General features: G+C 65.3%; 46 protein-coding genes and 1 riboswitch. Of the genes, 25 read left to right on the forward strand and 21 right to left on the reverse strand.

The window, feature by feature from the left end; translation table 11 throughout:
* From ACRCSW_RS09290 to ACRCSW_RS09300, 3 genes are all read right to left on the reverse strand, one after another.
* Positions 1–1,298: PEP-utilizing enzyme (locus ACRCSW_RS09290; RefSeq protein WP_438704469.1), on the reverse strand; the 1,298-nt coding region annotated here is incomplete at its 3' end.
* Positions 1,299–1,654: 356 nt separating this feature from the next.
* On the reverse strand, positions 1,655–2,374 hold the full coding sequence (locus ACRCSW_RS09295) for a DUF4344 domain-containing metallopeptidase (RefSeq protein WP_438704471.1): 720 nt from the start codon (positions 2,372–2,374) through the stop codon (positions 1,655–1,657).
* Between the two features lie 78 nt (positions 2,375–2,452).
* Positions 2,453–3,709: an aspartate kinase gene (locus tag ACRCSW_RS09300; protein WP_438704472.1), complete on the reverse strand. Its 1,257-nt coding sequence runs from the start codon at positions 3,707–3,709 to the stop codon at positions 2,453–2,455.
* A 174-nt stretch (positions 3,710–3,883) separates the two neighbouring features.
* On the opposite strand from ACRCSW_RS09300, the gene ACRCSW_RS09305 reads away from it, so the two are divergent.
* Positions 3,884–4,729 (forward strand): aldo/keto reductase, encoded by an 846-nt coding sequence (locus ACRCSW_RS09305; RefSeq protein WP_438704474.1) that lies wholly within the window; start codon positions 3,884–3,886, stop codon positions 4,727–4,729.
* 51 nt (positions 4,730–4,780) lie between these two features.
* Here ACRCSW_RS09305 and ACRCSW_RS09310 read toward each other — a convergent pair whose 3' ends face one another.
* From ACRCSW_RS09310 to purD, 3 genes are all read right to left on the reverse strand, one after another.
* Positions 4,781–6,820, reverse strand: coding sequence for a PhoX family protein (locus ACRCSW_RS09310; RefSeq protein ID WP_438704475.1), 2,040 nt, complete (start codon positions 6,818–6,820; stop codon positions 4,781–4,783).
* A gap of 180 nt (positions 6,821–7,000) precedes the next feature.
* Complete coding sequence (locus ACRCSW_RS09315) at positions 7,001–7,573, reverse strand: hypothetical protein (RefSeq protein WP_438704477.1); 573 nt, start codon at positions 7,571–7,573, stop codon at positions 7,001–7,003.
* A gap of 101 nt (positions 7,574–7,674) precedes the next feature.
* Positions 7,675–8,937, reverse strand: a complete 1,263-nt coding sequence (gene purD / locus ACRCSW_RS09320) for a phosphoribosylamine--glycine ligase (RefSeq protein WP_438704479.1) — start codon at positions 8,935–8,937, stop codon at positions 7,675–7,677.
* 83 nt (positions 8,938–9,020) lie between these two features.
* Here purD and ACRCSW_RS09325 point away from each other — a divergent pair, with 83 nt between their 5' ends.
* The 3 genes from ACRCSW_RS09325 (at position 9,021) to ACRCSW_RS09335 (ending at position 11,945) form a co-directional block, all read left to right on the forward strand.
* Positions 9,021–9,785: a suppressor of fused domain protein gene (locus ACRCSW_RS09325; RefSeq protein ID WP_438704481.1), complete on the forward strand. Its 765-nt coding sequence runs from the start codon at positions 9,021–9,023 to the stop codon at positions 9,783–9,785.
* 13 nt (positions 9,786–9,798) lie between these two features.
* Positions 9,799–11,361, forward strand: coding sequence for an exodeoxyribonuclease VII large subunit (xseA, locus tag ACRCSW_RS09330; protein ID WP_438704483.1), 1,563 nt, complete (start codon positions 9,799–9,801; stop codon positions 11,359–11,361).
* 101 nt (positions 11,362–11,462) lie between these two features.
* The gene (locus ACRCSW_RS09335) at positions 11,463–11,945 is read left to right on the forward strand and encodes an REP-associated tyrosine transposase (RefSeq protein WP_438704484.1); all 483 of its coding nucleotides are present in this window, start codon (positions 11,463–11,465) and stop codon (positions 11,943–11,945) included.
* Between the two features lie 305 nt (positions 11,946–12,250).
* Here the strand turns inward: ACRCSW_RS09335 and ACRCSW_RS09340 are convergent, their stop codons facing one another.
* The 12 genes from ACRCSW_RS09340 to ACRCSW_RS09395 all read right to left on the reverse strand — a co-directional run bounded on the left by ACRCSW_RS09340 (position 12,251) and on the right by ACRCSW_RS09395 (position 18,171).
* On the reverse strand, positions 12,251–12,643 hold the full coding sequence (locus tag ACRCSW_RS09340) for a hypothetical protein (protein ID WP_438704486.1): 393 nt from the start codon (positions 12,641–12,643) through the stop codon (positions 12,251–12,253).
* Positions 12,640–13,044 carry a hypothetical protein gene (locus ACRCSW_RS09345; RefSeq protein ID WP_438704487.1) on the reverse strand — a complete coding sequence of 135 codons (405 nt, stop codon included), beginning with the start codon at positions 13,042–13,044 and terminating at the stop codon, positions 12,640–12,642. The genes ACRCSW_RS09340 and ACRCSW_RS09345 overlap by 4 nt, the downstream gene beginning before the upstream one ends.
* A 70-nt stretch (positions 13,045–13,114) precedes the next feature.
* On the reverse strand, positions 13,115–13,525 hold the full coding sequence (locus tag ACRCSW_RS09350; RefSeq protein ID WP_438704489.1) for a hypothetical protein: 411 nt from the start codon (positions 13,523–13,525) through the stop codon (positions 13,115–13,117).
* A complete protein-coding gene (locus ACRCSW_RS09355; protein WP_438704491.1) occupies positions 13,525–13,914 on the reverse strand; it encodes a hypothetical protein in 390 nt (129 codons plus the stop codon). Before ACRCSW_RS09355 ends, ACRCSW_RS09350 begins: the two co-directional genes overlap by 1 nt.
* A gap of 159 nt (positions 13,915–14,073) precedes the next feature.
* Positions 14,074–14,463, reverse strand: coding sequence for a hypothetical protein (locus ACRCSW_RS09360; protein ID WP_438704493.1), 390 nt, complete (start codon positions 14,461–14,463; stop codon positions 14,074–14,076).
* A gap of 1 nt (position 14,464) precedes the next feature.
* On the reverse strand, positions 14,465–14,866 hold the full coding sequence (locus tag ACRCSW_RS09365; RefSeq protein ID WP_438704495.1) for a hypothetical protein: 402 nt from the start codon (positions 14,864–14,866) through the stop codon (positions 14,465–14,467).
* Positions 14,867–14,870: 4 nt separating this feature from the next.
* Complete coding sequence (locus ACRCSW_RS09370) at positions 14,871–15,272, reverse strand: hypothetical protein (RefSeq protein WP_438704496.1); 402 nt, start codon at positions 15,270–15,272, stop codon at positions 14,871–14,873.
* Positions 15,273–15,276: 4 nt separating this feature from the next.
* On the reverse strand, positions 15,277–15,675 hold the full coding sequence (locus tag ACRCSW_RS09375) for a hypothetical protein (protein ID WP_438704497.1): 399 nt from the start codon (positions 15,673–15,675) through the stop codon (positions 15,277–15,279).
* 3 nt (positions 15,676–15,678) lie between these two features.
* Entirely contained in the window at positions 15,679–16,101 is a 423-nt protein-coding gene (locus tag ACRCSW_RS09380) for a hypothetical protein (RefSeq protein ID WP_438704498.1), read from the reverse strand.
* On the reverse strand, positions 16,088–16,489 hold the full coding sequence (locus ACRCSW_RS09385; RefSeq protein WP_438704499.1) for a hypothetical protein: 402 nt from the start codon (positions 16,487–16,489) through the stop codon (positions 16,088–16,090). Before ACRCSW_RS09385 ends, ACRCSW_RS09380 begins: the two co-directional genes overlap by 14 nt.
* A 16-nt stretch (positions 16,490–16,505) precedes the next feature.
* The gene (locus ACRCSW_RS09390; RefSeq protein WP_438704501.1) at positions 16,506–16,925 is read right to left on the reverse strand and encodes a hypothetical protein; all 420 of its coding nucleotides are present in this window, start codon (positions 16,923–16,925) and stop codon (positions 16,506–16,508) included.
* A 58-nt stretch (positions 16,926–16,983) separates the two neighbouring features.
* Positions 16,984–18,171, reverse strand: a complete 1,188-nt coding sequence (locus ACRCSW_RS09395) for an alkane 1-monooxygenase (protein ID WP_438704503.1) — start codon at positions 18,169–18,171, stop codon at positions 16,984–16,986.
* 171 nt (positions 18,172–18,342) lie between these two features.
* Between ACRCSW_RS09395 and ACRCSW_RS09400 the strand changes: the two genes are divergently transcribed.
* From ACRCSW_RS09400 to ACRCSW_RS09435, 8 genes are all read left to right on the forward strand, one after another.
* Positions 18,343–18,903, forward strand: a complete 561-nt coding sequence (locus tag ACRCSW_RS09400) for a GNAT family N-acetyltransferase (RefSeq protein ID WP_438704504.1) — start codon at positions 18,343–18,345, stop codon at positions 18,901–18,903.
* A 294-nt stretch (positions 18,904–19,197) separates the two neighbouring features.
* Complete coding sequence (locus tag ACRCSW_RS09405) at positions 19,198–19,872, forward strand: class I SAM-dependent methyltransferase family protein (RefSeq protein ID WP_438704506.1); 675 nt, start codon at positions 19,198–19,200, stop codon at positions 19,870–19,872.
* A gap of 116 nt (positions 19,873–19,988) precedes the next feature.
* Complete coding sequence (gene ftsY / locus ACRCSW_RS09410) at positions 19,989–21,287, forward strand: signal recognition particle-docking protein FtsY (protein WP_438704508.1); 1,299 nt, start codon at positions 19,989–19,991, stop codon at positions 21,285–21,287.
* The gene (locus tag ACRCSW_RS09415; protein WP_438704510.1) at positions 21,284–22,222 is read left to right on the forward strand and encodes a hypothetical protein; all 939 of its coding nucleotides are present in this window, start codon (positions 21,284–21,286) and stop codon (positions 22,220–22,222) included. The genes ftsY and ACRCSW_RS09415 overlap by 4 nt, the downstream gene beginning before the upstream one ends.
* Positions 22,206–23,105, forward strand: a complete 900-nt coding sequence (locus ACRCSW_RS09420) for a hypothetical protein (protein WP_438704512.1) — start codon at positions 22,206–22,208, stop codon at positions 23,103–23,105. Before ACRCSW_RS09415 ends, ACRCSW_RS09420 begins: the two co-directional genes overlap by 17 nt.
* Positions 23,102–24,001 (forward strand): EamA family transporter, encoded by a 900-nt coding sequence (locus tag ACRCSW_RS09425; protein ID WP_438704514.1) that lies wholly within the window; start codon positions 23,102–23,104, stop codon positions 23,999–24,001. The genes ACRCSW_RS09420 and ACRCSW_RS09425 overlap by 4 nt, the downstream gene beginning before the upstream one ends.
* 3 nt (positions 24,002–24,004) lie before the next feature.
* Complete coding sequence (locus tag ACRCSW_RS09430) at positions 24,005–24,613, forward strand: inner membrane-spanning protein YciB (RefSeq protein WP_438704516.1); 609 nt, start codon at positions 24,005–24,007, stop codon at positions 24,611–24,613.
* Positions 24,614–24,710: 97 nt separating this feature from the next.
* The gene (locus ACRCSW_RS09435) at positions 24,711–25,346 is read left to right on the forward strand and encodes a hypothetical protein (RefSeq protein WP_438704518.1); all 636 of its coding nucleotides are present in this window, start codon (positions 24,711–24,713) and stop codon (positions 25,344–25,346) included.
* A 47-nt stretch (positions 25,347–25,393) separates the two neighbouring features.
* On the opposite strand, the gene ACRCSW_RS09440 is transcribed toward ACRCSW_RS09435, so the two are convergent.
* Positions 25,394–26,509, reverse strand: coding sequence for a tetratricopeptide repeat protein (locus ACRCSW_RS09440; protein ID WP_438704520.1), 1,116 nt, complete (start codon positions 26,507–26,509; stop codon positions 25,394–25,396).
* A gap of 72 nt (positions 26,510–26,581) precedes the next feature.
* Positions 26,582–27,487: a hypothetical protein gene (locus tag ACRCSW_RS09445; RefSeq protein ID WP_438704522.1), complete on the reverse strand. Its 906-nt coding sequence runs from the start codon at positions 27,485–27,487 to the stop codon at positions 26,582–26,584.
* Positions 27,488–27,668: 181 nt separating this feature from the next.
* Here ACRCSW_RS09445 and ACRCSW_RS09450 point away from each other — a divergent pair, with 181 nt between their 5' ends.
* The 5 genes from ACRCSW_RS09450 to ACRCSW_RS09470 all read left to right on the forward strand — a co-directional run bounded on the left by ACRCSW_RS09450 (position 27,669) and on the right by ACRCSW_RS09470 (position 34,070).
* Entirely contained in the window at positions 27,669–28,751 is a 1,083-nt protein-coding gene (locus ACRCSW_RS09450; RefSeq protein ID WP_438704523.1) for a serine hydrolase domain-containing protein, read from the forward strand.
* Positions 28,752–28,774: 23 nt separating this feature from the next.
* Positions 28,775–28,852: riboswitch (SAM riboswitch) on the forward strand.
* A gap of 49 nt (positions 28,853–28,901) precedes the next feature.
* Positions 28,902–30,083 (forward strand): O-succinylhomoserine sulfhydrylase, encoded by a 1,182-nt coding sequence (gene metZ, locus ACRCSW_RS09455; RefSeq protein WP_438704525.1) that lies wholly within the window; start codon positions 28,902–28,904, stop codon positions 30,081–30,083.
* A complete protein-coding gene (locus ACRCSW_RS09460) occupies positions 30,049–31,347 on the forward strand; it encodes a hypothetical protein (RefSeq protein ID WP_438704526.1) in 1,299 nt (432 codons plus the stop codon). Before metZ ends, ACRCSW_RS09460 begins: the two co-directional genes overlap by 35 nt.
* Before the next feature lie 139 nt (positions 31,348–31,486).
* Positions 31,487–32,572: a GTP cyclohydrolase FolE2 gene (folE2, locus tag ACRCSW_RS09465; RefSeq protein WP_438704527.1), complete on the forward strand. Its 1,086-nt coding sequence runs from the start codon at positions 31,487–31,489 to the stop codon at positions 32,570–32,572.
* Between the two features lie 49 nt (positions 32,573–32,621).
* Positions 32,622–34,070: a TrkH family potassium uptake protein gene (locus tag ACRCSW_RS09470; RefSeq protein ID WP_438704529.1), complete on the forward strand. Its 1,449-nt coding sequence runs from the start codon at positions 32,622–32,624 to the stop codon at positions 34,068–34,070.
* On the opposite strand, the gene ACRCSW_RS09475 is transcribed toward ACRCSW_RS09470, so the two are convergent.
* A complete protein-coding gene (locus tag ACRCSW_RS09475) occupies positions 34,067–35,806 on the reverse strand; it encodes a serine protease (RefSeq protein ID WP_438704531.1) in 1,740 nt (579 codons plus the stop codon). The genes ACRCSW_RS09470 and ACRCSW_RS09475 overlap by 4 nt on opposite strands.
* 163 nt (positions 35,807–35,969) lie before the next feature.
* On the opposite strand from ACRCSW_RS09475, the gene ACRCSW_RS09480 reads away from it, so the two are divergent.
* From ACRCSW_RS09480 to ACRCSW_RS09515, 8 genes are all read left to right on the forward strand, one after another.
* Positions 35,970–36,911: a glycine--tRNA ligase subunit alpha gene (locus ACRCSW_RS09480; protein ID WP_438704532.1), complete on the forward strand. Its 942-nt coding sequence runs from the start codon at positions 35,970–35,972 to the stop codon at positions 36,909–36,911.
* A complete protein-coding gene (locus tag ACRCSW_RS09485; RefSeq protein WP_438704533.1) occupies positions 36,892–37,617 on the forward strand; it encodes an FkbM family methyltransferase in 726 nt (241 codons plus the stop codon). Before ACRCSW_RS09480 ends, ACRCSW_RS09485 begins: the two co-directional genes overlap by 20 nt.
* Positions 37,618–37,641: 24 nt before the next feature.
* Complete coding sequence (locus tag ACRCSW_RS09490; RefSeq protein ID WP_438704534.1) at positions 37,642–38,097, forward strand: DUF6446 family protein; 456 nt, start codon at positions 37,642–37,644, stop codon at positions 38,095–38,097.
* 2 nt (positions 38,098–38,099) lie between these two features.
* Entirely contained in the window at positions 38,100–38,765 is a 666-nt protein-coding gene (locus ACRCSW_RS09495) for an FkbM family methyltransferase (protein WP_438704536.1), read from the forward strand.
* A gap of 20 nt (positions 38,766–38,785) precedes the next feature.
* Positions 38,786–41,017 carry a glycine--tRNA ligase subunit beta gene (glyS, locus tag ACRCSW_RS09500; RefSeq protein WP_438704538.1) on the forward strand — a complete coding sequence of 744 codons (2,232 nt, stop codon included), beginning with the start codon at positions 38,786–38,788 and terminating at the stop codon, positions 41,015–41,017.
* A 90-nt stretch (positions 41,018–41,107) separates the two neighbouring features.
* Positions 41,108–43,654: a putative PEP-binding protein gene (locus ACRCSW_RS09505; protein WP_438704540.1), complete on the forward strand. Its 2,547-nt coding sequence runs from the start codon at positions 41,108–41,110 to the stop codon at positions 43,652–43,654.
* Positions 43,655–43,841: 187 nt separating this feature from the next.
* Positions 43,842–44,468, forward strand: a complete 627-nt coding sequence (locus tag ACRCSW_RS09510; RefSeq protein ID WP_438704541.1) for a cell wall hydrolase — start codon at positions 43,842–43,844, stop codon at positions 44,466–44,468.
* Positions 44,469–44,561: 93 nt separating this feature from the next.
* Positions 44,562–44,857, forward strand: a 296-nt coding sequence (locus ACRCSW_RS09515; RefSeq protein ID WP_438704543.1) for a dihydroneopterin aldolase, incomplete at its 3' end; no start/stop codon positions are given.

Genomic DNA, 44,857 nt, shown 5'->3' on the forward strand with positions numbered 1-44,857 from the left:
AGGGTGCGGAGCGAGGCGTAGCGTTTCTGCGCCTCGGCCTGCATGGCGATCTTGTCGCGGAAGGCGCGGGCGACGGTTTCCTCGGGGCGGAGGTGGACGATGCCCTGATCGCCGTCGACAAGGATGTGGTCGCCGTTCAGCGCTTCGGCCACGATTCGGCTGGCGTTGACGACCAGCGGAATGGCCAGCGCGCGGGCGACAATGGCGGCGTGGCTGCCGACCGAGCCTTCCTCCAGCACTACGCCCTTGAGCTTGCGGCCATAGTCCAGAAGCTCGCCCGGGCCGATGTTGCGGGCGACGAGGACGGGGTTGTCGGGCATCTCGGCCCCGGTGTCCTTGCCCTGGCCGGTGAGGATGCGGAGGAGGCGGTTCGACAGGTCGTCCAGGTCCTGCAGGCGTTCACGGAGGTACTGGTCGGGGACCTGCTCCATCCGGGCGCGGGCGGCGGATTGTTCTTTCTCTACAGCGGCTTCGGCCGAAAGGCCGCGCATGATGTCTTCTTCCATCCGGCGGAGCCAGCCGCGGGAATGGGCGAACATGCGGTAGGCTTCCAGGACCTGCTTCTGGTCCTTGTCCAGCTGTTCAGCCCCGAGAAGGTCGTCGATCGAGACGCGGAGCTCTCCTACCGCTGCGCGGACACGGTCGATCTCGGTCAGGGGGTCGTCGGCCACCGGGTTGGTGATGACGACGCGGGGTTCATGGAGCCAGACGCGGCCCTCGGCGGCGCCTTCCTGGCCGGAGGTGGCGCGGATCATGACCGGCTGCTTGTGCAAGGCCCGCATGGCGCCGTCGCCGCTGGTGAAGGCGCCAAGCTCGGTCATCTCGGCCAGCACCATGGCGACGACGTCGAGGGCGTAGATCTCGTCTTCCGAGAACTGCCGGGCGATCTTTGACTGGACGACAAGGACGCCGAGTTTCTCGCCAACCCGTTGAATCGGCACGCCGAGGAAGGAGGAGAAGAGCTCTTCCCCGGTCTCCGGCATGTAGCGGAAGCCCTTTTCAGAGGGCGCGTTGGCGGTGTTGACCGGCTGGCCGGTGCGGGCGACCCGACCGACAAGGCCCTCGCCAAGCTTCATCCGGGTCTGGTGGACGGATTCGGGTTTCAGGCCTTCGGTTGCGCAAAGTTCAAGCGTTTCGGGGTCGCGGAAGAGGTAGATCGAGCAGACCTCGGTCCCCATGCTGTCGGCGATCAGGTGGGTGATCCGGTCGAGCCGGTCCTGGCCTTCGCCCGGAACGGCAAGCATGTCGCGCAGACGGCGGAGAAGCTTGCGGCTGTCGCTTTCGGTCCGTTCGGGCATGGGCGTGTCCTGTTGGTCTGCGGTCCTCTATAGGCGATGCGGTTCGTGATGGGGAGAGGGAATGGGGTGGCGAGGGCCGCTGCGTGTTCGGGTCAAGGAGGTGTGAGCGCGAAAATCGAAAAGTGCAAAGCGGGGTGTTGCAACGGTTTCCAAGTGGCTGGAACGGTTGGTTAAATCGGGCGGATTACCGGGTGGTCAACAATCCTGGTTTCGTCTCTTTTTCATCTCGTTTCCATCTCGCCCCGTGTCTGGCCCTTGGCGCATCAACCATGGCCGACGCATCGTTCATCAACAACGTGTTGACCGGAGCGGCGTGTTGATTGCCCACGTCAGGCAAAACTGCTTCCCGTACCGGCCTAGCCGCCCAACTGGTCTTCGAACCGCTGGATGTACGCCTCGCAAATCGTGATGCGTCGCCCGTTGCGCGACCAGCCAGCCCCACTGTCGCAAGGCTCGACGGCGACCGTGATGCTCGAATGCCAGTCGATCCCGGCCAGAAGCTGATAGGCCGGTTCCATGAGCCCACTGTTTTCAACCGCTCTGGCAATTGGCGTGTCGGCGAAATTGGCGTCGACCTCGGTAACGCGCGCGCCAGCGGGCATCCTGTAGGCCTCGATCACACGGCGCCAGCTACGGCCGACCTCGGGGGCGAAGTCCCGGCAGGTCTCGGCCGTTTCGCCGTCAAGCCCGAATGAGCGGGCGAGGTCTTCGTAGCGCTCTGGGTCAAGCCCGTAGAGCAGGCAGACCGACCGCCCGGCGCGCTGATCGTCACCGCGGTATTCGCTGAACATCTCTGCCGGCTCACCATCCGCCATGTTCTGCCTGGCGCGGGCCTCGATGATCGCGCCTGCCCGATCGGGCAGCATCATGTGGATGTAGACGGTGGCAAAGTCGTCGGCGATATCTTCTTCGGGGCCGAGGATGGGCAAGTCAAACTCGCGCAGGAACGCATGGCCGATCTCATGCGCCAGAACATGCAGCAGGGCATCCTGTGTCGCTTGTGAGAGCGATACCTCGGTCTGGGCAAGTGCTACCGTTGGCAAAATGCCTGCGAGAACTGCTGCGGCGATTCGCATTTTCTTTAGCTCCCCGGGGGTTAGGAGAGTCTGCAGACCAATGCCAAGGCCTGTCAACCAGACCTGGTTGGGCGAGTGCTAAGCCTTCTCCAGCTCGAACGTGTCGTGGAGCGCCTGGACTGCGAGTTCCATGTACTTCCGGTCGATCAGGACGGAAATCTTGATCTCGGACGTGGTGATGACCTTGATGTTCACGTTCTCGGCGGCAAGGGCCGCGAACATCTTCGCCGCCACACCGACCTGGCTGCGCATGCCGATGCCCACGACCGAGACTTTGGCGACGTCGGTGTCGGTGACAAGCGAGGTGTAGACGAACTTGCCTGCGGCGCTGGCGTCCTCGATGGCCTTCTTTGCGCGCTCGACCTGGTTGGTCGGCAGGCTGAACGTCATGTCGGTGTGGGCGCGGGTGTCGGCGGGGTCGTCCATTTCACTGATGTTCTGGACGATCATGTCGACGTTCACGCCCGCATCGGCGAGCGAACCGAAAATCGCGGCGGCGATGCCGGGGCGGTCCTCGACCTTGAGGAGGGTCATCTTGGCCTCGTCGCGTGAGTAGGCCACGCCGGAGACAACTTTCGATTCCATGATTTCATCCTCGTCGCAGACCAGGGTTCCAGAGTTTTCGGTGCTTTCCTCGAAGGACGAAAGGACGCGCAGCCGCACCTTGTAGCGCATCGCCAGTTCGACCGAGCGGGTCTGCAGGACTTTCGCCCCGAGCGAGGCCAGTTCCAGCATTTCCTCGAAGGCGATCTTTTCCATCTTGCGCGCCTTGCGGCAGATGCGCGGGTCGGTGGTGTAGACGCCATCGACGTCGGTGTAGATGTCGCAGCGTTCGGCCCCGAAAGCGGCGGCGAAGGCGACAGCGGTGGTGTCGGATCCGCCGCGGCCCAGGGTGGTGATGCGGTGTTCGGGGCTGACGCCCTGGAAGCCCGCGACCACGGCAACCTTGAAGCCTTCGGCGAACTTGGCGTCGAGGTTGGTGCGGGGGATGTCGACGAAGCGGGCCGAGGAATGGGCCGAGGTGGTGTTGATCGGCACCTGCCAGCCCTGCCAGCTGCGGGCCGGGACGCCCAATTCCTGCAGGCGCAGGGCCATGAGGCCTGCGGTCACGTTCTCGCCCGAGGAAACGACGGCGTCATATTCGCGGGCGTCGTAGAGCTTCGAGGTGGTCTCGACCCAGCCCACAAGCTCATTGGTCTTCCCGGACATGGCCGAGACGATGACGATCACGTCATAGCCGCGCTTGACCTCGGCCTCGACCATTTTCGCGGCGTTTTCGATCCGCGCAAGGTCAGCGACGGAGGTGCCGCCGAATTTCATCACGAGAAGCGGCATGGGTCCTCCGCACTTTGTCGCGCGGTTCTTATGCGGGGGCAGGGATGCGTGCAAGAGGGGGGGGTGCCGCCCGCGATCACGCTTCGCTGGACCGTGTTTCTTGAACTATCTCGCAGGTTGATTACCTAAAGTCGCGGAAACACCCCCTAGATATCGGCCATCCGGAGGCTTCGCATGACAGCGACCAGCAATCTTTCCCAATCGGCTAGCCCGAACGGCGACGCGACCTTTGCTCTTGGCGGAGATCTGGCGGTGAACCGCGTCGGACTTGGCGCCATGCGGCTGACGGGGCAGCCGGGAAACTTTGGGCCCTATGCTGCGTGGGACGAGGGCAAGCGGCTCCTCAGCCGGGCGGTCGAGCTCGGCATCAACTTCATCGACACGGCGCGCGCTTACGGGCCGCAGTGGAACGAGAAGCTGATCGCGGAGGCGCTGCACCCCTATCCCGACGATCTGGTCATCGCGACGAAGGGCGGGATCGACAAGCTGTCGCCGACCGATCTGGTGCGCGACGGCAGTGCGGCGGCGCTTGCGAAACAGATCGACGAGGCCCTGATCAACTTGAGGCGGGAGACGATCGATCTTTTCCAGCTGCACTGGGTCGATCCGAACACGCCGATCGAGGTTTCGGTCAGGGCGATGGACGACGCACGCCGCACGGGAAAGCTGCGGCATATCGGTCTATGCAACGTTTCGATTGAAGAACTGAACCGGGCAATGGCGGTTGCGCCGATCGCGTCGGTTCAGAACCGCTACAACATCCTGGAGCGCGAGCATGACGCGATGGTCGATCTGACTGCCGCGGCGGGGATCGCCTTCATTCCCTACGGTCCACTTGGTGCGCATCCGATGCGGGCGGGCGCGCCGTTATCCGAAGGCGTCTCGGCGGGTGTCATGTCACCGGCCCAGACTGCGCTGAGGCAGCTCTTGGACCGTTCGCCGAACATCATCGTCATTCCCGGCACGACGTCGATAAAGCACCTGGAAGAGAATGCGGGGGCGGGTGGCGGCAAAATGTGACGCCCCACCTGGAGAGGCGGGGCGTCCATCGCGTCATCACGACCGAAGGCCTTACGCCCCGATCACGCCGCCGTCTTCGCGGGTTATGACCAGCGTTGCCGAGCGGGGCGGGGTGTTGTTGTAGTCCGGGAAGCCGGACCCGAACTTGCCTGCCGCGAACTCCTCGGCGGTGGAGTGGGCGCCGGGGTGTTGGACGTTCACGAACATCGTGGTGCCGTCGGGGGTGGAGATCACGCCGGTGATTTCCTGGCCCCACGGGCCGGTCAGGAAGCGGCGGATTTCGCCGGTCTTGGGGTCCGCGGCCAGCATCTGGTTCATGCCGAAGGGCTCCAGCGGGCCTTCCTGTTCGGGGCCGATGTCGCCCATGTCGGTCTGGATCCAGAGCCGCGAGTTCTGGTCGCACCAGATGCCGTCGGGGCAGGCGAAGGTGTTGTTGTCGTCGTTCAGCGTCTCGCCCGTGACGATGAGCGAGTTGCGCGGGGTTCCGGCGATGACGAAAAGCTCCCAGTTGAACTTGGCCAGGGTGTGGTCGGCGCCTTCGTAGCGCCAGCGCACGATCTGGCCGTAGTTGTTTTCGGCGCGGGGGTTGACCGCGTCGATCTGGGTCATGTCGCGGCGGTTGTTGTTGGTGAGGGTGAAGTAGACCTCGCCAGTGTTCGGATCGACGGTGCCCCATTCCGGGCGGTCCATCTTGGTGGCGCCGGCCTGATCGGCGGCGAGGCGGGTGTTGACGATGATCTCGGCAAGATCGGCGAAGCCGTTCTCCGGGGTCAGGCCGTTTTCGCCTGGGGCGAGGGCGAGCCATTCGCCGGTGCCATCTTCGTTGAACTTCGCCACGTAAAGCGTTCCGGTGTCGAGAAGATCGCCGTTTGCGGTGGCCCCGTCATAGGGGTTGGCCGAGACGAATTTGTAGATGTACTCGAAGCGTGAATCGTCGCCCGAATAGCAGACCACCGGCTTGCCTGCGACGGCGGGTGCGAAGACCACGCCTTCATGGGCGAACCGGCCGAGGTGGGTGCGTTTCACCGGGACGGAGGCGGGATCGAAGGGGTCGATTTCGACCATGTAGCCGAAGGTGTTCGGCTCGTTGCGGTAGTCCTCGGTCGCGCTCGCCCCGGTCGCGGCGGCGTTGAAGCGGATGTATTCGTCGGCACCGCCTGCGGCTTTTTCCCAGCCGTAGCGGGATTCCTCGTTCGAGACGCCGTAGCGGTCGTGTTCGCGGGGCATTTCGGCGTCGGCGTTGATGAAGTAGCCGGCCCAGTTCTCCTCGGCCGTCATGTAGGTGTTCCAGGGGGTGGCGCCGTAGGCGCAGTTGTTGAGCGTGCCGCGGGTCTTCATGCCATCGGGGCTGAACTTGGTGAAGAGAAGCGGCGAGCCTGCGGCGGGGCCGGAGATAGTCATTTCCGTCAGCGCGGTGATGCGGCGGTTCATCGGGTCGGCGAGGATGGCCCACTGGCCGTCGGCACCGCGCGTGATGCGGGCTACCGAGACGCCGTGGGCGTTCATCTCCTTCAGCACCTCGTCGGCGTCGCGGCTGCCGTCGGCGGCGAAGACCACCATGTCGCCGTCCAGCGCCTGACCGGCCCATTTGACGGCGTGCAGGAGGCGCGGCTCGATATATTCGTGGTTGAAGACCAGAAGGCCGTCGGTCGAAGAGCCGTCGATACCGTAGTAGTGCATCCCGTCATGGTGGCTGCCGACCTGCATGCCCTGCTCGGCGCCGGTGTTGCCGCCGGGTACGAAGGCAGGCATGTCGCCGGTCAGCGGCGTGCCCCAGGGGGCGAGGATCTGGACCTTGTAGCCCTCCGGCACGACGACGGTGTCTTCCTTGGACAGGGGTACGGGCGTGAAGCCCAGAAGGCCCGAGGTCGCCGCGGTCTGGGCAAGGGCCGCGCGGGACGAGAGGCCAGCGCCGAAAAGTCCGGTCGCAATGGCCGCGAGGCCGCCGACGAGGAAGCCCCGGCGCGAGGCGCGGGCTTCGATCACGTCATACATCGTGGGGTTTTTCGAGCGGTTCGATGGAACCTCGTCGCCATGTTCGTGGAATGGGGTCTTCCGGAAATCCGGGTAGTCGTGTTCGTAATCCTTCATGCCTTGCTCCATCGCGTTAAAGTGCTGGGACAAGGGGCAGCCGCTCGGCGTAAAGCGCGGCTGTTTACACCCCTGACGATAGGCGTGGCCGATTCCAGATTCGGGAATGTTGCAGGATGATGAAGCTTTTGTAACGGAAGACCTTTGCGCCGCCGTCACGCCTGCTGGCTATTGCCGAGGTCAGTGGCTGCCGTCTTCTTCGCAAGCCATGTAGTCGTCAAAAACCCATCCGACCGCGTTGTCGCCCGACCACTTCTCGACATAGACCCATTGATCGCCGTTGTGCTGCCTTTGTGCGATGGCGCGGACGGTGGTTCCGTTCTTCAAGGTGGCGCCGATGTCGCCCCCGGGCTGGAACCGCGCGTTGAGCGGGCTGCCGGTGGGGTCGGTGACCTTGCAGGACACGGGCTTGACGTTTTCAGTATAGGGCTCTGCCGGCAGGCCAAGCGTCGTGCCCTTGCAGGTGAGATAGGGTCCGAAGACCCAGGCGCCCTCGAAGTCTGCTTCAAGTTCACCGTCGTAGGGCTGTTCGACCAGCGCCCAAAGCTTGCCGTCGACTTCCCGGTGTTCGATGAAGGTGAGGCGGGTTCCGTTCTTGGCCGATCCGATGACCGGGCCGTTGGGCGAAAGGCGGATGTTCAACGGCGTGCCGGTGGGATCGGCGACGGTACAGATCGGTGCACCGCCGCAGGCGAGGGCGATTGCGGGCAGGGCGAGGATCGTCATCGTTATCGTGACAGCGCGCAGGATCATGGTGCGGGACCTTTCAGCGTCTGCGGCTTTGGGCCGCCAGAGAACATACCCTTAGTTTCGCAGCAAAGGGCTGCGGGCGTCACCTGCAGAATCCCTGACCCCTAAAGCGCCCGCCAGCCGATATCGCGGCGGCAGAAGCCCTCGGGCCAGTCGATGCCGTCGACCATCGCATAGGCCGCGGCGTGGGCTTCGCTTAGCGAGACGCCACGGGCGGTGACGTTCAGGACACGGCCGCCATTGGCTGTGATGGCCCCATCCTTTTCCGCCGTTCCCGCATGAAAGACCATGTGGCGGCTGTCTTCGGGCTGGCTTTCCAGGCCACGGATCACGCTGCCCTTAGCGTAGGCACCGGGATAGCCCTTCGCCGCCAGGACCACTGTCAGGGCATGGTCATCGGCCCAGTTGATCTGCGCCTCGGCCAACCGGCCCTCGGCACAGGCGAGCATCAGGTCCAGCGCCTGTGCGCCAAGGCGCATCATCAGGACCTGGGCTTCGGGGTCGCCGAAGCGGCAGTTGTATTCGACCAGCCGCGCGCGCCCGTTTTCGATCATGAGGCCAGCGTAGAGGACACCCTGGTAGGGCGTGCCGCGCCGGGACATCTCGCGGATCGTGGGCAGGACGATCTCGTCAAGCGCCTGTTTCTGGATGGCATCGGTCAGGACGGGCGCTGGCGAATAGGCGCCCATGCCACCGGTGTTCGGCCCGGTGTCGCCGTCACCCGCCCGCTTGTGGTCTTGCGCCGTGCCGATGGGAAGGGCCGTTTCGCCGTCGGAAAGGACGAAGAAGCTTGCCTCCTCGCCTGCCATGAATTCCTCGACGACCACCTCGGCCCCGGCTGCGCCGAACTCGCCGCCAAACATGTCGTCGATGGCGGCCAGGGCTTCGGCTTCGGTCATCGCGACGATCACGCCTTTCCCGGCGGCAAGGCCGTCAGCCTTCACGACGATCGGGGCGCCTTGTGCGGCGATGTAGGTGCGGGCCGGGGCGGCATCGGTGAAGCGGGCGTAAGCGGCTGTGGGCGCGCCGCAGGCGTCACAGATTTCCTTGGTGAAGGCCTTTGACGCTTCCAGCCGAGCCGCGGCGGCCGAGGGGCCGAAGGTCAGAAGCCCCGCAGCACGGCAGGCATCGGCAACGCCCGCCGCCAGGGGCGCCTCGGGGCCGACGATCACGAAATCGATCGCGTTTTCCTCGCAGAAGGTCACGACGGTGGCACCATCGAGAATGCCGATGTCGGCGCATTCCGCGAGTATCGCGATCCCTGCGTTGCCGGGGGCCACGATCAGCCGGTCGGTCTTGGGGTTCTGCTTCACCGCCCAGGCGAGGGCGTGTTCACGGCCACCGGAGCCGAGGATGAGGATGTTCATGAGATATCCGGGTTGCCGCCTCTTCGGCGAGGTCATAAGGTTTGTCATACGCGAGAACAAGCGCCGGTCCGGGAGAATTCACTATGAGCTGGTGGAAAAAACTTCTCGGAAGGCCAAGCGCGGATGAGAAGAAACCGGCGTCCCCAGAGCCAGACAAGTCCGGTGAACTGATCATCGCAAACGACGATCCCCGCATCGCCGAAGGGCACGCGCGTATGGACGCCTACTGGGCCACGATTGGAAAGAGTGACTCCGACCTGATCGCCTATCTGATCAATCCGCAATTCCATGGGGCTCCCGCGTGGCCGAACATGCGGCAGGCATTTCGGATCGTTCGGCGTGCGGACAGCCTGATCATTGCTTCGGACGGTCTGTCCGACCCGTTCGTCGGAACTGACGTGACGGATGCGAGCGGCTTCGGGATGGAGGTTTTCATCGAACTGCCGGGGCAACAGGACATGAGCTTCGATGCAATTCGCGACAGCGCGGCGTTCAGTTTGATCGAGTCGGTGGCACGGAACATGGCGAACATGGGAGGGCTGGGTGATCGGCTTGACCGCTATGGCGTTCTTTCGATGGATATCCCGTCCAACTCGGGCTTCGGTGACGGCTGGACGAACGACGAAGGGTTCACCGGCATCCTGATCGGTGTTCCTGCTCCAGATCGCGAGATGCAGGTGGCACTGCCGTTCGGGCCGGTACGGATCGTGCCCGTCACGATCATCAGTCAGAGCGAACTTGCCTATCTTGTTGCAGGGGGTGCCGAGGCGAGGACGGAGCTGGCACGTCGTCTCGCTGCGGCTGGGACCGGCCATCTGTCCGACCCGGCACGTGCTACCGTGGTATGACGGTGCGCATTGCATGGACCTGATCGACGACAGCCCCGCCCCCCAGGGGAACCAGCCTGAATACACCGTCTCCGAGCTTTCGGGGGCGGTGAAGCGGGTGATCGAGGGGGAGTTCGGGCTGATCCGGGTCCGGGGCGAGGTCGGGCGGGTGTCGCGGCCTTCGTCGGGGCACCTGTACTTCGATCTGAAGGATGACCGTTCGGTCATCGCGGCGGTGAGCTGGAAAGGCCAGGTCGCGCGGATGCAGGTGCGGCCGGAGGAGGGGATGGAGGTCGTTGCTACGGGGCGGATGACCACTTTCCCCGGCCAGTCGAAGTATCAGTTGATCGTCGATGATGTGGCCCCGGCGGGGGCCGGGGCGCTTATGGCGATGCTGGAGAAGCGGCGGGCGGCGCTGGCGGCGGAGGGGTTGTTTGACGCCGCGCGGAAGAAGGCGATCCCGTATCTGCCGTCGGTCATCGGGGTGGTGACGTCGCCTTCGGGGGCGGTGATCCGGGATATCCTGCATCGCCTCCGCGACCGGTTTCCCCGGCATGTGCTGGTCTGGCCGGTGGCGGTGCAGGGGCAGGACTGCGCGGCCCAGGTTGCGGCGGCGATCAGGGGGTTCAACGCGATTGCTCCCGGCGGGCCGATCCCGCGGCCGGATGTGCTGATCGTGGCGCGGGGGGGCGGAAGCCTGGAGGACCTCTGGGGGTTCAACGAGGAAGTGGTGGTCCGGGCGGCGGCGGGGTCTGATATTCCGCTGATCTCGGCCGTGGGGCATGAGACGGACACCACGCTCATCGACCATGCCGCGGACCTGCGGGCGCCGACCCCTACGGCGGCGGCAGAGCTTGCGGTGCCGGTGCGGCTGGAGCTGGTGGCGACGCTGGAGGCCCTGGGTGCACGGCTGACGCGGGGGGTGGTGCAGGGGGTTGGTCTCAGGGGGCAGCGGCTGCGGGATCTGGGCCGGGCGCTGCCGCGGCTGGAGGCTTTGCTCGCCACGCCCCGGCAGCGGCTGGATGGGGCGGTGACGCGGCTTTCGTCGGGGCTTGGCCTCGCGGTCGCGCGGAAGCGGGGGGCGTTCGACCGGGTGGCGGGGCGGATGGGGCCAATGGTGCTTCGGGCTGGGCTGATGCGGCAGCGGGACATCCTGTCGGCGCGGGAGGAGCGGCTGGCGCGGGCGGTGCATCTTCGGCTCGACCGGCTGGGGGAGCGGCAGCGGGTTCTGGCGGCGCGGCTGGCCCCGGCCCTGGCGCGGATGCTGGGGGACGCGGCGCGGCGGGCGGGGGAGGGGCGGGTGCGGCTGCAGGGGCTTGTGGATCGGCTGGAGGCGGCGCCGGGGGTTCGGTTCGGCAGGTTGAAGGACCGGCTGGAGGCGCTGGACCGGACCAGGGCGACGCTGGGCTATGCGGCGACCTTGGCACGCGGCTATGCGGTCGTCAGGGGGGATGGGGCGGTGGTGACCTCGAAGGCGGGGGCCGAAAGGGCATCCGCCCTGGAAATCGAGTTCCGGGATGGGAAGCTGGCTCTGGGGCCTCGGGCCGCAAAGAAGGCCAAGGGGGAGGGGGAGAGCGGGCAGGGGAGTTTGTTCTGAGGGGCGTAACGCTGAGTTACGCCAATTTCAGATGTTATATTTCAATAGTTTGCGCGGGGGTCGTTAGGAACGCGTTAACCTCTGGACGCCATCGTCGGGCCATGTCCCGCTACCTCCGCCCTCGCATTCCCGGCGCTTCGGTGTTCTTCACGGTGGGTTTGGCCGACCGCCGGATGCGGACTTTGGTCGAGCAGGTGGACGCCTTGCGCGAAGCGGTGCGGGTGACGAAGGCCGAGCGTCCGTTCCGGATCGACGCCTGGGTGGTGTTGCCGGAGCACATGCATGCGGTCTGGACGTTGCCAGAGGGGGATGCGGATTATTCGGTGCGGTGGCGGCTGATCAAGTCGCGGTTCTCACGCGGGTTGCCCTTGGGGCCGCTAAGGCCAAGCCACGCGGCCCGGCAGGAGCGAGGGGTGTGGCAACGCCGGTTCTGGGAGCGCCAGATCCGGAACGAAGCCGATTTCGCGGCGCATCTGCATTATTGCTGGTGGAACCCGGTGAAGCATGGTCACGTTGAGTGGCCGGAGGATTGGCCGCATTCGTCCGTTCATCGGGATATCCGATTGGGTCGTTACGGTTGGTGATTTCGCACGGGCTATTTGAAACGGATGCGACCCGTAGGGTGCGTGATTTCACGCACCGCGGTTTGCGGATTATTTTCCAATTTCAATAGCATGCGATGCGATTTCGGGCACCTGGAGCGGTGCGCAGGACTTTAGGTGTTGTGCAGGGGTTTGACGTTGTTGGTGCGTGAAATCACGCACCCTACGGTTCGGTACATTTTCGCGCAGCGTGGCGCGCGGCTGTCGATCACACCCAGAAACACCCATCGCTGGTGACCCCCTCCTCGGCCGGGCAAAGCATGATCGGCTCGCTTCGTCCGGATCGGTCAGGAGCCGAGGAAGTCTTCGCAGGTCACGACGTCCCTGGAAGGATAGAGCATGATCGGGTCGCTGCCCCAGACGCCGCCCCTGAACCCGATGATCCAATCGCCGCGATCATAGAAGGTGCTGCAGAAGGGGCCGGCGTCGCCTTCATAGGTGTAGCAGATCATCCCGTCCGTCTCGGTCCAGGTGCCTTTCAGGCAGCGTTCGCTGTCGCGCCAGAGCGTCTTGCGGCCGGGAAGAAAGGTCTCGACGCCGAAGAGGCCGTCAAGGTCAAAGGTATCCATCGTCTTGCCTTCGACGAGGGCCCCGAATTCTGCGCCGGATAAAGGCCTTTCCTGCGCCATGGCGGGCAGGGCGAAAAGGGAAAGGACGGAGAGAAGCCACCAGCGCATCACGCCCCGAAATACCCCTCGCAGGTCACCACCTCCTCGGCGGGGTAGAGCATGATCGGCTCGCTCGTCCGGTCGCCGTTGAGCCAGGCGGTCAGCCAGCCGCCGCGGTCGTGGTAGGTCCAGCAGTAGGGGTAGGGCTCGCCGATGTAGTCGAAGCAGATGAGGTCGTCTTGCGGGCGCCAGGTGCCTTCGAGGCAGCGCTCGGCATCGCGCCAGATGGCCTTGCGGCCGGGGAGGAAGGTTTCGACGCCGTAGCGGCCGGTCTGGTTGTGGGTGTCGAAGGTCTTTCCTTCCACGAAAGCCTCGAAATCTTCGGCTGAGAGCGGCGGGTCCGAGGCTGGCGGGTCCTGGGCGAGGGCCGCGAGGGGCAGGGCGGTGAGCGTGAGGGCGAGGAGGGCGCGCATCAGACGCCGACCTCGGGGCCGATGACATTCGGCCAGTACTTCGGGGCTGGGTGGGGTGTGTTGCGATAGATCATGCCCCCAAATAACCCTCACAGGTCACCAGGTCATCAATCGGGTAAAGCTCGATTGGCTCGGTCGTGCGGTCACCATTGTACCAGCCTTTCAACCAGCTGCCATGGTCGTGATAAGTCCAGCAGTAGGAGACCGGATCGCCCTGGTAGTCGAAGCAGATGAGCTGGCCTTCGGGGCGCCACGTGCCTTCGACGCATTGATTGGCGTTCCGTAGAATGGTCCGGCGGCCGGGGAGGAAGGTCTCGACCTCATAGCTTTCACCCATCGTGTGGGTGTCGAAGGTCTTTCCTTCGACGATAGCTTCGAATTCTTCTGCTGTGAGCGGCGGATAGGTTGCAGCGGGGGGCGAGTTTTCGGCCATGGCCGCAAAGGGCAGGGCAACGAGCGCGAGGGTGAGGAGCGCGCGCATCAGACGCCGACCTCGGGGCCGAAGCAGGCCATGGGTTCGGTCGTCTCTTCGACCACTACGGGCTCGGCGTCCGGCGGGTTGGTGGTGTAGCGGGCGAGCATGCCGCTGCCGTTCATCGTGATCACCCAGCAGTCGGGCAGGGGGTCGTCCTCGTACTGGAAGCAGATCGCGGGGCCGTCGGCGTACCAGTGCCCGGCCTTGCAGTCATCGCCAAGCACGGTCCAGCGGACGCGGCGGTCGGGGAGGTATTGTTCGACCCCGTAGACCGTGCCGAATTCGGCCCAGGTCATGGTCCGGCCCTGGGTGAGGGCGTCGAATTCCTCGGCCGTCAGGGGGGGGTCGGCGAAGGCGGGGGCAGCGAGCAGGCTGAGGGCCAGGGCCAGGCGCATTCGGCAGGGAGATCGGACCGGACGGGGTTGCGGCCCCAAAGACGTTCTGCGCGCAGTTATGCCGTCACCTCCTCGAGCACTTCGTGCACTCGTCGGAGGGGCCGTAGCGAGGAGTGCACGAAGTGCTCGAGGAGCGGTTCCGGTAGATACGGTCATGCCTCAGACCCCCACATCGGGGCCGGGGCACTGGAGCGGGCCGTCGGCGACAGTCACCAGCTGGGGCGGGTCGTCCGGCGTGGCGGAGAGGTACTGGGCCATGACCTGCCCGCCCTCCCGCCAGAAGCGCCAGCAGTGGACGCCTTCGCGGGCAGGATAGACGAAGCAGACCGCGTCGCCCTCGGCGTACCAGGAGCCTTCGACGCAGGGGCCGCCGACATCGGCATCAAGCACCTTGCGGCCGGGGAGGTAGGTTTCGCTGCCCCAGACCTCGCCGTTCACGGAATAGTCGAGCGTCTTGCCGACGGACCAGGCGTCGAACTCGTCGGGGGTCATGAAGTCCTGCGCGAAGGACGGCGAGCCGATCAGGCAGAGAAGGAGCGCGAGGCGCATCCTAGACCCCCACATCGGGGCCGGGGCAGGGGAGGGGGTCGTCATTGGCTTCGACCTCATAAAGCTCGCCCCCCGGCAGGCCGTTCACCGACAGGGCGACCAAAGCGCCGTCGCGCAGCCAGAAGGTCCAGCAGGCAGGGTTGGGATCGTATTCGTAGACGAAGCAGATGTCTTCGCCCGAGGGATACCAGGTGCCGTACTGGCAATGGTCGGGGGCGATGCTCCAGCGGACCTTGCGGTCTTCGAGGTATTCCTCGGTCCCGAAGAACCCGCCGGCCTGATGGTAGGTTATGGTCTTGCCGGTGACATGGGCCTCGAATTCCTCCGCCGTGATCGGGGTTTCGGCGAAGCCGACCGCGGGGACGGTGGTGGCGAGGCAGGCGGCAAGAATGACGTGTCTCATCTTCTCATACTCCAACGTCCGGCCCCTGGCATTGCAGCGGTACCGTCGCTTCGGTGATGCTCATCGGCGTGGCGTCCGGCGAGTCGCCTGCTGGAAGCGTCGCCAGCTGATCGCCGTCCCGCCAGACCGTCCAGCAATGCTGCCCAGGGTAGCTGTCATAGACGAAACAGATGTAACCGTTGTCCTCGTACCAGCTGCCGAACTCGCAGAGATCGCCGGTGAAGGCCCAGCGGACGCGCCGTCCCGGCAGATATTCCTCGGTGCCGAACACGACGCCGTTGTCCGCAAAATCCATGGTCTTGCCGGTGACGAAGGCGTCGAATTCCTCGGCGGTCATCGGGGTTTCGGCCAGGGCCGGGCAGGCCTGGAGTGCGAGGAGGAAGAGCGGAAGGACGGTGCTGCGCATCGGTCTAGACCCCCACATCCGGGCCTTCGCAGGCCAAGGGTTCATCGGTTTCCACCACCTGACGTGGAGGGATGTCCGGCGTGTCGGTGATGTAGCTTGCGGCCAGGTCCTGGCCCCTTTGCCAGATCGTCCAGCATTTCGGTTCGGGGTCGCCGTTGTAGAGAAAACAGATGTAGTCGCCGTCGCCGTACCAGCTGCCCGATCTGCATTCGTCGTCGGTGAAGGCCCAGCGGACCTTGCGGTCGGGCAGGTAGACCTCGCGGCCGAAGGGGGTGCCATAGGCGATGTAGTCCATCGTCTTGCCGGTGACGAAGGCTTCGAATTCCTCGGCGTTCATGGGGGTTTCGGCGGCACCGGGTGCGGCGATCAGGCAGGCGAGGAGGCCGATGAGATAGTGCCGCACGGCCTATACCCCCACGTCAGAGCCGGGGCAGGCCAGGGGCTGATCGCTGCGGGAAACCTCGAAGATCTGCAGATCTTCAGGATTGCCGGAGCTGCGAACCGTGGCCTGGCCGTAGATCCGGTCGCCGTCTTTGTAGAAATGCCAGCAGGCGGAGAGCCGGCCGTCCTCGAAGGCGAAGCAGAGCTCGTCACCCTGTTCAAACCAGTAGCCGTTGAAACATGCGTCCCCGGCAAAGGCCCAGCGGAGCGTGCGGCCCGGTCCGTAGTCGGCGGTGCCTGTGTCGCCGCTGTTGTAGCTGTAGACGACCGTGCCGGTGCCGACATGGGCCTCGAACTCGGCCCCGGTCATCGGGGTTTCCGCTTTGGCCGTCAGGGGGATGACAGCAAGGCAGAGGGCGGCAAGCCGCATCGTGTCAGACGCCCACATCAGGGCCCGCACAGGGCAGGGGGCCGCCTTCGCGCGAGCTTTCGAGGATTTCCCAGCCGCCGCCGTCGCCCATGTAGCGGCCGCGGATCTTGCCGTTTTCGAGGAAGTAGAGCCAGCAGTCGGGGGCCCCCCCGTCTTCGTATTCGAAGCAGATTTCGTCGTCCTTCTGGTACCAGACGCCGTAGATGCAGAGATCGCCCTCGAACGCCCAGCGGACGCGGCGGCCTTCGAGGTATTCCTCGGTGCCGGAGAGGCCGTCGGGATAGCTGTAGGTGATGGTGTCGCCGACGGTGGCCGCATCGAATTCCTCGGCATTCAGGGGCGTTTCGGCGAGGGCGGGCAGGGCCGAGGCGAGAACGGCCGACAAAGCAAGATTTACGAGGCGCATTCCGTCAGGGCTCCTTTTACGGCTCGGCGCAGGGTAGTGGGGTCGAGGTCCGCTGGGTTTCGACAATGTTATAGGCTTCCGGGCCCATATCCTCGCCGTGGAGGAGGTTGTTCCGAAGAAAGAACTTCCAGCATGCCGGGCCAGTGTCCACAGGGCCTTGATTCACGAAAGGGTCAAGGTGTGAGTTGTCATAGAGGAAACAGATATTGTCTTTTTCCTGATACCAGGTCCCGTAGACGCAGCGATCGCCCTCGAAGGCCCAGCGAACCTTTCGATCCTCCAGATATTCCTCGGTACCGAAGAGGCCGTCGCCGTAGTCGTAAGTGATGGTGTTGCCGGTAACATAGGCGTCAAACTCTGTGCTGTTGAGCGGGGTTTCAGCAAGGGAGGGTCCGGCGACGGCGGTGATGGAGAGGGCAAGACAGAGGTGACGCATCACTGGCTCCGCAACGAGGTCTGGCCAAAGACTGCCAGACTGCGGCGCGGATGGCCAGTCAAGCCGCTGTGTCCTGAGGTCGGGTTTCCCGCCACGCGGCAAGATGCGGGCGGATGGCCTTGCGCCATACCCTGGGGGCGAGGGCCATGGCGCAGGCAAGGGGCATTGGCCACGGCAGGCGCGGGGCCTGGTCGGGGCCGGGAAGGTGAAGCGCGGGGAAGGGGCGGGAGGGGTGGACGTGGTGGTCGGAATGGCGGGGGGCGTTCAGCATCATGGCCGAGGTGAACCAGTGCGCGGTGTTCCAGCTGTGGGCGGGGCCTACGGGTTCAAGCTTGCCGTCGGGTCTGCGGGTGCGCAGGAGGCCGTAGTGCTGGACGTAGTCGGACAGGAGGATCTGGCTTTGGGCGTGAAGCGCCAGGGCGAGCCAGACGAGAAGGCCTGTGGGACCTGCGATCGCGGCGCCAAGGGCGAGGGCGGCAAGGCTGCCCGCCATGTAAGCGATGTAGGGATGGAGGCCGAACTGGCTCGCCCGCTGGCGCAGTGTGGTTTCGGCCTGAAGCCCCTGCAGGAAGCTGCCCTTCCAGGCTCGGGGGGCGAAGCGGTAGAAGCTTTCGCCGAGGCGGGCGGTGTTCGGGTCCTCGGCGCTGGCGACATATCGGTGGTGGACGAGGCGGTGGGCGCTGGCGTGCTGGCCGAAGAGGATCGCGATGTAGAAGGCGGCGCCGAGGCGGAAATGCTCACGCCTTGGGCGGTGGATCAGTTCGTGGGCCGCGGGGTGGCCGACCTGGCCGAGCCAGAAGCCGGTGCCGAAGAAAAGGAGTGTCCGTTCGCCAAGGGAAAGGCCGCTTTCGCCCGCGATGCCCCAGACCGCGAGGGGGAGGGCGGTGAGAGCGCCGAGGCCGAGGGTGATGAGGAGGAGGTCGGCTGCGGGAAACTCACTGTCTTCGGTGTGGCCGGAGGTCAGGGGGATAAGCTGGTCGAGAAGGATGGTGAGGATCGCCATGTAAAGAAAGCCGGCCCAGAGCCATAGCCCGCCGAAAGCCACTCCCAGCCCGAGGAGAGGCAGGGGCAGAAGCGATGCCGTGGCGAAGGCGGCGAGGGGGAGGGGTCGGGCAGGTTCGGTTGGCAAGGGCACCGGGTCCGGGACAGGGCTGCGGCTGATCCGCAGGAGGGATTCCATGCCGGAGAGCTTGGGCGAATTCATGGCACTTGCAACAGCCATGATGTCGCTGGCGGCGGATTGCATGATCTGTCCCACGGTGGGACAATCGATGCGGTCTTGAGATTTCAATGGGTTGGGTGTGGGCGTTAACCACTTCGTTACGCACTCGGCCGGGCGCATGCGCTGGCGCGGTTGCCTTGCGGGGAGGGGTCAGGCGGCGGGTCGGGCCCCACGGCCTTCGGTGGCGGGGCAGTTATGGTGACGGCCTTGAGCCCAAAAGCGCTCTGCGGTTGCATCGCTGCAAAGGTCTGCTTAGCTAAGCTGGTGAAGAACCCAAAACACATCAAGACCACGCGGCTTGGCCTGCGGCCGCTGTCGGCGCTGGACTTGCGGTTCTTCCTTTCGCTGATCGGGAACGATGAAACGCGCCGTTATCTGGGTGGGCCCGTGCGTGGATGGCAAGCGATCCGGCGATTTCGGACGTATCTGCTTGCGCCCTCCGAAGCGCTGGTCTGGGTTGTCTTTGTCGGTCGCTCGCGAAACGCTATCGGTATCGTCGAAGTCGGTCCGCACAAGGACGGCGAAGACCATGAGTTATCTTATCAGTTCCTGCCAGAGCAATGGGGCAACGGGTATGCGGGAGAAGCGGTGGCAGCCGTCATCGAGATCGCACTTGGCGCGTTGCGGCTGAACCGGATAATCGCGGAGACGCAGAGTGCCAATTCTGCATCGCGCCGGCTGCTCGAGCGCTCCGGGATGGTCGAGTTGAGGCGCGTTCAACGGTTTGGCGAAGAACAAGTTATCTATACCACCTGAATCATCGCGCGACTGCGAAACACCCGCCGAGCGTTTCCAAGCATGTGTTGCGGCGACCGGTTGAATCCTCCCCCTCGTTGCGGACGCCAAGCTCGCCCGTCCCGGGCTTGACCGGGGGTCTCTGGCAATACCCGGCACGTAGGAGGCCCCGGATCAGGTCCGGGGCGGGGTATGGCGACGGCCCAAGGCTAAGGACCGATATCCGGTCGACCTGAGTAGCCCCGCTGCGTGGAATGTCATAGACTCGCAGTGGTCGCTCGCTTGGGGACCAGACCGCCGGGAGGTAACGTGATGATGGATTGGGCCAGCTGGCACGACAAATACGATGACCTCGCCTCGCCACTGGCGCATCGGCTGCGAACCGTCCAGACGCAAGTCCGTACAATCCTGGACGAAAGTCCCCCAGGGCCTCTCCGGGTTATCAGCATTTGTGCGGGCCAGGGCCGGGACTTGCTCGATGTGCTTGTCGACCACCCGCGCCGAAACGATGTTCAAGCCCGGCTTGTCGAGCTGGACATCCGCAACACAGCGCTTGCAGAGGAACGAGCCCGTGCCGCGGGGTTGAGCGGGGTTGAAGTGGTCACTGCCGACGCGTCGTTTTCCGACCATTACCGCGGCATGGCACCGGCGGACCTCGTGCTGATCTGCGGGCTCTTTGGCAACATCGTTGACGATGACATCGAGAAAACCATCGATTGCTGCCGTCAACTATGCCGCACCGGTGGCGCCGTTATCTGGACTCGCAATCGGCGGACGCCGGACCGGGTGCCGCTGATCTGCAAGTGGTTCGGGGATCGTGGTTTCGACCGGCAGTGGCTTTCGGAACCGGAAGCAGCATTCGCTGTCGGTGTGCATCGCTTTGCGGGCAACCCGCCGCCGTTGGAGCTGGGCACGCGCATGTTCAAGTTTGTCGGATACGAGGTCCTCAATCGCCAGGCGGCGCCTCCGCCCGTGGCTCTTGGAAACTGAGGTGGGTGGGCGCGACGTTCCGCAAAGCGGATATCAGACCGGCCCGATGCCCGGCCTTCCCATGGGGGGGCAAAGCGACTAGGTGAAGGGAAACGCTTCCAAAGGGGGCCCGCGCCATGTCGTTCTTCAAGAAGCTCAAGGACCGGCTCTTCCGTTCGTCCGACAAGATCGGCGAGGGGCTGGACGCGCTGGTGGCCGAGGGGGCGGAAGCCCAGGATGGGGCCAGCGGTGGTCCGCGCGAGCCAGTGCGCGAGGTGCCGGAGCCTGTGCCGGAGGTGCCGGAGCCGGATGTGCCGGAAATCCCACAGCCGATGTTGCCGGAAATCCCGGAACCGGCTGTGCCGGAACTGCCGGGGATCGAACCGGAGCCGGAATGGCCAGAGCCTGAGGAGCCGGACTGGCCGGAGCCGGAGGAGCGAAATGGCTCGGTCGCGCCGGAAGTCGTGGCCCGGACAGCCGAGCCGGTGCCCGTGCCCGAGGTGCTGCCTGCGGCGAGGGTGGTTGAGCCGGTGGTCGAGGCGGCGGCGGCGAAACCGGGCCTTCTGGGGCGGCTTTTCGGGCGGGGGACGGTCGAGGAACCGCGCCGGGTTCTGGATGACGCGATGCTGGAGAGCCTGGAGGAGTTGCTGATCCAGGCCGACATGGGCGTGGATACCGCAGTCCGGGTGACGGCGAACATTGCCGAGGGGCGGTTCGGGCGGAAGGTCTCCACGCGGGAGCTGAAATCGGCCCTGGCGGGCGAGGTGGCGCGGATCATGGAGCCGGTGGCGCGGCCGATGCCTTTGTACCCGCAGAAGCCGCAGGTCGTGCTGGTCGTGGGGGTGAACGGGTCGGGGAAGACGACGACGATCGGGAAGCTCGCGTCCCAGTTCAAGGCGGCGGGGAAGTCGGTGGTGATCGCGGCGGGGGATACGTTCCGGGCGGCGGCGGTGGAGCAGTTGCAGATCTGGGGGAGTCGGGCGGGGGTGCCGGTGCTGACGGCTCCGGAAGGGTCGGACCCGGCGTCGCTGGCGTTTGACGCGCTGACGAAGGCGCGGGCGGACGGGGCGGACCTGCTGATGATCGACACGGCGGGGCGGCTCCAGAACCGGGCCGACCTTATGGAGGAGCTGGCCAAGATCGTCCGGGTGATCCGCAAGGTCGACCCGACGGCGCCGCACAATACCTTACTTGTGCTGGATGCGACGACGGGCCAGAACGCGCTGACGCAGGTCGATATCTTCCGCAAGATCGCCGATGTCTCGGGGTTGGTCATGACGAAATTGGACGGAACCGCGAAGGGTGGGGTGCTGGTGGCCCTGGCCGACAAGTTCGGGCTGCCGATCCATGCGATTGGGGTGGGCGAGCAGATCGACGATCTGGCGCCGTTTGATCCGGAGGAATTTGCGAAGGCGCTGGTGGGGGCGGGGGAGTGATGCGGACTTTGGCCTTGGCGTTTGTGCTGCTCTCCGGGCCTGCCGCAGCGGACGACTGCGCGGCGTTCTGGGGGGCGATCAGCGATCTGCGCGAAGAGGCCCCGCAGTTCAATGGACGACTGGCGGCCAGTGATGGCGACTGGTGCCTCGTCGAAGACTTTGTCTTTGAAACGCCTGGCGACTATGTGCCTGACTGGTACGTGGACCGGGTGCGCCTGAAGGGCAGTGCGTTGCCGTGGCTGACAGGGCTAATTAATGGCGGCGCCTTGACCGGGCTGGTGCCAGAGCGGCTGGAGATCGAGGTTGAAGGGCTGCGGCTGGTCCCGAAAACCGGAAACGCCCAGATGGACTGGCTTTTCGAGGCGCAGTCGAGGCCGAACAGGATTGATGCGGATGTGGCGCTGGCCTGGGATGCGGCGGGCAAGGTGCTGAGGGTCGAAGCGCTGAAGATCGACTTTCCGGGGGAGAACCTGGTCGAGTTTTCGGGCGAGGCCAAAGGGGTGGACTTATCCTCTGATGGAGCGATGCAGATGTCGGTCACGAGCTTTGCGGTGACCGAGGCCGATCTGCGCATCCGGACGCATGGGCTTTTCGAGTGGTATGTGCTGATGCCGCTGGGCCCGAGTTTTCTGCCCTACGAGGGCGACATCGACGCTGCGGCGCAAGGGATAAAGGCCGAGATGACGGCAGCGGTGGTGGATCTGCCGGGGGCGACTTTCTCGCCCGAGAGCAAGAGCGCCCTCACGACGCTGATTGCGGAAATGCCGAATCCCTCGGGTGTTCTGACGCTGTCGCTGCGGTCGGCGGCGGGCGTTGGGCCTGCGCGGGTGACGGGCTATGCGGTTTCGGGCATGCCTGCTACGGTGCAGGAAACCGCCCCGTTCTTCGACGGGGTCAAGATCGATGTCGGATGGACCCATGAGGACGCGCCTTAGCCTTGCCGTACTGACCCTGTCGCTGGGCCTTTGCCTGCCCGTCTCGGCCGAGACCGTTGCCTCTGACTGCGCCGATCTGCTGGCGAGGCTCAAGTCCGTCGCCGGCTACAGCCTGACCGCGCCCACGCCGACCAGCGAAGACGGGTGGTGTGTGCTGAACGGGGCCACGCTACGCTCGGCGGCTGCGGGATGGCCCAACATCTCGGCCAAGCGGCTGAGTTTGCGCGGGACTGAGGTCGACGGCGAGCTGCAGAGCCTTTCGGTGGACATCGGCGGCCTCAGGGTTTCGCCGAAGATCGGCGATACGTCGATGGATGACCGGCTGCGCGCGATGTTCCGGCTGCAGACGGCGGATGTGACGGTTTCCCTCGAGCGGAGCGCGGAGTTCGAGGGCCTGGGGCTGCGCGGTGGCAAGGTCGTCCTGTCCGGCGGGTCGGAGCTGGAGTTCGTGGCCGATCTTGCGGGGGCCGAGTTTTCGGCGGGGTCTCTGCTTTCAGCGGCGGTGACGATGCTGGAGCTGACCTGGAAGAATGACGGCAGGCTGCTGCGGCCGGTGATGGAGCTGGTGGGCGAGCGGTTGGTCGAGGGGGCGAGCGGCAGCACTGCCGTCGACGCCGCGCGGCGGGCTTTCCGGGACCTGGTCGCGAATCTGCCGCCGGGAAGCCTGGTCGGCGAGACGCCGGATGAGCTGAAGGAGCTGGTGGAGGCGCTGCCGCAGGGGCGGGGAGTTCTTCAGCTGACGTTCCGGTCGGAAGGCGGGATTGGTCCGGCGCGGCTGGGGGTGGCTGCGCTGTCGGACAAGCCGCTGGGGCCGGAGGCGCTTGGTCGGATCTTCGTGGACAGCAACCTGAGCATCGACTGGCAGCCCGGCCTGATGAATTGAGCGAATACCTGCGGTCGATCGAAGGCACGCCTGCCGGGCACGATCTTGCATTGGTGCTGGCTCTGGTGGCCGCGGTGCTGCATGCGCTTTTCGGTGCGCTGCAGAAGGGGCGGCATGACCCCTGGCTTTCGCGCGCGGCTATCGATGCAAGCTACGGCCTGATCGCGGTGCCCTTCGCGCTTTTCCTCGTGCCTTGGCCCGAGCCGCATATGTGGGTGATCTTTGCGGGCGCGATCGTCATCCACTCGCTTTACAAGGTGCTGCAGGCGATGACCTACAGCCGCGGGGCCTTTACCGTGGTCTATCCGGTGGTGCGCGGAACGGGGCCGTTCTTCACGGTGATCGGCGCGGGGATCGTCTTTGGCGAGACCTTTGCGCCGGGGCAGTGGGCGGGGCTGATGCTCCTCGTCTGCGGTATCCTGGGGCTGGCTGCCTGGAACCTTGCGCATGTGACGGTGGACCGCGCGACGATGGTGCCCGCGCTTGGCCTGGCGGTGCTGACGGGTGCGATGGTTGCGACCTACACGACCTATGACGCCTATGGCATCCGGGCGACGGCGGACCCGTTCACGTTCCTGGCCTGGTTCTTCATGCTGGACGGGATCTTCATCCCGCTTCTGACCCACCGGCGCTGGCGGCAGCTTCCCGCTGTCGAGATCGTGCCGCTTCTCAAGCGGGGTGTACTGGGCGCTTTCGTTGCCTATTTCTCGTTCGGCGCGATCATGCTGGCGACCCGGCTGGACAAGGTCGGCGAGGCGGCAGTGCTGCGCGAGACCTCGACGGTGTTTGCCGCCTTGATCGGCTGGCTGGTTCTGGGCGAGAAGGTGGGGCCCGCGCGGGCGGGGCTGATGGCGCTGATCGCGGTCGGTGCGGTGATCATGGAATGGGCGGGATAGGCGATGGCCGAGACAAAGATCAATCCGGTACTCAAGCAGGTTCTGGAGCTGGGGCCGACGCTGGTCTTCTTCCTGGTCTACATGTGGATCAAGGATGAGTCGTACACGTTTCGGGGGACCGAATATTCGGGCTTCATTGTGGCAGCCCTGGTCCTGGTGCCGCTGCTTCTTGCCTCGATTGCCATTCTTTGGTGGCTGACGGGGACGCTTAGCCGGATGCAGATATTCGTGGCGGTGATGGTGGTCTTCTTCGGGGGGCTCACGGCGTGGTTCAACGACGAGCGCTTTTTCAAGATGAAGACGACGATCGTCTACGGCAGCTTTGCGGTGATCCTGGGGGCCGGGCTTCTGCGGGGACGGAGCCTGTTGCAATGGGTCATGGCCGAGGCCCTGCCCATGAAACCAGAGGGTTGGATGATCCTGACCCGGCGTCTGGCGCTGATGTTCGCGGCCCTTGCCATCGCAAACGAGGTGATCTGGCGCACCCAGTCCGAGGAGGTCTGGGTCTATCTGGAGACCTTCGCGATGCCCATCGCGCTGTTCCTGTTCCTCATGCTGCAGTTCATGCTGCTGCAGCGCTTCTTGATCGAACCGCCCGAAGACAAGTCCTGACGGCTTTCACAGGAATGCCCCGCTTGGGCCGGGGTTCTGCCCAAGCGTTGCCTTGAAGCATGGGTAAACCCAGCACAGAGCTTGAGGGGGTTCACCCATGCACCGCACGCCGTTCGATCTTCTCCGCCTGTTCCTGAGCCTGTTCCAGGACCTGCCGCCGCTGTCCCGCGCGCTTTACCTGCCGGGTGCGGTGCTTCTGGTCGGATATCCTGTCCTGTCGGTCGCCTTCGGGCCCGATCATCAGGGCCAGGCTTTTGCCACGGCTTTCCTTGCCGCCCTGGCGGTCCGGATCGGGATGGGGTTCGAGGGCATGGTGCGGCGGATGCTGACCCGCTACTCGGCGCTGCAGGCAGCGGTCTTTGCGCTGCTGCTGGCCGGCCTTCCGCTGATGGTGGTGGCGCTGGTCGATGACCCGCTCTGGTGCCAGCGGATGCAGAGCCTGTTCTATGTCGTGATCGCAGGCGTCTTCCTGCAGGACGTGCTGAACAAGCGCACCTCGACTGCCGCAAGCTTCTGGCCGGATGAAGAGATGCGCGAGCATCTGCCGAACCTGACCAAGATGATGGTGGTCTACAACTTCGGCTTCCTCCTGCTGAACGAAACCATGATCAAGGTCTTCGATCCGTCGTACTGGCTGCTGTTCTGGGCGGTTCTGCCGATCATCGGCCACACGGTCCTGCGCGCCATGGTGCTGACCGTGATCAACCTGGACGACAACGGCCACACGGTCTGAGCCTTACGCTTGAAGCCAGGAACCGGGGCGCCGCAGGGCGCCCTTTGTCATGAGGCGAAGACGCAGGCGGCTTTCTTCACGTCCATGCAGCGCCGAAGCGCCGTCAAGATGCCTGAAGGCGCGTTCGAGAGGGGCAGGAAGCCCAGTTCCGAAAGCTTGCGGGCATAGGTCTTGGACAGAGCAGGGTCGAGGCCCATGGCCGCTTCGTAATTGGCATAGGCCTGATCCATCCGGCCAAGGGCGGCGTCGATCCGGGCCAGGGTGTCGTGATAGACCCCCTCCATCCGCTGGCCATCGGGGTTCTTGCGCAGGACGTCAGTGACCTTGTCGGCCTCGTCAGCCTTGCCATCGGCCAGAAGCGCGCGGCCCTGCACATTCACGGCCGCAAGGTTCTGCGGGTAGCGTTTCAGAAGCGCCTCGGCCTCGGCCGCCACGGTGGCCGGAGGGGCGTATTCGCCAAGCGCGAGCAGGCGGCGGGCGAGGATGTCCTCCTCGATCGCGGGGTTCGACTCGGTCACCACGCCGGGGCGGAGCGCTTCGTCCGCGACGGCGACCACCTCTTCAAACCGGCCAAGGGCCGCCAGCGCGGCAAGCTTGTTGCGGTAGGCATTCTGGTAGCCGGGGACCAGCGCAATGGCGGTGTCGAAATAGCCAAGCGCCTCTTCCGCGCGGTCGAGGTCGATCAGGCAACGGCCCTTGATTTCGTTGGCATAGGCATATTGCGCATCGATGCGCAGCGCGTTGTCGGCGTCGTCGGAACAGCGCTGTCCGGCGCGAAGCTGCCACCACGTCTCGGCCCGGTTGGCCCAGGCGTCGACGTAATCCTCGACCGAGAGCGCCGCAGAGTAATGCGCCAGGGCCCCGGCAGTGTCGCCCTGATCGTAGCGGACATTGCCAAGCTCGACCCAGACCCAGGCGTTTTCCGGCGTGTAGGTCAGCGCCAGCTGCAAGGTTTCAGCGGCGGCGTCGAGACGGCCGAGCATCCGTTCGGCCTCTCCCTTCATCGACAGGGCATAGGCCGCGGCATCAGAGCTTTCAGCCACCGCAAAGGCCTGATCGCAAAGCAGGATTCGGGCCTCGAAATCCTGGCTGCGGTCCTCGCACGACTGGGCGAGAGCGGGGGCGGGGATCAGCGCGGCGAGGACGTAGAGGAGACGGCGCATGGGGGCCTGCGAACTGGGTCGGACAAGTGCCGCGAAGCGTCCTTTACCCGGCCGCGAAAATCAAGCGCGGCGTTAGGCGGGGAGACCGGCGCCGACAGCCCAGCCCCGCGCGCCGAGAAGAAGCCGCGACCAGCGTCGGCCGGGGGCGTGCCGGGGAAGCGCCTCTGCGGGAAGGCGGCCATCGATCAGCGCACGGTACAGTGCGATCGTGCCGGGGCGCAGATAGGGCGACCAGTGGCAGATGCGGCGCGGCGGATCGGCGAGGGGGTGGCCGAGCCCGGCCAGGGTCCGAACCGTGGTCGGCTGATCGATCCAGAGATCGTGCCAGCGCGGGCGTGCGCGGCCAAGGCCCTGGCCGATCGAGGTCCGAAAGCCAAGGTGGATGCCCCATTCGAAGAAAGCGTCGAAGAGGTCGTTCTCACGCGTGGTGACGTTCACCACTTCAACCGCGCGGCCCGCGGGCGTCTCGAGCGCCGCAAGCGCCCGGCCACGGGCTTCGGCGGCGGCGAGAAGGATCATCCGGCTGATCTGGCCGGGCCGGACCAGCGGCAGGGCGGCGAGCGCCACCCGTGCGCCCATCGAGTGGGCGATGACCTGGATTCCGCGGCCGGTCTGGTCATGGACAAGGCGCGCAATCTCGGCCAGCGCGGCACCGTTCCAGCCCGCGCGAAGATGCGCGCGCCAAGGGTCGCATTTGGCGTTCCAGCCAAGGGCAATGCCAAGGCCGGTACGGCCGTCAAGGCCGAGGTGACGCGGCCAGCTTACGGCGCGGCGGTCATCTGGCGGGGGGTCGAGCGACAGGATCGAGCCATGCGGGCAATCGCCGGCGAACCCCGGCGCATAGCGCCAGCCGTGGATCATCACGACGACCGGAGCCCCGGCTGGGAGGTGGTCGAGCTTCCGTGCAAGCCTCTCCCGATCGAGGTGAAGCCCCTCGGCGGTGGCGTCGGCTCGGATCGGGCGCGGGTCATCGGGCATGATGTTGCGTTGGTTGCTCCGTTGGCCACTAGATGCCGCAGTGCCGCAACGCTGGGATGACTGGAACATGACGGATGGGTGACGTGTGAGCGGGTGTTGCGGGTTTGCTGCGGGGGCATGAACCGCCCAAGGGCAGGAGCACCGGGTTGACCGGAAGCCGGGCAGGCCCCACTTTGGCGCCATGCGGTGGATCAGACATATCCTTCCGGTCGCGCTGATGGGCATGATTACAGTGCCGTCTGCGCTCTGGTCCGAGACCGCGGCCGATGCCGTGAAAACCCTGCTGGACGAAACCGAAGTGCCGGGCGTTTCGGTGGGTCGCCTGCGGGACGGGCAGCTCGATCTTGGCTTTGGCGGGTTCAGGGTCGCGGGGGGCGCAGAGGCCGTTGGTCCCGACGATCTTTGGCATATCGGGTCGAACACCAAATCCATGACCGCAACGCTGGTCGCCCGGTTGGTCGAGGCGGGGCGGGTGTCGTGGGACGATACGGTGGGCGAGGTTCTGGGCGACGATATCCCTGGAATGAATGAGGCTTACCGGGACGCCACCTTTGTCGAGCTTATGTCGCACCGCGCCCGTCTGCCCGCGAATATCGGACGTCTGACTACGCTGCGGCTTGCGGGCGATCCTGGTCCGGGCGGCATCAAGGCGGCCCGGCTGGCTTATGCCGAGGCTGCGCTGACCGAGGCGCCGGAGGGGGAGGGTTTTCTTTACTCCAACGCGGGTTATGTGATTGCGGGTGCGATGCTGGAGGCCAAGACGGGTGTGGCCTGGGAAGAGTTGATCCTGGAAGAGGTGGCGTCGCCCCTGGGGATGACCTCGGTCGGGTTTGGCGGGCCGGGGAAGCCGGGGGTGGTGGATCAGCCGAGGGGGCACAGTCGGGGTCTTCTGGGCGGGCTGAACCCGGTTGAGCCGGGGCCGGGGGCGGACAACATCCCCGCGATGGGCCCTGCGGGGACGCTGCATCTGTCGGTTGCGGACATGATGCGATTCCTGCAGGCGCATGTGGAAGAGGATCCGGATTTCCTGAGCCCGGAAAGCTGGGCGAAGCTGCATGAGCCTTTGCCGGGTGCTGATTACGCGCTGGGGTGGCGGGTGGACGGTGCCTGTCTTGCGCACAATGGATCGAACACCTTCTGGTTCGCGCGGATGGTGATCTGCCCGGAAACCCAGCGGGCCGCATTCGTTGCGGTGAACTTCGGCGACTTCGAGGGCCTTCGCGATCCGGTGGCTGCCGTGGTCTCGTCGCTTCTGGCCGATTGACGGCGGAGGAAAAGCGCCTTATCCCCGGACCCCGTGGCGCTTTGTTACCGGATTGCGGGCCACGTTAAACAAGCCGCTAAAGAGGTGAAGGGCATCCGCCCCGGCACCTCTGATTTGGGCCGGGGTTTTTTATTGGCCGGGAGGCCCGCGATGTCGAAAGACTGGAAGACCCGCACGCAACTGGTGCACGAAGGCATCCGGCGCAGCCAGTATGGCGAGATGGCCGAGGCGATCTTCCTGACCCAAGGGTTCGTCTATCCGACCGCCGAGGCCGCCGAAGTGCGCTTTGTGAAGGCAGGCGAGGATGAGTTCATCTACGCCCGCTACGGCAACCCGACAACGCGGATGTTCGAGGAACGGATCGCGGCGCTGGAGGGCACGCAGGACGCTTTTGCGACGGCAAGCGGCATGGCGGCGGTGTCGGGCGCGCTGATGTCGGTGGTGCGGGCGGGGGACCATGTCGTCAGCGCGCGGGCTTTGTTCGGGTCGTGCCTTTATGTGCTGGAAGAGGTGCTGCAGAAGTTCGGGGTGAAGGTCACCTTTGTCGATGGGGCTGATCTTGATCAGTGGCGGGCGGCCGTGACGCCGGGAACGAAGGCGGTGTTCTTCGAGTCGATGTCGAACCCCACGCTGGAGTTGGTTGATATTGAAGCGGTTTCCGTGATTGCGCATGCGGTCGGTGCGATCGTGATATGCGACAATGTCTTTGCCACGCCGATCTTTTCGCGTGCTGTCGAGCAGGGCGCGGATGTGGTGGTCTATTCGACGACGAAGCACATCGACGGGCAGGGCCGGGCTCTTGGGGGCGTGGTCTGCGGTACGCGAGAGTTTGTCCGCAAGACCCTGGAACCGTTCATGAAACACACCGGCGGTTCGATGAGTCCGTTTACCGCCTGGATGCACCTGAACGGCATGGCGACGCTGGACCTGCGCTGCCGGGCGATGGCGGATACGGCGTTGAAGGTGGCCGAGGCGCTGGCGGGTGAGCCCAAGGTCGCGAAGGTGATCTATCCTGGGCTTCCAAGCCACCCGCAGCATGCGTTGGCGATGGGGCAGATGGGGTCGGGCGGGACGCTGGTGGCTTGTGAGGTGAGGGGTGGGAAAGAGGCGGCGTTCCGGCTGCTGAACGCGCTGGAGATCGTGAAGATTTCCAACAACCTGGGCGACGCGAAGACCATCGCGACCCACCCCGCGACGACGACCCACCAGCGGCTGCCGCAGGACCAGAAGGACGCCCTGGGCATCACGCCGGGGCTGATCCGGCTGTCGCTGGGGCTGGAGGATACCGGCGATCTGATTGCCGATCTGCGCCGGGCGTTGGCTGCCGCCTGAGATGGAGGCCGACGCGCCTGGAGGGGCCGAGGGGCCGAAAGGGGAGCTGGTCCTTTATGTGGGGCTCGGGCAGTCGCTTCTGGCCTTGACCCCGCGGTCGCGTCCGCTGGGGGAGAAGCCGGGGTTCGTTGATCCCGCAAGGGCCTGGGTCTTTTCTGCGACCGGCGATCCGAAGGTTGCGGGAAACCCGCTTGCGGATATCCCGGAGGAGGCGTTTGCCATGCTCTATCCGCATCAGAGGATGGGCCGATCCGGTCCTCTGACGGCGGCTTCGGCCGAGATCCTTTCGGCGCTTGGGCCGCAGGATCTGCTTCTGACCGTGAACCTTGCGCGGCGGGGTGCGGCGCTGTCGTACTTCGAGCCGGAGGGAGGGACGGCCAGTTTCCAGAACTTTCAGCGCTGTCTGGAGCGGGCGGCCGAGATCGCGGGCGAGCGGGGTCTGCGGTTCACTCGGACGGTGGTTTCGTGGGTGCAGGGCCAGGCCGACGCCAGGAGCATTCGCCGCCGCTATGCCAAGCGGCTGGGGCTTCTGGTGGGCGATCTGGAGGCGGCGCATCTGGCGGTGACGGGTGGTGTGGGGCGGCTCTATGTCTGTCTGAGCCAGGCGACAGCGACGGCGGCCGTGCCAGCGATCGGCCCGGCGCTGGCGCAGATCGACGTTGCCAGGTCGCGACGTGACAGGGTGTTTGTGGCCGGCCCGGAATACATGCTGGAGCGGTCGGACGGGGTGCACCTGACCCCGCAGGCGGCGGTCTATCTGGGGGCGCTTCACGGTCGCGCCATCGCTCGTGTCCTGATGGGTGGGACCTGGAAGCCGCTGCAGATGGAACGTGCAGTGGTCGAGGGCGATCGGGTGGTGGTGACGTTCGAGGGCGGGATTGGCGCGATTGTCGCGCATGATGTCGGGGGGCAAGTGGCGGGCGGCTACCGGATCGGCGCGCGGGCGGTTCCCGATCTGGGGTTCCGCTGGAGCGATCCGGCGAACGCCGATGCCAGGATCGTCGAGGTTGGTATCGTCGGCCCTCGCCAGGTGGCTTTGCGGCTGTCGCATCCGCCGGTGTCTGTCACGGGCTGCGAGCTTTCGTTGGGATTTCCGCCCGATATCGGGCTTCCCGAGGGCTTTGTCGCTGGTGACCCGAGCACTGGCCGGGGCGGCTGCAGCATGGTGCGAACCGTGGGGGACGGGGCGCGGAAGCTGGGGCTTGAGCTTCACGACTGGGCAATCCAGCAGGTGATCGGCGCGAGCCACGGCAAAGATCGCTGACCGCGCCTTGCACATGAGCAAGGAATGACCCATGTTGAACTTATGCTGCGGACCAGGGTGATCCGTCGGCATGGCCCCAGCGTAACTCTCTCCGGAAATTGAAGGCAGATGGTCTCTGCCGGAACCGAAAGGATCTCCCATGAACATCTACACCCCCGAGATCGACCGCAAACCTTCGCGCGAAGAGGCCGAGGCCGCATTGGCCGTCCTGCGCCAGTGGGCGGGGAAGTCTTCGGATGACGAGATCGCCCGGCTGGATTCTGCCGTGGGCTGGCTTTTGCCGGGGGAGGGGTATCCGGCCTTTTCAAGGGAGTATCCGGCGGGGTTCAGGCCGGACGCGGGCTATCTGCGCACGCTGCCTGATCTGCAGAACGGTCCGGCCAGTCTGATCCGGGGGGCGAAGGCGCAGATTCAGCATGTCGGCATCTCGAACTTCCGGCTGCCGATCCGCTATGCGATGCGCGACGGCGGTGCGCAGGTTCTGGAGACCTCAGTCACCGGGACGGTGAGCCTTGAGGCCGAGAAGAAGGGCATCAACATGAGCCGCATCATGCGGTCGTTCTATGCGCACGCCGGGAAGGCGTTCTCGTTCGGCGTGATCGAGGCGGCGCTGGACGACTACATGCGCGATCTTGGGTCGTTCGATGCGCGGATCCAGATGCGGGCTTCGTTCCCGATGGAGATGGGGTCGCTGCGGTCGGGGCTGCAGGGCTGGCAGTACTATGACATCGCGCTGGAACTGGTCGAGGCGGCAGGGGTCCGGAAGCGGATCGTGCATCTCGACTATGTCTATTCGTCGACCTGTCCCTGTTCGCTGGAGCTTTCCGAGCATGCGCGGGCGACGCGCGGGCAGCTGGCCACGCCGCATTCGCAGCGGTCGGTGGCGCGGCTTTCGGTCGAAGTGACGGGCGATCTGTGGATCGAGGAGCTGATCGAGCTGGCGCGGAAGGCCGTGGTCACCGAGACCCAGGTGATGGTCAAGCGCGAGGACGAGCAGGCATTTGCCGAGTTGAACGCCGCGAACCCGATCTTTGTCGAGGATGCCGCGCGGCTATTCTGCGAGGCGCTGCGGGGCGATGAGCGGATCGGCGATTTCCGCGTGATCGCGAGCCATCAGGAAAGCCTACACAGCCACGACGCGATCAGCCTTCTGACCGAGGGCGAGACCTTTGCGGCCGAAAGCCTTGACCCGCGGCTCTTCCAAAGCCTGATCCACGCGGGCTGAATCCTGACCAATTGACGGAGCGCGCCGGGGCGCGTAGCCATGCCCAACCATGGTAGACTTCCGCCCCGTTGCCTATGTCATCGGCCGCATCCTGATCGTGCTTGCGATCCTGATGCTTGCCCCTGCCATCATCGACTGGCGGGCGGGGCTGGGGAATGGGTTCGATTTCCTGGCCTGTTCGGCACTGACAGGGGTCACGGGCGCCGCCCTGACTCTGTCGACCGGCAATGCGCTTGGCCAGGCGCTTGATACCCGGCAGGCCTATCTTCTGACCGCAGGCATCTGGTTTCTGGTGCCGTTCTTCGGCGGCCTTCCCTTCTACATCGGCGCGCCGGGGCTGACGCTGAACAACGCCTATTTCGAGGCGGTCTCGGGCATCACCACCACGGGCGCGACGGTGATCTTCGGTCTGGACGATCTGCCAGCGGGAATGAACCTGTGGCGGGGTATGCTGAACTGGCTTGGCGGTCTTGGGATCGCGTTCATCGCGATGATCTTCCTGCCTTTGATGCGGGTGGGGGGCATGCAGTTCTTCCGCACCGAGGGTTTTGACACGTTCGGCAAGGCCTTGCCGCGGGCGACGGACATCGCGGGGCAGCTGCTGGTCGTCTATGCCGGGCTTACGCTGATCTGCATTGCCGTCTACGCGGCGATCGGGATGACGACGCTTGACGCGGTGGTGCATGGGTTTGCGACGATTGCCACGGGGGGGTTCTCGCCCACGGACATCTCGTTCAACAAATACATCGGCGCGGGCGAGTACTTCGGGGCGCTCTTCATGGTGCTCGGCAGCCTTCCTTACGTGCGCTATGTCCAGCTGGTGAACGGCTCGGCTACGCCACTGTGGCAGGACAGTCAGGTGCGGGCCTATCTGCGGTGGCTGGGGATGGCGGTGCTGTCGGTCACGCTTTGGCGGGTCTGGACCACGGGCGAGCCACTTGAGCCGACATTTCGCGAGGCGCTGTTCAACCTCACGTCGATCATGTCCTCGACCGGGTTCTTTTCGGGAAGTTTCCCGACCTGGGGCGGGTTCATGCTGGTCGTGGCCTTCGTCATCGGGGTGATCGGGGCCTGTTCCGGTTCATCCGCGGCCGGGCTTTCGGTCTTCCGCGTGCAGCTGGTCATCGCCGTCCTGCGGCGCGAGGTCCGGCGGATCGGCAACCCTTCGCAAGTGGACCCGATCCGCTATGACGGACGGGGGGTCGAGGAGGACGTGCTGAGCGCGCTGATCCTGTTCGTGTCGAGCTATATCCTGATCCTCGGCACGATGAGCGTGGCGATGACGCTTATGGGCGTCGATACCGTGTCTGCGCTCTTTGCGGTGTGGACCGCGCTCGGGAACATCGGCTACGGCTTCGGGCCGATGGTCGAGCGGACGGGCACATTCATCGACTTCCCGCCCGGAGCAATCGCGATCATGTCGCTTTGCATGCTGCTCGGGCGGTTGGGCCTGCTGGCGATCCTTGTCCTGGTGCTGCCGAGCTTCTGGCGGCGTTAATCCCAGCAGGACACGAGCGCGGTCATTCCCGTTGCGGTGTCGGCCAGGTCCGCAGGCGTCAGCGGGCCGGTGGAGATGGCGGAAACCGGGGTCACGCCCGTCGGGGTGAGGAGGCGCTTGATCTCGGGGGTTGAAAGAGCGAAGGCCACACCGGCAGGGAGCGCCTTGCCATCCTGCGGGCCTGCGGGCAACAGCATTCCGGTCACAGCGCCTGATGCATCAAGAACCGGCCCGCCAGCATCACCGGGAAGTGCCTGCAGTGCGAGCCGCCGAAGGCCAGGTTCGCCGTTCAGGCCCGTCGCTTCCTCAAGCGTGCCGAAGGTCAGGACGGGGGCTGGCAGGCGGTCTTCGTAGGAGTAGCCCGGCACCGTAACCTCACTGCCCAGCCGGCCCGATGCGGTGGCAAACCCGGCGACGGCGCGCGGCGCAAGCGGGGCGTTCGGGGTCAGGAGTGCAAGGCCGCTGGTCTTGTCGGAGAGGGTGACGCTGGCTTCGGTGGAGCGGTCGATGGTGATGCGGGCGCAGTTGTCGACGGCTTCGACGGTTGTCAGGACCGCGCCTTCGGGCGAGACGAAAAAGCCGGTGCGGCTGAGGCGGGGTTTACGCACTTCGAGCCCCGACAGAAGGCCGGAGCGGGTATCGGAGGACATGACCGCCATGCCGGGGTCAAGGACGCTGTCGCCATCGGGTTTGAAGCTGTCTTCCAGGACCTTCAGGATGCGGCCATCGCGCGCTTCGTTCCCCGGCGTCGATATCAGCATCCAGCCCTTGATCCGGTCGCCGATGCGTTCGGCAAAGATCGTTGTGTCGGCTTTGGCTGAAGTGCCCCGGATGCGGAAGCTGCGGTCGCCGCGGTCGCGCGCGCCGTCAAGCGGGACGGACTCCAGCGTCTGCAGGATGTCGTAAAGCCCGAAGAAGGCGGCCTGGTCGCCCGGTTGCGAGATCAGGACGATCCGTGGGGCGTCGGCGGTCTTGGCGCGGTAGTGGACGAAGGGCGGCTCGTAGTGGTCGAATTCGACGAGGCCCAGCGGCAGAGTGACGGTGATGCCGGATTCCGTCTCGATCACCTCGGTGAAGCCGAAGACCGAAAGCTCGTCACGCCAGGCGTCGAGGAGGGCGCGGCGCTGGCGGGTGGTCAGGATGCCGGTCGGTTCGATGGCGTTGGCCTCTTGCCAGGCCGCCATGGAGTTGCGCGTGCCAGGCCCGAAGGCGCCGTCGATCCCGCTGGAGTAGAAGCCGAACCATTGGAGCGCGGTCTGCAGCTCCTCGCGTTCCTCCCGTGTCAGAAGTGCCTCGCTGTCGCGGGCTTCCTGGCGGCTTTCATCCGGGGCAGCGACGAGTTCGGGTGTCTCGGGATTTTCCGGGGCCACTACTTCCGGCACCAGCGGTACGACAATGCCGGTCGGTGTCCAGTACTGGTCCTCGAAATCGCTCCCGTAGGCGATGAAGCTGTCCGAAGGGATTTGCCGTTCCCGCTTCAATGCACCCAGCCGGATCGCCGCCTCATCGGCAGGGTACGGGCCAAGCATGATGCCGTACCAGCCCGAGCGGAGCTGAAATCCTGTAGTTTCAGGGAAGAGCGTGGCGTAGGCCCGCGCGCGGTCCATCGCCGTGGCAAGGTCGGGATGGGCTTCGACCTGCAGCCAGATCGTGTCTTCCTGCGCCTTTGCGGTCTGCGGAGCAAGAAAGAGCATTGCCGCGAGAAAAAGTGAGAGAAGGGCAACGGGTCTGAACATCGCGGCATCCTGATGTCGGTTTCCGGGTCGGGCAGACATTAGTGATGGAACGCGCGGCGGCAAGGGCGAAACCGGCATCTCTGGCCCCGGAGTTTCCGGAATTGACCCTGTGCTGCCCAATAGGTAGGGAAGACCCAACCTTTGCCCCCGCTGGAGGCCGCCGATGTCCGACCCCACGACCACGCCGAGAAGCTTTCAGGAGATCATCCTGCGGCTGCAGAACTATTGGTCGGCGCAGGGCTGCGCGATCCTGCAACCCTATGACATGGAAGTTGGCGCGGGCACCTTCCACCCGGCGACGACGCTGCGGTCGCTGGGGTCCAAACCCTGGGCTGCGGCCTATGTCCAGCCTTCACGCCGCCCGACGGACGGGCGCTATGGCGAGAACCCGAACCGGCTCCAGCACTACTACCAGTACCAGGTGATCATCAAACCCTCGCCGCCGGACCTGCAGGAGCTTTACCTTGGGTCGCTTGCGGCGATCGGGATCGATCTTGGCCTTCACGACATCCGTTTCGTCGAGGACGACTGGGAAAGCCCGACCTTGGGCGCCTGGGGTCTGGGGTGGGAGGTCTGGTGCGACGGGATGGAGGTCAGCCAGTTCACCTATTTCCAGCAGGTCGGCGGGCATGACTGCAAGCCGGTCTCGGGCGAGCTGACCTACGGGCTCGAACGGCTGGCGATGTATGTGATGGGCATCGACCATGTGATGGAGATGCCGTTCAACGACCCGCAGACGCCGATCCCGCTGACCTATGGCGACATCTTCCGCCAGACCGAGGAGGAATACTCGCGCCACAACTTCGACGGGGCGGATACCGAGATGCTGTTCCAGCATTTCAAGGACGCCGAGGCCGAGTGTGAACGTCTGCTCGCCTTCCCGCCGGATGATCCGAAGTCCGGCAAGCGCATCATCATGGCGCATCCGGCCTATGACCAGACGATCAAGGCGAGCCACCTTTTCAACCTTCTCGACGCACGGGGGGTCATCTCGGTCACCGAGCGTCAGGCCTATATCGGCCGGGTGCGTGCGCTTGCCAAGAAATGCGCCGATGCGTTCCGGCTGACGGAAGCGGGAGCGGACAGTGCCAGTGGGGGCGCATGACATGCCGCTTTACCGGCCAGAGACACCGTGGGAGATGTTTCTGACCTGGCTGTCGCGCTTCGAGAACGAGATTGGCGGCAAGGCGCGCGGGCGGCTGAAGCGGGTGCAAGGCCCGCGCGCCGTTGCCGATTTTCAAACCCGCCTGCCGGGGATCGGCCCGGGTGACGTTTGTCTGGACCTTGGGGCCAATGTCGGCTCGTTCACAGCGGAAATGGCGTCGCGCGGCTGTGAGGTTCATTCCTATGAGCCCGATCCGACGGCCTGGGAGGCACTGGTCAAGAACGTTGGCCACTTGCCCAACGTCACCTTGCACAACAGCGCGGTCGCAGTCACGGCGGGCACCTTCCGCCTGCGCCGTGCCCGCAGCTTTGCCGACGATCCGCTTGGGTCGACCGTCATGTCGTCGATCGTCCTCACCGACCCCCGACGCTTTCAGGACGACGAGGGCATCGATGTGGACGTGCGGGCCTTCCAGGACGTGATCGCGGGGTTTGGCCGCAGGGTTGCTCTGGTCAAGATGGACATCGAAGGCGCCGAATTCGACATCCTTCGTCTGATCTTCGCCAACCCCGCAGCGTTCGACATTGACGCGATCTTCTGCGAGACGCATGAACGCGACGCCTACGCCGAATTCAGGGAGATCGACCGCATGCGGCGCGAGTCCGATCGGCTTGAGCGGCCCTACATCAACCTTTATTGGCCGTGACCGGAAATGCTTGGAAGGATTGCTGTGGGTTTGATCGTCCTCACCTCTCTGGCCGCGGGGGTCTTCGTCTGGTACACGGCGGAGCGGGCTTTCTATGAGCCGGTGGCCTTTCGCCCCGGCGCCGAAATCCGCCTGGTCCCGCTGATAAGTGGCCAGCCCGAGGCGATCGTGGTCGAGGGGATCGAGGGGATCGACGCGGAAAGCTCGCCCATCAAGTTCCGCGCCTGCTTCACCACGCCGCTAAGCCTGGCCATGCTGACGGAAACCTACCGGCTCTATGACGGCGCCGAACCGCTGATCGCGCCCAGTGACTTCGACTGTTTCGATGCTGAAAGCATCGGCAAGGCGCTTGAGAGCGGTGAGGCGCTGGCGTTCCTGTCCGAGCCCGAAATCCACAAGGGCGTGGATCGCGTCGTGGCCGTCTTCCCCGATGGCCGCGCCTTCGCCTGGCACCAGCTGAACGGGAGCCTTGCGGACTGAGGATGGCAGAGGCCGAGGACCCCCTGAAGAAGCTGAAGCGCCGTCACAAGCGCGACCTGCGCTATGCGCGGGCCGAAGGGATGCTGCAGGGGATAGTGTCGATGCTGCGGCCGGGCGATGTGGTCGTGGATTGTGGTGCGAACCGGGGTGATGTGACAGCCGAGCTTGCAGCGTCTGGCGCGACGGTCCATGCCTTCGAGCCCGACCCCTACAACATCGCCAAGCTGCGCGAGCGTTTCGCGGATGCGCCCGGTGTGCATCTCCACGCTGCTGCCGTGGGGACTGAGGCCGGCACGATCCGCCTGATGCGCGCGGCGAACTGGGAGGCGAACCCGGAGCTCGCTTCGGTCAAAAGCACTGTGGTTGCGGGCGGGCAGAACATCGCGGATGGGGAGGGGATCGATGTCGACCTCATCGACTTCCCGGCGTTTCTTCGCGGCCTCGTTGCGGCCCATGGCGCCGTGGCCTTCGTCAAGATGGACATCGAAGGGGCCGAGCTTGACCTTCTCGACGCCATGCTGGCAGACCGGCTTTTCGACCACATCCAGCTGACCGTCGCCGAAACGCATGAGCGCAAGTTCAAGGACCTGCGTCCCCGCTTTGCCGCCCTGCGCGAGGCGGTGGCTGCGGCCTATCCGCCGACCCGCGTCAATCTTGACTGGATCTGACCCCTTAGGGAACCTGACCGATGCCTGACCTTCTGATCGAACTCTTCTCCGAAGAAATCCCCGCGCGGATGCAAGCCCGCGCGCGGGAGGATCTGCGGAAGCTCGTGACCGACGGTCTGGTCGAGGCGGGGCTGACCTATGCCTCGGCGGGCGCGTTTTCCACGCCGCGGCGGCTGGTGTTGTCGGTCGACGGGCTGACCTCGGAAAGCCGCCCGGTGCGGGAGGAACGGAAGGGGCCTTCGACGGGGGCTCCGGTGGCGGCGGTGGAGGGGTTTTTGCGCTCGACCGGGCTGACGCTGGACCAGCTGGAGCGTCGGGCGGACAAGAAGGGCGAGACCTTCTATGCGGTGGTCGAAAAGCCCGGACGTGCGGCGGCGGAGATTGTGGCCGAGGTGCTGGAGAGCGTTATCCGGGGCTTCCCGTGGCCAAAGTCGATGCGCTGGGGGGCGGGGTCGTTGCGGTGGGTGCGGCCATTGCAGTCGATCGTGTGTCTTCTGTCGGACGAGGGCGGGGCGCATGTGGTGCCGTTGACGGTCGATGGGATCGAGGCGGGGAACGTGACCGAGGGTCACCGCTTCATGGGGATGGGCCGGTTCACCGTCTCGGGGTTCGACGACTATGTGGTCAAGCTGAAGCGCGCGAAGGTGGTGCTGGACAGTGCCGAGCGCGAGGCCGCGATCTGGCAGGGGGCGCAGAACCTGGCCTTTGCGGCGGGGATGGAGGTGGTGCCCGATCCTGGCCTGCTGGCGGAGGTCGCGGGGCTGGTGGAATGGCCGGTGCCGCTGATGGGGCGGATTGGCGAGGCGTTCCTGGGGCTGCCACCGGAGGTGCTGCAGACCTCGATGAAGGAGCATCAGAAGTTCTTTTCGGTGAAGAACCCGAAGACAGGGCGGATCGAGGGCTTTGTCACGGTGGCCAACATCGAGGCCCCTGATGGTGGCGAGGTGATCCTGAAGGGCAACCAGAAGGTGCTGGCCGCGCGGCTGAGCGATGCGAAGTTCTTCTGGGAGAATGACTTGCGGGTGGCCAAGGCCGGGATGGGGGAATGGGCCGAGGGGCTGAAGGCGGTCACGTTCCATGGGAAGCTCGGGAGCCAGGCGGAGCGGATTGAACGGATCGCTGCATTGGCACGGGAGATTGCGCCGCTGGTGGGGGCTGATCCTGAGGATGCCGAGCGAGCCGCGAAGCTGGCGAAGCTTGACCTGCGGTCGGCGATGGTCGGCGAGTTCCCGGAACTGCAAGGCGTGATGGGCTGCTACTATGCGCTGGAGGCCGGGGAGAAACCGGCGGTGGCTGACGCTGCCCGCGACCACTGGCGGCCGAAAGGTGAAAGTGATGGTGTGCCGAGCGATCCGGTGTCGGTGGCTGTGGCGCTGGCCGACAAGATCGACACGCTGACCGGGTTCTGGGCGATTGACGAGAAGCCGACCGGGAGCAAGGACCCCTTCGCGCTGAGGCGGGCGGCGTTGGGGGTTATTCGGTTGGCGGTGGGGAATGGGGTTCGATTCCCACTTGCTATGCCCCTTGGGATGGAAATCTCTAAGCACATTGGGAGTATTCGAGGAAAAGCTGGTTCTTCGGATGCGCGTAAGCTGTCCGATATGCTTGAAGAAGCGGGCTATAAGGATCTTGGGAACAAGCTTTTCTGGGAGAGCTATGAGAAAATCAAGGTAGAGCCAGCATCGCCTGAGGGTGACGCGCTATTTGCTCTGATTGCTGGCAAGATTTTTGACCTCCTCGCCTTCCTCCACGACCGTCTCAAGGTCTTCCTAAAGGACCAAGGCATCCGGCATGACATCATCGACGCCTGCGTTGCGATGCCGGGGAATGATGACCTGACGCTGCTCGTCAAGCGGGCGGAGGCTTTGGCGGCGGTGATGAAGACTGATGATGGGGCGAACCTCCTGCAAGGTTACAAGCGCGCCAACAACATCCTGACCCAAGCCGAGGCCAAGGATGGGGTCGAGTACTCCTTCGGGGCGGACGTGAAGTTTGCCGAGACGGATGAGGAGCGGGCGTTGTTCAAGGCGCTCGACAAGGCCGAGGCGACCATCGTCCCCGCCATGAAGGCCGAGGATTTCGGCACCGCCATGGCGGCCATGGCGGCCCTTCGCGCGCCCATCGATGCGTTCTTCACCGCCGTCCAGGTGAACAGCGACAACGAGATCATTCGGCGGAACCGGCTGAACCTTTTGCACCGCATCCGCGCGGTCTGTTCCGGTGTCGCCGATTTGACGCGCATCGAGGGTTAGGACTGCCCGAAGAATCGTCATAAAGCTGATATGTCGCGCTTGATTGGCAGGGCGTTCTGCGTATTCTGCACCTGAACAAAAGGTGCTGCAGTGCAGAAACACGAGCCGATTCCAGAGTTCGCCCAGATCAGCCCCACGGCTGAAATCGCGGCGGCGAGCCATGGCTGGCGGGCGAAATGCCTCCAGCGGCTGGTTCGGCTTGAACTGCCGGTGCCGAAGTCGGTGGCGCTGCCTGCCTCGACCGTGCGTGCGCTTGCAGCGGGGCATGGGGTGAACGCAGCCGGAATCCTCGATCATTTCGGCGACGGGCCCCTGATCTCGGTCCGGCCAAGCCCGGCGAACCCGGACTGGGGCGGGCCTGCGACGATCCTGAACATCGGGCTGAATGCCAAGCGCCATGCGCGGCTGGCCGAGACGCATGGCGAAGCGGCGGCGGATGCGCTGTACCTGCGCTTTGTCCAGGCCTACGCGATCCATGTCGCCCGGCTTGATGCAGAGGTCTTCGACGGGCTGAAACCCGGCCCCGGCGCTTTGCGCGATGCGCTGCGGGAATATGAGATCGAGACGGACGAGCCTTTCCCCCAGGACCCCGCGCGGCAGCTTTCCGAGGTTCTTCGCAGCATGGCCCGCGCGTGGGAGGGGACGTCGGCCCGTCTCCTCCGCCAGGCCAAGGGCGCGCCGAACGAGGCGGCCCTGGGTCTTGTCGTGCAGGAGATGGCGCAGGGGATCGGGCAGGGGATTTCGGGGTCGGGCGTGATCCAGTTCGTCGATCCCGTCACCGGCCAGCCACAGATCACCGGGCGGTACCTGGGCCAAAGTCAGGGCCGCGACGCGCTGAAGACGACCGAGGCGCTGTATCTGACGCGCGACCCGCGAGGGCCGTCGCTTGAAGATGCCTCGCCCGAGGTATTCGCCAGGCTTGTCGAGCATGGCGCCACCTGCCGCGCAAGGCTCCGCGAGGAGATGCAGATCGAGTTCACCATCGAGGACGGGCGGTTGGCCGTGCTGGACGCGGTGAAGGTGCAGCGGTCGGCCCGTGCGGGGCTGCGGATCGCGGTGGCACTGGCCGAAGACGGGATCATTCCGCGCAATGAGGCCGTCCTGCGGGTGGAACCCCGCGCGCTGTCCGAGCTTCTCCACCACCAGGTCGACCCGCGGGGCGCGCGGGACGTGATTGCGCGCGGCATTGCGGCGTCACCCGGCGCTGCGACTGGCAAGCTGGTGTTTTCCTCGTCCGCCGCGCAGGCGAGTGCTGCGCGTGGCGAGGCCTGCATTCTGGTGCGGCGCGAGACGGCGCCCGAGGATATTCGCGGCATGCATTCGGCGGCGGCGGTGCTGACCGAGCGGGGCGGGATGACCAGCCATGCGGCGGTGATCGCGCGGGGGCTGGGTCTGCCTTGCGTCGTGGGTGCCTCGGACATGCGGCTTGATGCGCGCGACAAGAAGCTGACCGCAATCGATGGCCGCATCTTCCGCGAAGGCGACGTGGTGACGCTGGACGGCTCGAAGGGGGAAGCGCTGGCGGGCGCCGCTGAAATGCTGCCGCCCGCGCTGGATGACAGCTTCCGCCGGTTGCTCGCCTGGGCGGATGAAGTGCGCGATATCGGGGTGCGGGCCAACGCCGACACGCCTGCCGACGCCGAGACCGCCCGGAAGTTCGAGGCCGAAGGGATCGGTCTTTGCCGCACCGAGCACATGTTTTTCGACGAAGACCGCCTGGTCGTGATGCGCGAGATGATCTTTGCCGATACGCCGGGCGACCGGGCGGCGGCGCTGGTCCGGCTTTTGCCAATGCAGCGCGACGACTTTGTGCAGCTCTTTGAAATCATGCAGGGTTTGCCGGTCTGCATACGTCTGTTCGATCCGCCGCTGCATGAATTCCTGCCCTCGGACCGTGAGGGCCTTCGCGATCTTGCCGAGGCGCTGGATCGTCCGCTTTCGGAAGTGACGCGCCGCGCCGAGGCCCTGACCGAAGTTAACCCGATGCTGGGGATGCGCGGCGTGCGCCTTGGGGTCGTCCTGCCTGAGATCTACGACATGCAGGCGCAGGCGATCTTTGAAGCCACGCTGGAAAGCGCCCGCCGGGGCGCCCCGATCGTGCCCGAGATCATGATCCCTCTCGTTTCGGCCCGGCGCGAGGTGGAGCTGGTGAAGACCCGCATCGATGCTGTCGCCGCCATGGTTCGCACCAAGGCCGGGGCGAGCTTTGACTACAAGCTGGGCGTCATGGTTGAAACCCCCCGCGCTGCCCTGCGGGCGGGGGAGATCGCCCAGCACGCGGCGTTCCTGTCCTTCGGTACGAACGACCTGACGCAGATGACCTATGGCCTTAGCCGCGACGATGCAGGGCGGTTCATGAACACCTATGTCCGACAGGGAGTTTTCCCCGAGGACCCGTTCCAGATCCTCGACGTCGATGGTGTCGGCGAGCTTTTGCTTATCGGTGCCGAACGCGGGCGCAAGACGCGGAAAAACCTGACGCTTTCCATCTGCGGCGAGCATGGCGGCAACCCGGAATCGATCGATTTCTGTCGTCGGGCCGGGTTCGACTATGTCTCATGCTCGCCCTATCGGGTGCCAATGGCCCGGCTTGCGGCCGCCCATCTGGCGCTGCAGGACAGTAAAAAAATCATTTAAAAGCATAGACTTGTTGGCTTTACTTAACGTAATCCTTACTGTTTTGGGCGGCATTTCGCCGACGCAGCATTGATTTCCGTGGCATTTCTGCAACAGCGGTAGACCACCTTCATCCCATCGCTTAACTCGCCGCCAGCTTGCCAAGGCGGGGGGACTTCCGCCGGTACATTAACGATGGAAGAGCAGAATGAAACGCACCCTTGCGCCCTTCGCGCTGGCGATGGCCCTTGTGGCCAATACCGCTGCGGCAGATGCCAGTTGGACGACCTCGATGTACGGGCTGATCTCGGCCCCGGTGATGAAGCCACCGGAACTGCGGCTTTTGCCAGAGCCCGAGTTAAACGGCCCGCTGCCGGCGATTGCCATGACGGACGGGATCACCGAGGAGTGGCTTATGGCCCGCCCTGCGCCCGAGGGTGATGCGGAATGGCAGTGCCTGACCGAGGCGCTTTATTTCGAATCCCGCGGCGAAAGCCTGAATGGGCAGATCGCGGTGGCCGAAGTGATCCTGAATCGGGTCGACAGCCCGCTCTACCCGCGCACGGTCTGCGGTGTCGTGCGGCAAAGGGGCGGCGGGGGGTGTCAGTTCTCGTATGTCTGCGATGGGCGTGCTGACCGGATGCGCGACAAGGCCTCGGCTGACCGGGCGGGCCGGGTGGCGCGGGCGATGCTTGACGGCGCGCCGCGGGTCCTGACCGATGGCGCGACCCATTTCCACACGCGTGCCGTCCGGCCAAGCTGGTCCAAGCGTTTTGACCGGACCGCTGAAATCGGCGCGCATCTCTTCTACCGCCAGCCGGGTGCCAGCGGCTGATGTCGCGCCTGGGGGGAGGGATGCCGTCCCCCTGCTGGTGACCTTCGCGTCGTCCGTGCTATGTGGGCGCTGCGGAAGCGGAGGAGCCATCACATGAGCGATATCGAGTTGGCCTTCGGCCATCCCGAAGCGCGGGCCGAGGCTTCTGCCGCAGGCAATCCGCGCGACCGGATTTCCTTGCGCGATCACATCGTCGAGGCCGATATCGGGGCCTTCCAGAAGGAACGGGGCCACAAGCAGCGCCTGCGCTTCAACGTGGTGGTCGAGGTTCGCCCGGTGACCGAGCCCTTGGAGGATGACGTCGACCGCATCCTTTCCTACGACCGGATCACCGAGTCCATCGCGGCGGAGCTGGCGGCGGAACGGCTGAACCTTCTGGAAACGCTGGC

This window comes from Tabrizicola sp. (genome assembly GCF_051645465.1).
In the GTDB taxonomy this organism is placed as follows: Bacteria; Pseudomonadota; Alphaproteobacteria; order Rhodobacterales; family Rhodobacteraceae; genus Tabrizicola.

What these genes read in the sequence shown, in the direction of transcription:
- ACRCSW_RS09295 (WP_438704471.1), bottom strand. Translation starts at nt 2,374, where the DNA reads ATGCGAATCGCCGCAGCAGTTCTCGCAGGCATTTTGCCAACGGTAGCA.
- ACRCSW_RS09300 (WP_438704472.1), bottom strand. Translation starts at nt 3,709, where the DNA reads ATGCCGCTTCTCGTGATGAAATTCGGCGGCACCTCCGTCGCTGACCTT.
- ACRCSW_RS09305 (WP_438704474.1), top strand. Translation starts at nt 3,884, where the DNA reads ATGACAGCGACCAGCAATCTTTCCCAATCGGCTAGCCCGAACGGCGAC.
- ACRCSW_RS09310 (WP_438704475.1), bottom strand. Translation starts at nt 6,820, where the DNA reads ATGAAGGATTACGAACACGACTACCCGGATTTCCGGAAGACCCCATTC.
- ACRCSW_RS09315 (WP_438704477.1), bottom strand. Translation starts at nt 7,573, where the DNA reads ATGATCCTGCGCGCTGTCACGATAACGATGACGATCCTCGCCCTGCCC.
- purD (WP_438704479.1), bottom strand. Translation starts at nt 8,937, where the DNA reads ATGAACATCCTCATCCTCGGCTCCGGTGGCCGTGAACACGCCCTCGCC.
- ACRCSW_RS09325 (WP_438704481.1), top strand. Translation starts at nt 9,021, where the DNA reads ATGAGCTGGTGGAAAAAACTTCTCGGAAGGCCAAGCGCGGATGAGAAG.
- xseA (WP_438704483.1), top strand. Translation starts at nt 9,799, where the DNA reads ATGGACCTGATCGACGACAGCCCCGCCCCCCAGGGGAACCAGCCTGAA.
- ACRCSW_RS09335 (WP_438704484.1), top strand. Translation starts at nt 11,463, where the DNA reads ATGTCCCGCTACCTCCGCCCTCGCATTCCCGGCGCTTCGGTGTTCTTC.
- ACRCSW_RS09345 (WP_438704487.1), bottom strand. Translation starts at nt 13,044, where the DNA reads ATGCGCGCCCTCCTCGCCCTCACGCTCACCGCCCTGCCCCTCGCGGCC.
- ACRCSW_RS09350 (WP_438704489.1), bottom strand. Translation starts at nt 13,525, where the DNA reads ATGCGCGCGCTCCTCACCCTCGCGCTCGTTGCCCTGCCCTTTGCGGCC.
- ACRCSW_RS09355 (WP_438704491.1), bottom strand. Translation starts at nt 13,914, where the DNA reads ATGCGCCTGGCCCTGGCCCTCAGCCTGCTCGCTGCCCCCGCCTTCGCC.
- ACRCSW_RS09360 (WP_438704493.1), bottom strand. Translation starts at nt 14,463, where the DNA reads ATGCGCCTCGCGCTCCTTCTCTGCCTGATCGGCTCGCCGTCCTTCGCG.
- ACRCSW_RS09365 (WP_438704495.1), bottom strand. Translation starts at nt 14,866, where the DNA reads ATGAGACACGTCATTCTTGCCGCCTGCCTCGCCACCACCGTCCCCGCG.
- ACRCSW_RS09370 (WP_438704496.1), bottom strand. Translation starts at nt 15,272, where the DNA reads ATGCGCAGCACCGTCCTTCCGCTCTTCCTCCTCGCACTCCAGGCCTGC.
- ACRCSW_RS09380 (WP_438704498.1), bottom strand. Translation starts at nt 16,101, where the DNA reads ATGTGGGCGTCTGACACGATGCGGCTTGCCGCCCTCTGCCTTGCTGTC.
- ACRCSW_RS09385 (WP_438704499.1), bottom strand. Translation starts at nt 16,489, where the DNA reads ATGCGCCTCGTAAATCTTGCTTTGTCGGCCGTTCTCGCCTCGGCCCTG.
- ACRCSW_RS09390 (WP_438704501.1), bottom strand. Translation starts at nt 16,925, where the DNA reads ATGCGTCACCTCTGTCTTGCCCTCTCCATCACCGCCGTCGCCGGACCC.
- ACRCSW_RS09395 (WP_438704503.1), bottom strand. Translation starts at nt 18,171, where the DNA reads ATGCAATCCGCCGCCAGCGACATCATGGCTGTTGCAAGTGCCATGAAT.
- ACRCSW_RS09400 (WP_438704504.1), top strand. Translation starts at nt 18,343, where the DNA reads ATGGTGACGGCCTTGAGCCCAAAAGCGCTCTGCGGTTGCATCGCTGCA.
- ACRCSW_RS09405 (WP_438704506.1), top strand. Translation starts at nt 19,198, where the DNA reads ATGGATTGGGCCAGCTGGCACGACAAATACGATGACCTCGCCTCGCCA.
- ftsY (WP_438704508.1), top strand. Translation starts at nt 19,989, where the DNA reads ATGTCGTTCTTCAAGAAGCTCAAGGACCGGCTCTTCCGTTCGTCCGAC.
- ACRCSW_RS09420 (WP_438704512.1), top strand. Translation starts at nt 22,206, where the DNA reads ATGAGGACGCGCCTTAGCCTTGCCGTACTGACCCTGTCGCTGGGCCTT.
- ACRCSW_RS09430 (WP_438704516.1), top strand. Translation starts at nt 24,005, where the DNA reads ATGGCCGAGACAAAGATCAATCCGGTACTCAAGCAGGTTCTGGAGCTG.
- ACRCSW_RS09435 (WP_438704518.1), top strand. Translation starts at nt 24,711, where the DNA reads ATGCACCGCACGCCGTTCGATCTTCTCCGCCTGTTCCTGAGCCTGTTC.
- ACRCSW_RS09440 (WP_438704520.1), bottom strand. Translation starts at nt 26,509, where the DNA reads ATGCGCCGTCTCCTCTACGTCCTCGCCGCGCTGATCCCCGCCCCCGCT.
- ACRCSW_RS09445 (WP_438704522.1), bottom strand. Translation starts at nt 27,487, where the DNA reads ATGCCCGATGACCCGCGCCCGATCCGAGCCGACGCCACCGCCGAGGGG.
- ACRCSW_RS09450 (WP_438704523.1), top strand. Translation starts at nt 27,669, where the DNA reads ATGCGGTGGATCAGACATATCCTTCCGGTCGCGCTGATGGGCATGATT.
- metZ (WP_438704525.1), top strand. Translation starts at nt 28,902, where the DNA reads ATGTCGAAAGACTGGAAGACCCGCACGCAACTGGTGCACGAAGGCATC.
- folE2 (WP_438704527.1), top strand. Translation starts at nt 31,487, where the DNA reads ATGAACATCTACACCCCCGAGATCGACCGCAAACCTTCGCGCGAAGAG.
- ACRCSW_RS09470 (WP_438704529.1), top strand. Translation starts at nt 32,622, where the DNA reads ATGGTAGACTTCCGCCCCGTTGCCTATGTCATCGGCCGCATCCTGATC.
- ACRCSW_RS09475 (WP_438704531.1), bottom strand. Translation starts at nt 35,806, where the DNA reads ATGTTCAGACCCGTTGCCCTTCTCTCACTTTTTCTCGCGGCAATGCTC.
- ACRCSW_RS09480 (WP_438704532.1), top strand. Translation starts at nt 35,970, where the DNA reads ATGTCCGACCCCACGACCACGCCGAGAAGCTTTCAGGAGATCATCCTG.
- ACRCSW_RS09495 (WP_438704536.1), top strand. Translation starts at nt 38,100, where the DNA reads ATGGCAGAGGCCGAGGACCCCCTGAAGAAGCTGAAGCGCCGTCACAAG.
- glyS (WP_438704538.1), top strand. Translation starts at nt 38,786, where the DNA reads ATGCCTGACCTTCTGATCGAACTCTTCTCCGAAGAAATCCCCGCGCGG.
- ACRCSW_RS09510 (WP_438704541.1), top strand. Translation starts at nt 43,842, where the DNA reads ATGAAACGCACCCTTGCGCCCTTCGCGCTGGCGATGGCCCTTGTGGCC.